This is a genomic window from Haloarchaeobius marinus (assembly GCF_051207415.1).
GTDB lineage: Archaea > Halobacteriota > Halobacteria > Halobacteriales > Natrialbaceae > Haloarchaeobius.
This window is the reverse complement of record NZ_JBPKGD010000001.1, coordinates 271,653-327,233: the sequence shown is the minus strand read 5'-3', so window position 1 is coordinate 327,233 and position 55,581 is coordinate 271,653. Positions and strand designations below refer to the sequence as shown.

Here is a 55,581-nt window from a genome sequence, read left to right as displayed (position 1 = left end):
GTCACTCGACAGGCTCACGAGTCAGCGATCAGCCGCCTCATCCACATGGTCGAACGCGCCCAGAGCGAGAAGGCCCCGACACAGCGGCTCATCGACCGTCTCGAACAACCGTACGTCCTCGGCGTGTTCGCACTCACGATTGCAGCGATCGCAATTCCGGTCGCGCTCGGGAGCGAGTTCACGGGGACGTTCTACCGCGCGATGACGCTCATGGTCGCCGCCTCGCCGTGTGCGGTCATCATCTCGACGCCCGCGGCAGTCCTCTCGGCAATCGCGTCCGGGGGCAGGCAGGGCGTCCTGTTCAAGGGCGGCGAACACGTCGAGACTGCAGCACGCATCGACGCGGTCGCGTTCGACAAGACCGGCACACTCACACGGGGCGACACGCAGTTGACCGACGTATTCGCCCGTGACGGTACGGCGGACCAGACACGGTCCGAGGACGGGCTGCTCTCCATCGCGGCCGCAGTGCAGGCCCGCTCGGAACACCACCTCGCTCGTGCGACCGTGACGGCGGCAGAAGCACAGTCACTCGACGTCCCCGACGCGGAGCGGTTTCAGTCAGTCGCGGGGAAGGGAGTCAAGGCAGACGTCGAAGGCCGAACTATCCATATTGGGAATCGCAGTTACTTCGAGACCGTTCTCGGAGACGCGACGATCGATGGTCTCGAACCTGGCCTCGATCGTCTCAAGACGTTGGAGGAGGAGGGGAAAACGAGCGTCCTCGTCGCCAGCGAGAGTCACGGCGAAGTCAGCGTGTCAGGTTGGCTCGCCTTCACCGACACCGTTCGCCCTGACGCTGCCGAGATGATCGACGACCTCCGCTCGCTCGGCGTGGAGCACATCGTCATGCTGACGGGCGACAACGAGCGCGTCGCACAGCGCATCGCCGACGAGGTCGGCATCGACGAAGTCCAGGCGGAACTGCTGCCGGAGGAGAAAGTGGCGACCATCGAAGACCTGGTCGAGCGACACGAGAACGTGGCGATGGTCGGCGACGGCGTCAACGACGCGCCAGCGCTCGCCACAGCGACCCTCGGCATCGCGATGGGCGGCGCGGGGACCGACGTCGCCCTCGATACTGCCGACGTGGTGCTGATGGGCGACGACCTCAGCAAGATCCCCTACGTGCTCGGTCTCGGACGTAGAACCCGCCGGACGCTCACCATCAATCTCGCCATCGCCTTCGGCGCGATCGCACTCATGGTCGGCACGATCCTTCTCCGAGGTATCCCGCTCCCACTCGCAGTGGTCGGTCACGAGGGTTCGACGGTCCTCGTCTCGCTGAACGGCCTCCGGTTGCTCGGCTTTCGTGGGTGAGCACTTTACGGGGCGAGACGAGTATTTCGGTTCGGCCCGATCTCTGAATCGAGTCGAACGTGCCCAGTCCGTGGGGAAAGTGCTTATTACATCAGAAAATTAATACTAACCATGGAGACGAAACAACTCGGGATAACCGCGGCTCTCGTGGGACTGGTTGGACTCGCCATCCGGAACGTCGTCGCGTTCGTCCCTGCATATCTTGCGGGTCGCTTGTCGGCGGGACCTGCTCCGGGATGGGTCCCGACGCTCGGGACAGTGGGAGAGACAGTCACCATCTACAACTACGTCTCCGGGACCCTCGGTCCAGTCCTGGTACTCGGGCTTGGCCTCGCCTTTGGCTACGTCCTGGAGACCCGCCACGGCGTGTCGAGCGAGTTTCGTCACTTCGCGCGTACAGTCCTGCTGGGGAGTGCGCTCGGTGTCGTCCTCGCGTTGGCTGTCCTTGGCTCCGCCGGGGCACTCGTCTCGTCCTCGCCCATCGACGCCGGGAGCTTCCTCTTCTACCTCCTCGTTCTCTCTCAGTCCGTCGCCGAGGTTGCTCTCCCGCTGACTATCGCTACGCTGGCCGGCGCGACCCTCGCTCACGTCGGTGCAGACGATGACAGACCACCCCGGCCGACCGACGCCGACAGTCCGCCACCCACGTCGGCAAACAGCGAGTCCCGAGCAGACGAGCCGGAGCGCCACACGCACGCTACCCGGTAGCAAGCCGACCACGACACCTGCTCTATTCGTCGGTGACCATCCAGGAAACCGACACTACTGGTCGTTCGTTACGGCTGTTTCAGCGATGGGCGTGTCGAACTGCCGGGATTTCGACAGCGCCCCTAACAGCCCAGTTCCGTCGCCAGGTCCGCGAGCGTCTCGACCGTCAGGTGCGGGTCGCCGTCGAACGGCTCCCACGGCAGCCCCTTCCGGTCGACCCAGACTGCCTGCATCCCGGCGTGGCGCGCCCCGACGACGTCGAACCATCCGGCCGTCGCGTGGGCGATCTCGTCGATAGGCGTCCCGGTCCGCGCCGCCGCGTGCCGGTAGAGTTCGGCGTCCGGCTTGAACGTCCGCACCTCGTCCGCGCTGACGGTGTCCTCGACGAGGTCACCGATGTTCGCGTGCTCGACCATCGAGGCGAGCATCTCCGGGTTCCCGTTCGAGACGACATAACAGTCGTACCCACCACCCCGGAGTCGCTCGATACTCTCGCGGACGTCGTCGAACACGTCGAGTTCGTGGTACACGGCCAGTATCTCGTCGCGTTCCCCGGCCGACAGGTCCACGTCGTTCGCCGCCAGCGCGTACGCAAGTGCGTCCCGGTTCATCTCGTAGAACGGCTGGTACGCGTCGATCTGGTTCGCGACGAACGTGTACTCGAGCGACCGGGCACGCCAGAGGTCGCGCACCGGCTCCGGGTCCGGGACGCGGTCGGCGAGCGCCTTCTCGGCCGCGTCGACGTCCACGAGCGTGCTGTACGAGTCGAAGGTGACCGTCGTGACGCGTTCGGGGTCGAACGACATTGGCGAAGACGATGGTGCGTGGCGTGATAACAGTCAGCTTTCGTGGGCGCCGCTTCCGGGGACAACAACCCACCAACACTACCAACATCCTCATCAATCCGTTTCTTAATTGTTCGTTTCAAATAATCTAGAAGATTGGGGTCATCCACCTCTCCGCGCTTGCTAGATACAGGGTAGGTACTGTCGTTCATACACGACCGGTACAACGCCGTCACCTCCTGCATTCCGATATCTCTCGCCTCAATCAGTGCTACCGCCACATCCTGTACGATTCTGTCGGTCTTCGCAACCGGCGTCCGGCGCTCATCCCACTCACGGTCCGTAAAGTTCGCTGCCGCAATTCCTCGCCAGAATTATCAACAATTTTCTTGCTACACACCCCCTAAGGGCACTGATATAAAACTACACCTCCCACAGTCCACAGGTGGCCAACTGTTAGTCGATGTATTCGGTGATGATATGGTAGTGACCCTCCGAACGAATCATCTCAAGCAGCCCCTGGCCATCTTTCAATATGAAATTATTCCGCTTCGCCTCCCGCCAAGCTGGCGATGTGAATGAGCCGGTGGTCACCACCATCGCCTTGTCTGTATCTTTCCTGCTGGCCATCGAAGCGTACCGTTGGACCTCTCCTAGATGGAGCCTGTTCCCAGGGCTCCGTTGCTTCGCTTCGATATCGACCCGAAGATTCAAATCTGGCTTCCTGGCGATGACATCGCCACCCCCGGCGTCGTCTTCGTTTAGCTGGACCGTCCATCCCCGTTCAGCCCAAAGGTCTGCGAGGAAACATTCGAACTCATCCCACTCAAGACGTTGTAACTTTTTGAGCAGAAACTCGTCATCAACTGCAGCAAACTCCTCCCCCTGATTCAACGCCTGAACGAACCCATCGAATCTGTTTGCGATATCTGACTGTTTCAGAAGGTCAATTCGGTCTTGAATAGCTTCGTCATCATCGCTTTCCGCTGCAGTTCGTAGCCCACTCAGTGTTTGCTGGCCATGTCTCAGCGTCCCGGAAGTCGGCTTGTCAAGAAGAGCGAATACCGTATACCAATCCCATCGGTCTTTCTTGATACACCTCGTCAACAGCCCTTTTGAGTGGGATACCTGATCGAGGTCGACATCTCTTGCAGTTGGTGAGTCCAAGGTAGCCAGTTCCACGATGTGACTCGCTGCTTCCCGATGTTCCTCCCGCAGGTTGTGAAGGTCGGCTCTCCCCCGTTCGTGGGTTGTTACGGTAAGAGTACGCCGCTCCTCATCGATATCGAAAATCCAGCCAGTAATCTGATCACCACGGCTCAGGACCTGATCTTCGGGTGTCGTGAGATATACGCTCCATCCACCGAATGGTGCATCTAACTGCTGGCACCTGTACTTTACTAGGTTATGGAACTCGTCCACCCGTTCATCCACGGTAATGCTCTGTTCTTGGCCAACCAATGACGGACTGATTTCAACCATAAAAGATGGTGTCAATACATTTTCTTAATTCTTGTTCTAAGAGTTGCTAATTCGGCTCCTCTTAACAATTCGTTCTCTGCTGGAGAATGTCCATGACTCTGGATACCGACACAGATGCGGCCCTCGGTTCAACTGGTAGTTGCTAAATGTAGAATGGGATTCCGGACAGAGTCCCTCTAGAGAGGTCGAGCCACGAAACCCGAGAGCGATAGTGGTTTACCGCCGGCCACTGGCACCAGTGTGGAGTATCGTGGACTCACTCTGGAGTAACTTCGAAGCAGACCACGAGTTGCTCGTTGCTGAGTAGTCACTCTACCGCTGGTATCTCTCGACTGCAGTCTGGGCAGGCCCGTCCACCCGGCGACAGAGTTCCTCGATCACGGTCGGTTCCAGAACGTCGACGTCATCGATGCGCCTGGCGAAGTTCTTCATGTAGAGGCCCTTCAGCCCGACGACGATCGTACCGTGATTTTTCGCATCGTCCGTCCGCGCAGCGACCGACACGACGTTGTCGAATTGCTCGTCGACGAGTTCCCGGTTGAACACCACGCCGATGCGGTCTGCACGTACCTCCTGTACCATCTCGTCGATGTCGATGCTCGTGTAGTAGTCCGACCCGAGCGTGAAGAAGACGACGTCGTAGTCCGCTTCCGCCAGGACTCGCTCTACGTCCTCCTGGATGTGTAACGCTCGGGACCGCTCGCGTATCTCGCCCACGTTCATCGAACTGAACGTCACCTCGTACGGTGGCAGCAGGTCGTCCGCCGAGACGAGTCCGAATCCAGCGCTCACGAAGTACCGCTGGACGTCGTGTCCCTGCTCCTCCAGTCGGCGAACGGCCTCCTTGACGAACCCCTGCTGACGCCCCGTATACAGGTCCTTGGCAGCGACCCCGTGAACGTTAGCGCGAGCGAGCAACTCGTCCCTCGAGAACTGGAGCGTCTCGTCCGCGTCGAAGACGTACGCATCACCGGGCACGTCCTTCGACCCCGAACACTGGTCGATGACCAGCACGTCCAGTCCTCCGTGCGTGTCGATCTGGGGAGCATGGGGCACGAAGTCTGTCCCAGCGACGTAGTTCCGCCCGCACGCTTCGAGCACGCCGTCCCGCAGTTCGTCGGGTCGCTCGAACGACTGTAGTTCGCAGTCGCTCTGCGTCACAGCCTCGGCGATGTGGTCGTCGACGTCTCCGTCTGGCGTGAGGAGGAACAGGTTCTGGTATCGACCCGTCTGCTCGCCCAGACTCTCGGCCGTACGTTCCGGCGAGAACGAAACGACCGACGGTGTCTCGCTCCACCACTCCCGCACGCCATCGGCGTCGAGTACCCCGACCTCGGCGACAGGAAGGTCGTGGACACGTCGCCAGAACTCTGGCTGTTCCTCCCTGAGATACGCTTCGACCGTCTCGTACCCACTCAGCCCCGCAGTACCTTTCGTCGCGACGAGAAGCTTCGGAATCTCGTCGGCGAACTCGTCGTAGAACCGTCGCGTGTTGTGGAATCCACGCCGCCGGTTCCGGTCGTTCCCGCGGAAGATGCAGACCTCCACACCGTTCTCGATACAGATCGGGCACTCACACTGCTCCCACGGTCGGTTCTGGAGCGTCTGCTGGTACGCCTCCAGGAGGTCGTCGTCACCGATCCACGTCGCATAGTCCCGGACGACGGCCCAGACCTGGTCGTAGGCGGTTCCAGTCTCTTCGCCCTCGAGGACCGAATCCGTCCGGGGGAACGCTTCGAACGCCCGTTCTGCCACGTCGAGCAGGTCCTCGTACTCGTCGAACGGCACCGGGTCGTCCGGGTCGTCCTTTCGGAGCAGTTTGACGAGTCTGCCCCGGAGTTTGTCGCTGAAACTCGCCTGCAGTTCCCGCGCGTGTTCGAAATCATCACGGAGGGTCGCCTCGACGTCCTGCAGCAGGGACACGTCGTACCGGGCGTCGTGGCGATGGTCCCGGAGATAGGCTCGAGTTGCAGGAAGAACGACCGATGCAGTCTCGTGCCACTCGTGGACCGAATCGGGAATCGGTTCTCCCGCAGCGTAGGCCCGGAGCGCGACGAGGGTCTCTCTCCCACGAAGCGATTTCTCCACCGCCTCGTCGAGGGAATCGCGGTTGGATGGATAGCGAACCCGGATGGCGTCGTATCGCTCGTCGTGGTCCAGTCGGTAGTTCTCCCCCCCGGTCCAAGCCGAGCGTAGCATGCTCGCACTGTCGAAACTGGTCATCCCCGACCGCCCGACGGTTTCGAATCCCTCCGTCTTGGCGAAGCCGAAGACGTGCGAGTCGATTCGGGTGTCGTGCTCCCGTTCGAACGCTTTGACGGTCTTCCCGACGCCCTTGACTATCTTCCTGACCTCGTGGATGGGACTCCCTGCGACGCCGCCGATGCCGAGGTAGTTGTACCCGATGTCGAGCACTTCGTCGGCCGCGTCGGCGTACGACTCGGGGTCCCAGCCCTGGATGGCGACCATCAACCGGAACGGGTAGTCGCCGTCCTGGTACAGGTCGAACATCTCCTTGGCGTTCCGGAGCGTGAGTTCGTACCTGAACTCAGCGTCGCTCTCACGGTAGACCGCACGTGGGTCGCGTTCCAGTTCGGCGAGGACTGCGTCGACGTCGTCCTGGAACTCGTCAGGTCCGAATGGCTCGACCGAAGCGGCAGCGTCGGTCCGTATCGACGGTTCGTATTCGTCGACGTACGCGGGCCACTCGTCGGGCCACTCGTCGACCATGACGTCGACGACGTCGGTGAGTGCGTCCGGGAGGTCGCGCTTCCCGAAGTCGCCGTCGAACGCACGTTCGTCGAGGTACAGCCGCCCCTTGTCCTTGCCCGACCCGAGGACGAGATGGTCGATAGTGACGCCTACGGAGACCTCCAGCGTTTCGTAGAACTCCAGCATCCCCTCGTTGCCGTAGGGAGGGAACGGGAGCGATTTGTACCCCCAGGCACCGCAGTCGCTGATCGTCGGCAACCAGTCGGGCACCGAGCAGCCCGGTTCAACGTGTCGGCGAGTTCGACAGTTCTTCCACAATCGGCGTAGTGCCCTGAAACTCGCTGACCACCCCCGATAGCCTCGCTCGCTCGGTCTGCGTCGGTCCACAATCGGCCTCAGCCCCCGCAAGAGGAACGCTACCGCTGTGATGGAGGTGATTGTGGAACGAGATCGGCGCCGAACGGACGGCCTGTTCTGGAAAACCCGATGTCGGTATAGGACCCCTGATAAGCCCGGATTCGACCGAAACGCGAGGGTTGCTATCTCGCAGGAAGCCTGCAGTCCCGTCCAACGAACCCCCTCACAGACAAAATCGCACGACTGCAACCGATTGTGGAAACTCAGGCCTCCCCGTGAGACCTCTCGACACCAAAATTGGCGCACGTCGAACGACGCACGAACGCCCCCATTGCGAGCCATACCTTCTGATTTCGACGACATTGGATATTTCCTCACTCATCGACCCCGTGCTGGAACCCCCCTCCACAATCAGTTCACAAACCGGAGTACAGCCCTACTTGCGGGGGTTGAGGCCGATTGTGGAACAACCACTAGTAGCGTAGCGAGTCTTTAGAGCACTCTGCGGAACGGAAATCGCTTCGAACCGATTGTGGAACCTGGACCAGAGAAAATCGTTGTGAACGGGCTGCGCGATGGACGAATCTCAGTGTGGAAGTTCATAAGTGAATACGAACCAGCCCCCGTGTGAGACGACTAAACGACACCCCAGAACAGGTGGTCGACCGATGACCAAATCGTGCGACCCGGCGGACCGGGTTGGTATCTACAAGCGACTCGAAGACGTCCCAGTTCACCGGCAGTTGAGCCAGTACGAATCGGAGTACGAGAATCGAGACATGTGGGCCGAGTTCATGGATGACGTTCTGCTCGAACGCTACAAGACGGACCGCTCGGTACAGGAGGCAGAACGGGCGGGGCGTCGGTGGGCGAACCACGTGGAATCCCGTGGACGACACCACGCACTCGCAACGCCTGATGACGTCGAAGCGTGGTGTCAACACCTCGTGGACACGCTCACGCTCAAGACCGCGTACAACACCTACTGGACTCGACTCGAACGCTTCTACACGTGGTTGCAGTGGAACCGAAGCCACCCGCACACCTACAACCCAGTTTTGATGGCCGCCATCGAGGGCGACGCAGCAGAGAGGATCTGGGACGAGAAAATCCGGCGCGGGCACGGAGAGGGGAGATGACGGACGACGTTCGAGAAACGCTCGCCACGGCGTTCGACTCCGAAACCGACCCACTGGAACAGTACTCGTCCACCTTCGAAGAGGTGGCCGTCGACTCATTCGAGCCGTTTCGGACCGGCGTGCTGGAGTCCCGTGACATCACCCCGAGAACGATCAGGCTCTACGAGACCCTCTGGAGACAGTGGTGCGAACATATGGACCGAGTCGGTCGGCATCCCGCCTGCCCGAGCACCGCACACGTGAAATCGTTCGCGCAGTACGAACTCGACGAGTCGGACAACAGCCCCCGGACTGTCGCAGAGAAACTCAGGAAGCTGAACGACCTCTATCGGTACTGGCAGAACGACCCCGTATTCCCCCACCCAACGAATTTCAACCCGGTCAGCCTGGCACGGTCGACCACCGACCTCTCGTACCCTGAACAGAAGGAGCCTCCGCGACTCACTGTGGATGAACTTGCAGCGCAACTAGCGACGGTCGACCACGTCCGTGACCACGCAATCATCTTTCTGCAGTTGAAACTGGGGCTTCGAGCCACCGAACTCTGCAATCTCCGGCTGGAAGAGCTCTCGATAACGGATTCGGAGCTACATGACTACTATCCTGAATTCGGGTCACACACGTTGCTGGATGGTCGGGAGGACGCGATTCTCATCCCCCACGACCGTAGCGGGAACAAGTCGCGTCGCTCCCGCGTGCTGCCCCTGGATGCGGAGACCCAGGAGATTCTCCTGGAGTACTTGCTCATCCGCCCAGACAACGACGAGCCATGGGTATTCCTTTCGAAGAACAGCCACGAGCAACTCCAGAAACAGGACATCAACAAATTCTGGAAGCGGTATTTCCACCCGGAGTACGAGGAGACTGAACAACATCGAGCCGTGACCAGTCACTACGGTCGACACCGCTTCACGACGTACTGGCGAGTCGAACAGGACCTCAATCGTGAACTCCTGAAGTACATGCGTGGCGACACGCCTGGAGCGGCCACCATTGAGGAGATGGGTGCCATCGACGAGTACATCCACACCTACTACGAGGATATCGAGCCAATCTACCGGGAGGACATCTACGAGTTGACCGGGTGAGTCGCTTGTCGCAGTGGAAGGACTCGATTTCAGATTATGAGTTCTCGCGTGTTCTCCGATGAGTCCTCCAATCTGTGCCAACAGGCGAATCTACTGGCTCCAGACATACCTCGCGACATCGAGAACACAGATTCAGTTACGGCTTAGATTGACCATGGCGTAGTCTGCTGTTAGTTGCATTTCTCGAAGTACGTCCTCTTGGTGAGAGAGAACCGCATCGATGGTATCAATCGAAGTCGGTTCATCGCCAGATGCAAGATCCATGATATAGCCATCAAACATGAAGAGAGCTTGCTTATACTGGCGAGAGTTATTTATCCGGATAACTCACTCGAAAACTGTGACAGAAATCCCCATCTCGATCCAGGCTTTGGCTTGCAGCACTGTACAACCGTTCGTTCTCGTCTCGGAACCTCCATAAGTACACGTACGCGTTCCAAACTCTCCCATCGTAGATGGGGAATTTGGCTGAAGAACCGTGTGAACCGCTCGAAGCCAGATGTAGAAGAAACGCGGGTGTGACGAGACTCTGACCCTTGATTATACCGTTCTCACGAAGGGTAACACATAGATCTTGAGCCGCTTTTGCTGGCTTCTGCTCAAGGTAGCGTTCCATCTCGAGTCCTTCTATTATTGGAGCAATGTCCCGAAAATCGATACTGCGACTCAGGTCTTTCCATTCCTACAGACGACGCGCTCTGTCCACTAATTCTGGCTCTTCGAGAGCGTCTTCGTACTGTTCATCTTCCTCTTAGGCTCTGTTGAAGTCCTCAATGGCGGACAGCACTGGCGTGCAAGATGCAGAGGATGGATCCAATACCACACCATCACACAGTCAGTGGATGTAAATTGAATCATCCCCGAAATGAGTATGCTAGTTCCCCGTCGAGATAATTTTCATCACTGACTCGTTGGGAAACTGTCTAACTGAAATATCTCGTTCCCCGGCACGGCGATTACGCTATCCCCGATTGGAACCAGCGACATCGTCTCCCCACCGAAAGAGTACGTCGAGAACTGAACTCCGGTTTCGAAATCCACACAGTAGATTGTTCCATCGGAATCAAGGGCGACCGCGGTGCAGTCGTCAATGAGATGTGCGGAACGAAAGCGGGAGGTGGGCTGGTTGTCTCGCGGGTCAAACCGCCACGTAATACTGCCCGTGTCCAATGCGACACAGAACACCCCGTTCAACGTCGGAACGAGAAGCCGATTGGCTGCAATATCCAGAGGACCATTAATTGATGCTTTATATTGTTTTTCCGTAGTCTCACCGGTGTCGCGTCTTGGATTACGGACATCTTTTGTTACCGTGAATTCCTTACGCCACTCCGTGGACCCATCAGATAGTGAAATGGCTTCGACCCGATTGTCATTTGCTGTATATATTATCCCACTGCGTATTGGACCGAACCCAAAACTGCGGTCTAGCTTCCACCTTGGTGTCCCATCGGTTTCAACCGCGTGCACGGATGGGTTACGCGTTCCGATAAGGAGCTCGTCACCCGTGTGAGCTAATTGAACAACTCCTTCAGGGTAGCTGCAAAGAACAGTGCAAGAGCCGTCCACCTTCGAAAGAGCAAGGACATCCCCACCACGCGTCCCGACGTAGACAGATTCCGGCCCTATCTCAACTCGGGAGTCGATGAGATCCTGATCCGGATTATCACCGGTCGTGAATTCCCACAATTCCTCTCCGCCCATCGCATCGTAAGCTCGGACGGAGAAACCGCCTTTAGCCACCACCATCCCATCAGCTACTTCGGGGACACTATTGATACGCTCAAAATCCTGTTCCCATGTCAGTTCGCCGGAGTTGGCGTCCAATGAAAAGACAGAATTCGGTGTTGCATGGTAAACGTTCACCCCATCTGACCGTGGTGGAGCGTTCAGTAGGTCGAACGATTGACGCCATTGAATTCGTGGCTTAGTAATTCCGAGATTAGTTACTCGAAGGATGATGTGAGCGCTAGGGTCTTTTACTGATCGACCATATTCCATATTCAGCGGACGCTCATGTCTGAATATGTCCCCCTCGTCATACAATTGGGTGAGTTCTCTTCTCACTCGCTCAACTTGTTCAAGGTTATCTGAACGTTCCTCAAATAATGAAGTAGAGAAGCTCACGTCTGAATCGGTGAGCGGTAACTCCCCATCATCCACCACTGGAAACCCTTCAGAAGATAGAATATCCAGAATATTGTCCAGCCGGTTGTCGTCGTCTTCCGGTGCTAATACATGTAGTTGAAGCAGTCGTTCCATGTATCACTCCACACAAACTCCGCTGTTGAATCTTGTGCTGTTTAAACTTGTAGGGTAGTGCGGCATTCGCGCCCTGTATTCAGCACGGGGTCAGAAACCAATCGCTGGCTGAGGGTTTCAACAGAGCCTCTTCTTCATATACGTGATACAGAGATGCCCAATAGTCGATATTAAGCGGGGTTCCGGCATTGACCAACCCATCAGCGGTACCATAATAGAACTTTCCAACAGACTCATGCTCAACTGAAAGAGACCGTGAGAAGTCGTAGTACCTAGCCTATAATACCCTGCTCAAACTGTACAAGGCTGTTTTTGTAGAATTAGGGACGCGCCCCCATTTTAACCCACACTGACCGTACGTACGGCAGGGTCTATACGCCTCTACCAGTCAGTGCATCGTGGCCTAAGAGCACCATGCGCTTGTAGTGTTCACTGATGTCTTCTCGAATGCCTCGAACTTCGCCGACCGTTTCGGTCGACCATCGTTTCCAGACGACGTTGTACCGTTGGTTATCCTTGACTGTTAGTCCCGCCTGTTCGAACGCCTCCCGCTCAGCATTAATTTTCTCTCCGACCTCGGGAATCTCGTTCTTGTTATGGACACCGATAGTGACGCGGTCCATGTCTGGCTCGGGTGAGACGTAGTAAATAATGCCCTCCGGGTGGGCGGGGTGTCGCGACTCCAGGGCGGCTCCTCGAGTGTTGAATCCGTCGGGGAAGGCAACAGATAGCGTATCGGTGTGAACGGCCTCCCGAAGTTGTGGGAAGATGGGTTCAACGATTTCGGCAATGAGTTCGGGATACGTCGGTCTGGGCCGATTCTTCGGGCGAACACGATCGAGGTCGTAATCAACGATGGTCGATCTCGCGAAGACAGTACGGTCACCTTCGCCTGCTCGGGTGAATCGTTGGACTTCGATGCATTGGAAGTGGACTTCTTTGTCTACCAAGAACTGGGCATGTTCAGCAGTCTGCGGTGTAATCTTCTCCGCGGCCACCACGATTCGCGGGTAGGTGTTGAACTCGTGCTCTGCAAGTTCTTTTCCGAACCGAGCTTCCACGGCTGATCGAAGGGTGTCACCAGCAACGTCAGCCGAAGCTCCCTCCCATTCGCCGTTTTCCAGCCGTCTACAGTAATCTTGATAGAGTTCATCCAGGGCCGTGTAGTCGTAAGACTGCAACGAACTCGCATACATCTGCGGCTGCGAGAGAATCGTTTCCTCCGACGCGCTTCCCGTCCCAGAGCGCCCAATTTTCACCTCGACCACGACGATGTTTCCGTACTGGTCGCAAGCGATGAGGTCAGGGACGCCAGAATCCAACCGAACTTGGCGACCAATGATGAGAAGCGGTTCATCCAGAATCAGCTCAGGATTCGCGTGGAGAATCGATTCAAGAGCGGCTTCTGGCCTAATTGGGTCTTGTTGGAATCCCGTCAAACCACTCTGGCCGAGACTGTCAACACATTCATAGATTTTCATGAGGCCCCTGTCGCAGTGCTATAGGTAAAGTTTTCGTACCGGATGAACGGCCGCATCGAACGCATCCTCCCCGAGAACCTGCTCTACCGGGTCGAGACGCCGCACGGGTCCGTCGGCTACCGCGTCCCGGCCGGCGTGTCCGTCGGCGTCGCGACGGTACCGACCGGTCACGGCGACGTGACGATTCGCCTATGGTACGTATGAACGACCGGGCACAACTCGTCCTCGTCGCTGCGGGCGTCGTCGCGGTCGCACTCGTCCCTCTGACGTTCGCGTACCTCCAGCTCGGGTCCCATCCCGACGTCGACGCCAGCGAAGACCCGACGTCGCCCGTCCGGGACGGCATCGCCGTGCTGGAACGTGCCGTCTACGAGGCTGGAAGCGACGCGACGGGCGCACCGTGGAGCGAGCGCGAGGGGGTCGTCTCGTCCCTCCGGCAGTCGCTGGAACCCAGGTTCCGGTCGCTCGAGTCGTCGCGGGTCGGCGAGGGTATCGCGTACCAGGTCTCCTCGAACCGGTCGGCCGCTGCCGACTGGGCCGGGTCGAATTGCCCGTCGGGACCCAGTCGGCGGTTCGGCGCCTGCACGGCGATAGACGGCGTGGTCGTTCAGGAACGGGCCGGCGAGACGACGGTGCTGGCGGTTGCGGTCGACCTGCGAGTGACGACGAGCGAGGGGGAATCCGCAGTCACGGTGGTCGTACAGGTGGTCGGATGACGAGTCGCGTTCTTACCACATTCATCGCAGTTGAATGGTCGATTGGTCGGTTCTATAGAATACTGCCCCGAACAGACAGCTACGATGAACGAGAATCCCGATGACGAGGTCGTTCGTCGCCAGCTGGAGCAGGACGGCGAGAGTCCGTCCGACCAGATCGCGACGATCGTCGCCGAGCTCGAGGCGAAAGAGACCACCCAGTTGCGGACGATGTACGACACGCTCGACGGGGTCATCGACAACATCTTCGCCGACCCGCCGTCCCCGGACGCGCAACTGCGCATCGAGTTCACCTACGAGGGATACCGCATCACGGTCGAGCAGAGCGGCGCCGCGACGTTCGAGAAGACGGCGTGAGGTGAGTCCGGACCGGTAGCCAGCGGAGGACCCTGGGTGGCTATCGAATCCCGAATCTGGGTCGACAGTGAGTCCCGTCGAGGAGTCCATTCGGGCAGTACGCTCGGCGTCCGGTCGAGTCCGTCGCCACGCACCGTCGCCGTCGGAGCCACAGACGTGCGCGTGCTCCTGTGCCGTCCGGAGCGTTTAGGTGTCGAGCGAACGAACGGTTCGTCGTCGGAACCAGGAGTATCCGCATCCACCATGTCGGAACAACTCGGGCTTCGAGAGGTCGTCGCCATGGGAGTCGGGGGGCTCATCGGGGGTGGAATCTTCGCGGTTCTGGGCGTCGCCGCCGACATCGCCGGTACGGCAGCCTTCCTCGCCTACCTGATCGCCGGGGTCGTCGCGATGGCCTCGGGTTACTCGTACGCGAGGCTCACCGCCCACCTCGAGGAAGAGGGTGGCTCGTTCACCTTCGTCGAACACTACACCGGGAACGAGAACGTCGCGGGACTGGTGGGGTGGACCCTGATCGTGGGGTACGTCGGGACCATGGCGATGTACGCCTTCGCGTTCGGGTCGTTCGCGGCGGAACTCCTCGCAGGCGCGACCGGCACGTGGCTTCGAATAGCGCTCTCGATCGGCGTCGTCGTCGTCTTCACGGGAGTCAATCTCATGGGTGTGCGCGAGAGCGGCGAGTCCCAGGACGTCCTCGTGTACGTCAAGGTGGTCATCCTCGTCGCGTTCGGGCTCGTCGGCCTCTGGGCCATCTTCCTCGGCCCCGGTCCCCGGCCATTCGCCGGTGGCGTCTTCTCGAAGGGGTTGCTCGCACCGATCGTGAGTATCGGCGCCATCTTCGTCTCCTTCGAGGGGTTCCAGCTACTCGCCTACGAGTACACGGACATCGAGGGGCGTATCGACACCATGGAGACGGGCATCTACCTCTCGATCGCCATCTCGACCGTGATCTACGTCCTCGTCGCGTTCGTGACGACGGTCGTATTGACCCCGGAACAGATCCTCCAGTCGAAGGAGACCGTCCTCGCCGTCGCGGCGAGTATGCTCTTCACCGACCCGCTGATACAGCGGGCAGCGTTCGTTCTCGTCTCCATCGCCGCGCTGTTCTCGACCACGTCGGCCATCAACGCGACGCTGTTCGGCACGGCTCGGCTCGCGCACAAGATAGCGAGCGAGGGCGCGCTGCCGAAGCTGTTCTCGTTCCGGAACCAGGAGGGGGTGCCAGTGTGGAGTCTGGTTGTCATCGGCGGTCTCACGGCCGTCTTCACCTCGCTGGGAACGCTCGAAGAGATCACGTCGTTCGCGTCCATCGCGTTCGCGCTCGTCTTCGGGACGGTGAACTACATCTGCCTCCGTGACCCCGGCACAGAACGCTCGCCGTGGATTCCCGGGCTCGGGCTCGTCGGCACCGCCTCGTTCGTCCTGCTCATCCTCTGGTACTACCTTCGAACGCAGCCGGCGATGCTCTCCTACGTCGGGGGCATCTTCCTCGCACTGGTCGTTCTGGAGGTGGGCTACTCCGAGCGGCGGCGGATCGAACTCCCGCTCCGGATACGAAGCCGGTGACCAGGTCCGAAACGAGTTCTGCTGAACCGGCCACGTTCTCCAGAGGTCGGTAGGGACATCCAGCATGGTTCGGTGGCTGACGGGAGAACGCAGGCGAAGTCGGTCCGAATCGCGGTGGTCCGTCGACACGGGTGCCACCACCGGGGCAGATCGGACAGCACGGTTCTGTGCCACGCCGCCCAAGACGGTCGTCGATAACCTCCGGACCTCGCGGGACGGCCGCACCGAGACCGAAGCGGCCGCCCGACTGGAAGAGCACGGCTACAACCGCTTCCGGGACCGCCAGCGGACCGGGCGTCTCTAGCTACTCGTGGCCCGGTGCGAGAGCCCCATCATCCTCCTACTGGTCGTCGCCGCCGCGTTCACGTCCGAAGTCGATTGTAGAGCGACGAGAAGGCGTACCCTCCGGACAGTCCGTCGACGAAGGCCCACACGGCGCCAACGACCAGTCCCGACGCGCTTTCGTCGTAGCCCCGATAGACGTCGGCGAGGAGCCGTTGCCAGCGTTTCCCCCAGCCGAACCGGGCGGTGATTCCGAGCACCACGACGGCCCCCGACCAGAGGAGGCCGCACGCCAGTCCGAACGCGCTGGTGTCGAGTTTCGACGTCTCGGTCGCCACCTGTTGGGAGTCGAGTTTCGACGTCTCGGTCGCCATACGTTCACGTACGTCCGCGCGGCGTATAGTTCTCCGGTCGGTCCCGCCCGGACGGAGTCGGTGTCCCTGTCGACGATGCTCACGAGCAGAGCATACGGGACTGGCGTGCTGTACAGAGCGCGCGAGTTCAGTGGAGGGAGGACGGTCGATTCGGGGTTCCGCAACCGACACCGACGACGGAGACGCCTGCAGAGCGAACTCAGGGGCCCGGTTTCGCGACCCGCCACACGATGCCGGGACGGAACAGCGACGCCGGTCGGTTCTCCATGGTGACGACGCGGACGAACGCCTCGGTCAGCGTCCCGTCGGTATGGGCCTTGCGGAGCAACCGGGAGACGTAGCCGTTCACGAGGGTCGTTCCGAACGGTTTCGGGCCGGTCGTCTGTGGAAACTCGAAGTCGGAGCCCACGGCGAGGTTCCACGCATCGTCGACGACTCGTGCGGCCCGTTCGAAGAACCGGGGTGGGAGTTCGTCACGGGTGGACTCGGCCAGCGTATGGTGTAACTGTACGGCCTCGAGTGCGGCCACGGACATCCCCTGGCCGTAGATGGGGTTGAGGCTGGCGATCGCGTCGCCGACGACGACGAGGCCGTCGGGGAACCGGTCGAGGTCCTCGTAGCGACGCCTGACAGAAGACGGGAACGGATAGCGGGCGATGTCCTCGGAGCACAGCGCGTGTTCGTCGAGGAGGCGACGGATGCCGGCGACCGGAAGGCTGGCGGCGTAGTCGGCGAATCTCTCGGGTTCGGTCGGGGGGTGGTCCCCGTGCATGCCGACCAACGTCAGCAGCCAGCGCCCGTTCTCGACCGGGAACACGGCCGCACCGCGTGTCCGAGGAGGGTCGGGAAGAACGAGGAACGCCTGGCGAGTCTCGGTGGGGCGTTCGAGGAGGGCGGTGCTGTACGTCAGGTCTATCGACACCTCGTCGCGTGGCGGGGCCGAATAGCCGTTGTTCTCCAGCCAGACCGGCGTTCGAGACGTTCGCCCGGTGGCATCGACCACCAGGTCCGCGCCGAGTTCACGCTCACCGTCGACGGTTCGCACGGTCACGCCCTCGACGGTCGACGCCCCGTCGTCGACGAGGAAGTCCCTGACGTGACACCCGTCCAGGATGGTCACGCCGTCGAGCGCCGCGACGCGTCGCCGGGTAACGTGCTCGAATACCGGCCGACTCGCGTTGTACTGGGGGATGCGGGTGGGTCCGTTCGCGAGCACGCCCCCCGCCTGGTATATCTCGAAGTCGCTCGCGAAGTCGAGCACCAGTCCGCCAGCGTCGGTCACGTCGTCGCCGAAGCCGGGGAAGAGCGCCTCCAGCGTGGCCTGTCCGGCTGTCTGCATCGCGTGGATGTGGTGGCCCTGCGGGACGCTCGGACGAGGTGTCGCCTCGTCGGGGAGCGGGTCCTTCTCGACGAGCGTGACCGTCTCGAATCCGTCACTCAGGATCCGGGTCGCCAGGAGTCCCGCCATGCTCGCCCCGACGACCACGGCGTTGCCCCGCCTCTCGGTGACCCCGTCGGGGTCGTACGGCGGAACGGTCGCCAGGGTCATCCGTCGACCCCCGCTCCTGCGCCCGTGGTTCTGGAGTGCATCGCACCGGCAGGCCGCGCGGCTGCGCCGAGTACCGGGGCGGCCAGCAGCACACCCGGTACGAACCGGACCGCCGACGACCGTGTCGTGACCGTCGTCGACGCGTCGCCCGACTCACTCATGACTCGCTCCGCGGTCGGCCAGAGCGGACGGCGTGATGGTCTGGTTCATCCGGAAGCGGTTGTCGGGGTCGTACGCGTCCTTGAGTTCGACCAGGCGGTCGTGATTGTCGCCGTAGGCAGCCCTGACCCGTTCGTCCCCCTCCTGGCCGAGGAAGTTCACGGCCACGCCGTCGGCCGCGAACGGTCCGAGCGCGTCGTGGACCTCCCGGGCCCACGAGACGTGGGCCTCGTCCGCGGCGGGGTCCTCCCACCGGGCGAAGACGTTGAACGAGAACGCGGCGTTCCGGTTCCAGTACGCGGTGGCGTCCGGTTCGACGCGGGAGATGGCGCCGCCCAGGTGCTCGAGGACTATCTGGGTCGTCGGTGACGGGAGCGTGCGCGCACGTTCGACCACCACGTCGATGGCGTCGTCGGGGAGGGGGTCGACCATCCGGCTCTTCCAGTAGTTCCGGTACCCCGGCGCCTGTGGCTCGTCGAGCATCTGCTGTACGGCCGTGAACGGCGTGGGCTGGACCAGGTCGACGAGCGGTTCGCCGAAGTCCCGGAGGGGCTGGACGACCGCCTCGCCCGCCTCGATGGACCCCGAGTAGCACGGCGCGAGCGCGACCACCTTCTCGCCGTGTACCGCTTCCGGGAGGAACGGTGCCGGCGGCGCCGTCATGATGGCGGCGTAGCAGGCGAGTTCGTCCGGCGCCTCGTCCGTGAACTCGCGGTGGAACCGGAGCACGTCGACCGCGTCCTCGAAGGGGTGGAGGACCATCCCTGCCAGGACCTCCGGGCCGACCGGGTGGCAGTCGAACTCGAACGAGGTGACGATGCCGAAGTTGCCGCCGCCGCCGCGGACCCCCCAGAACAGGTCCTCGTTCTCGGTGTCGCTCGCGTGGCGCAGTTCGCCGTCGGCCGTGACCACGTCGACCGAGCGCAGGTTGTCGGCGGCGAGCCCGTGTTTCCGTGAGAGCCAGCCCCAGCCACCGCCGAGCGTGAGTCCCGCGACGCCGGTCGTCGATACCGTGCCGCCCGGCGTGGCCAGCCCGAACGCCTGCGTCTCCCGGTCGAGGTCACCCATGGTGACGCCGGGTTCGACGCGGACCGTCCGCTCGTCGGGGTGGACCCTGACCGACGTCATGGGGGACAGGTCGACCACGAGTCCGTCGTCGCAGACGGCGTTGCCCGCGACGTTGTGCCCACCGGCCCTCACGGCGAGGAGCAGGTCGTGCTCGCTGGCGAAGTTCACGGACGCGATGACGTCCGCGACCCCGGCACACCTGACTATCATCGCCGGATATCGGTCTATCATGCTGTTCCAGACCCGACGGCAGTCGTCGTAGTCCTCGTCGTCCGGGAGGATGACCCGGCCGCGGAGTGAGTCGTCGAACGCGGTCACCTCGTCCCCATCTATCGCCTCGCTCTCGGGTATCATGGCTACGTATCCATCGAGCGACTTCGGGTGCGACCCCGGTATAGGCACCTGCTGGAACCGTTTCACACCGTGCAACGCGTGCACCACACTGTCTGCCCTCGGCCTCGGAACGCCGGCCCGGACGCCGTCACGTCTCGGTCTGGGCGGATTCCGTTCGCTCCGTCAGCTCCGACGCGGTGAGTCGGGTCGACGCGTCCCGGTACGACTCGAACCGGTCCGTGAGTCGGTCGACGAGGGCCGGGTCGTCGGACTCGACGACGCCGACGTTGACGTCCCGGTCGTCGGCGACGATGAGGTAGGCCGTCCCGTCGTGGATGCCCCCTGGCGGGAAGGCTCCGTCGTGGACGTACACCGTAGAGTGGTCGGCGCCGACGACGTCCTCGAACCTGTCGGCGTACGGGGACTCCATCACCGACTCGACCACGGACGGGGTGGTCACCAGTTCTGACGTCTGCGCGTCGCCGACGACTGCCTCGTGCCTCGCCTTGATGCACGACTCGGGGAGCCTGTCGGCCAGCGTCTTCGTCCAGGTCGACTCGCGTTCGATGTCGAGCACGCGGGCCACCGGTGCCATCGGGTTGTCGGGGGTCGCGGCGGTGACCCTGGCCTCGGTCAGGACCGCCAGGTCGAACTCGACGTCCAGTTCCCCCAGCGGGAACCACGGCAGCAGTTCACGCAGATGTCTGGCGGTCTCCATCCGGTCGTAGAGGTCGACGAACGTGCTCGCGACGTACTCTCCGAGCGGCGTCAACGCGTATCGGGGCCCCTCTCTCGCGACCCAGCCGCGGTCCTCGAAATCACCGAGGAGGCGGCTGATGGTGGCTTTCGAGGCGTCGGTCTCGCTCCGCAGTTCCGACCTCGTTCGGGGGCCCGCCGCGAGGGCTTCGAGCGCGGTGAACCGGTTCTCCGAGTCCGCCAGGAAGCGGATGTCTTCGAGCGGACTGAACATGGATGCTCCAACGGTCGATGCTGGCATAACTGTACTGTCACGGTGTAGCACGCCGTTCACCGGGCAGCACGGCGCGGCCGGGTTCGAAGTCCAGCGTCGCCGGTCGTGCCGACGGGGAGGACGGCACGTCGACTGTAGACCGTTCGAAATCCGTCAGACGCCGTCCTCGACCTCCTCGGCGGTGGCCGAGGCGCTGTTGCCGGCGGCGTCGTAGACGACGACCTCGAACTCGTAGGTGTGTCCGGAGTTCTCCTCCTTTCTCGCCTCCATGTTCTCGGTGCCCGACTCGGACGAGCCGGCGATGCTCACGGTGTCGGTGTACTCGGTCTCGCCGTCGTCGAGGTCCGTCAGCGTCGCCTCGATGCGGTCGAGGTCGCCGTCCGGGTCGCTGACCGACCAGTCGCCGTCGAACTCGGCGTGGGGGTCGCCCCCGCCGTTCTGCTCGGTGAGGCTGATGCTGTCGACCGTCGGCCCGTCGCTCGTCGGCTCGCCCTCGGTCACCGTCGTCGAGTCGCTCCCCGTGCTCCCGCCGGAGTCGGAGACCGTGCAGTCGACGGTGTAGCTGTTGCCCGAGCCGTCGTCGTCGGGGGCGACCAGCCGGGTGGTGCCACTGGCGTCCGAACCGCTGACGGAGACGGTCGCCGTGTCGTCGGTGGCGCCCGCGGTGTCGTCGGTCAGGGTGAGGTCGACCGAGGAGAGGTCGCCGTCTGAGTCGCCGACGTCCCAGGAGACGTCGAACTCGGCGTCGGCGTCGCTCGTCTCGACCTCGCCGACGGAGAGGCTGTCGACCGTCGGCGCGCTGGCGACGTTGTCCACCGTGACGGTGACCTGGCTCGCGTTCGTCGTCGCGCCCGCGCTGTCGGTGGCGCGGGCGTCTATCGTGTGGTCGCCGTCCGAGACGCCGGTCGTGTCCCAGTCGTACTCGTAGTAACCAGAGGTGGAGTCGTACGTCGCGGGCTGCCAGGTGCCGCCGTCGATGGCCACCTCGACGGTGAGACTGTCGACGGCGTCCTCGCTGTCGGCGGCGCTGACCTGTACCGTGGTCGTCCCCGAGACGGTCGCGCCGTCGCTGGGGCTCGCGATAGAGCAGGACGGCGAGGCGTTCGAGGAGCCGCTGTCGGGCGTGTAGGCGTCGAACAGCGGGAAGGTCGTGTCGAAGACGCCCGTCGTGACGAACGCCGAGTCGCCGGTGTTGTTGTCGTCGTCGAACACCTGGTCGGCGTTCAGGCGCAGGTCCGACCCGAGGTCGGCCGCCAGCGCGTCGAGGTTCGAGCGCGCCGTCGCGGAGGCGAGCGCCGACCCCAGCAGGACGACGCTGCCCCCGTTCGAGATGAACGTCGAGAGTGCGTCGACCTCGCCGGTCGTGAACGCCTGGGGCGGGTTCGTGACGATGATGCTGCGGGCGGTCGAGAGCGCGTTGTCGCCCGACCCGTCGAAGGAGTTGATACCCTCGAAGGGCAGGCCGACGCCCTCCAGGAACCGCTGGTAGACGACGGCGTCCTCGCACGACAGCGCGTGGGTGGCGTTGAACTGGCGGTGGCTCCCCTCGACGAGCACCTGGCCCGTCTTCGAGGAGAGGTAGTCGGCGAGGTTCGAGAGGAACACCTGGTGTTCGCCGACGGCGTCGCCCTCGTGCTCCTCGTTGATGAACAGTCCGCCGACCAGCGCCAGGTTGTTGGCCTCGTCGACGCCGACCATCGGGACGTCGGTGTAGTCGACGGCCCCGGAGTCGAGGCTCTGGTACGCGGTCGACTCGGCGAAGACGGGGACCCGCGAGGGGTCGATGGCGCCAGAGTCGGTGCGGACGCTGGAGGCGTTCGGGAAGAACACCGTCGAGACGGGGTCGTTGTCCACCTCGGTGGTGTTCTCCGGGTCGTGCTGGGACCAGACGCCGACGCCGTCGGCCTGGGCCTCGTGTTCGGCCTGCCAGATCTGGTCGTGCTTCGTGAGCGACGAGGAGTACACCCGGGCGTACCCCTGCCGGACGAGGTCCTCGTTGTAGAGCGTGTCCATCGACCCGTCGCCGCTCTTGTCGTAGCGGATGTACGCCAGCAGTCGGCCGAACGGGTCCAGTTCGTCCTCGTTCTCGTCGACGGCTATCTGGACGGACGTGCCGTCGGGGAACTCGGTCTGCGCGTAGTCCTTGGCGTTCTCGCCCCAGGTCGAGAGGTGCTTGTCGTCCTCGATGCCCTCCCACTCGCGGACCTCCTCGTACTGTCCGTTGCGCCTCGTCTCGGGCGAGTCGTGCCCCAGGGTCCTTATCTCGTACTCCGTGCCGTCGCTGTCCAGCGTGACGTCGATCGTGTCACCGTCCGTGACGTCCGTGACGGTGGCGTCGTACCAGGTCCCCGGTTCCAGTTGCGTGTCCGCCGCTGTGGCCGCGTTGCTCCCGAGTGCGATACCTCCGACCGCCGTGACAACGGTTGTCAAAAAATCCCGTCGGCGCATCGTCCTTCTTGACTACACACAGTAAAATAAATGTTCCCAGGAGATAAAATGTGAATAGATATCCGGGGTCATTCCTTCGAGGTTCAGGCTCGCACACGGACGAAAGACCGGGTGCATCCGGTCGAGGCCGTGACTCCAAACCTGGCTACCCTCGATTCGAATCGAACCAGCACCTTCGGCGGTGAACTCGTCGGCGCCGGTGAGACTCCCCCGCGAACCCACCGGCGCACCGACCGCCGATACCACCGCGGTCTCGGTCGCTGCGCCGTTCGAACGCGTCGGTCAGGGGCTCTCCGTTCTCGGACGAACGTCACGATGCCAGTTCCTCGTCGGCTGCACGACCCTCGAGGACATCGTACAGCGCTTCGAGGAACGCTTCCGGCCGTTCGAGTTTGGGGTCGTCACCGGCGTCGTCGACGACGTGCAGTGGCCAGCCGTAGCGGGAGTTCGCCCGCTCGGCGATTCCGAGCCGTACGGCGCGGTCGTCCCGCCCCCAGATCAGGAACGTCGGCACCGGTATCTGCTCCAGGTTCGCTTCCGGAATCCTCGGTACGCCGACCTCCCTCATGAGGGTCCGCATGGCCGCCTTCACGCTCGGCGTGCGTGCTCGTTCGAGGTTGTACTCCAGGAAGGGCTCCCAGTCGTCGCCCATCTGCTGTATCAACCCGTCGCGGTCGATCATGCACTGGTCGAGGAACCTGTGGTACGCTCGGTCCGTCGGTCGCACGAGGAAGCGCACCAGACCGAACGCGAATCTCGGGGACGGCAAGAAGCGACCGAGCCCGAGCGAGTCCACGAGTACCAGTCGTCGGAGTCGAGCGTCGCGCTCGCTCGCGAAGCGGGCTGCGATGGCGCCGCCGAGCAGATGCCCGACCAGCGTCGGTGGCGTCGAGCAGGTCTCGTCGACGAGTTCGCCGAGCCACGTGTTCACGGAGTCCGCATCCAGCGCGTTGTCGACGACCTCGGAGGCACCGTGGCCGGGGAGGTCGGGAACGACTACGCGATGGGTCGTTACCAGGTCAGGGATGACCCGCATCCACCAGAACGAGGATTCACCGGGGCCGTGCAACAGCACGACCGGCGGGCCATCACCGCCCTCCAGAACCGTGGTCGTCACACCGGCCAGCTCCAGCGTTCGCTCTGCGACGGGAAGGTCGGTCAGCAACTGTTCCCGGAGGTCGTTCGGTCGTGGGTCCTGTTTCGCCTGTCGTTCTGCCATGAGACCACCGTTTGCAGTTCGCTCGCCGACGAGATGTAATTTCCCTATGAAATATTTCGTCCCGTGAAGAACGCGTCGGACGGTCTTCAGCATTTTTCGAGGTGGAGCCTCCGACCTCAAGAAGCGACCGAAGCGTAGTGAAGGGAGCGAGTAGGCCGGAGAGGAAACCGACATGGGACGACACAACCGGCACACTGCGACGGCCCGACTCCCGAATGTTTAAGAATCATCAAGAACACATATGAAAATATGGAGGTCCGGCGTACCGCCCCCGTCAAACTCGTCGTTCCCGACGAGCGCCGCGACGACCTCCACGAATCTGCCCGGCAGTTCCTTCACTGCGCCAACCGTGCCGCAGAGTTCTGTTGGTCCGACGACTCGTACACCGAGTGCGTCACATCCAACACGACCGCACGGGACGCACTGTACGACGACCTCCGCGAGGAAACCAACCTCACCGCGAACCTCGTCCAGGAAGCCATCCGACGCGCTGTGCACGCAACCAAAGGATGCGTCGAACGGTGGAAGAACGGCAAGCGCGTGAGTCAACCGGAGTTCACGTCCTGGAGCATGGTCTACGACAAACGGAGTGCCACGTTCTATCGGAACGAAGTCTCGCTCTCGACTGTCAACGGTCGCGTCGAGTGTGACTTCGAACTCCCATCGGACAGCCCGACGCCCTACGAACGGTACGTGCTATCCGAGGAGTTCGAGTTCCGGGCGAGTACGCTCCAGTACGACGCAGTGGACGACGAGTTCTACTTCCACATCACCACACGGAAGGACGACTCCGAAGGAGACGGCGGTGACGACGCAGAGGGTTCGGCAGATACCGGGCACCAAACAGTCCTCGGTATCGACCTCGGCGTCAACAGTCTCGCCGTCTCCTCCACCGGACGCTTCTGGCAGGGGGACGACTACGACCACTGGTGTCGTGAGTTCGAGAAGCGACGTGGCGAGATGCAACAGCTCGGCACCCAGGCCGCCCACAACGCCCTGCTTCGGCTCGGCAAGCGCGAAGATGCGTGGCGGAAACAGTACATCCACACCGTCGCCAACGAACTCGTTTCGGAAGCCGTCGAGCACGACTGCGACGGTATCGTGTTCGAGGACTTGACCGACATTCGAGAGCGGCTCCCGAACGCGACGTGGCATCACGTCTGGGCGTTCCGTCGCCTCTACGAGTACGTCTCGTACAAAGGCCCCGAACGAGGTGTCTCCGTGGAGCAAGTCGAGCCGAACTACACGTCCCAGCGCTGTTCTCGGACGGACTGTGGGTTCACGCACGAGGACAACCGCCACGGGGAACAGTTCTGTTGCCAGAAGTGCGGCTACGAGGTGAACGCAGACTACAACGGCGCAAAGAACATCGGGCTCCGGTACGCCCAGAAGCGCGGACACAGACTCCGTTCCTCGCCCACGTCGGGGGGCGGAGACGCACCAGTAGACGTGCGTATGAATGGTGGGACGGTGAACGGCGAGAGTCACCGGCCGATTGCTGGCGACTGATCGCCGGGAGTCCACACCAAAGCCACCGAAAGGCGAAGCCTTTCGAGGCCTCGATAGAGCAGCGCTCTATCGGCGGCCCCACCCTCAAGGACCGAAGCGCGTCGCGCCGAGGGAGTAGGGTGGGGTAGTTTACAAGGGCATCGCTGTTTTGCGGGGTGGACAACCACTGGGGTCCGGCCCCACGGACGCCTACGAGTGCAGGTCCGACGGGACGAGCTTCTCCAGCGCCCGTGGCTCGACCGGTCTCGCCTCGTCGCGGACACGCTCGAAGGTGGAGATGGCCCACTCGCGGGCGGCCGGTGCGTCGGTATCGATGACGGCCGTCAGGGCCCCGGTCTCCACGTCGTGGCAGCAGATACCGGCGCGGTCGTCGACGATACCGAGTCCGCATCTGGACCGGTCGGGGAGGTCGTCGTGGACGTAGACAGTGCAGTGTTCGCGTGAGGCGGCCTCCACGACACGCTCCGGGTTCCACGCGAGAGTCTGCTCGAGGGCCGTCGGTGAGTACACGTACTCGAGTTCCATCCCGTCGACGACGGCCTGACAGACCGTCTCGTTGTTGAGCGACTTGAACACGATGCTGTCGAACCCGCGCAGTCGAGTGGTCCCCCGTATGAGGTGGGTCAGTCTCTCTATCGGTTCGTACGGGTACCCGGGTCCGGGATACGAGACCACGGCGTCGGTGAAGAGGTCGACGGAGAACCCCTCCATCTCCCGGGGGAGCCACTGCCAGACGTCGCGTAACTTGCGTTCGATGTCCATCGCGTCGCGGAGTTCGAGGAACCGCTCTGTCACGAACTCGCCGAGCGGGGTCAGGGCGTAGACCGGCCCGTCCCGGGCGACCCACCGGCGGTCTTCCAGGTCGGAGAGGACCCGACTCATGGTCGGTGTCGAGGCACCCGTCGCAGCGAGAAGCGCACGTCGTTCACGGGCGCCATCGACCAGTTCCTCCATCACGCCGACCCGGTGGTTCGATCTGGCGAGGAAGTCTATCTCTTCCAGGGCGACACCCATGGTACGAGTAGGCATAGCACAGTATAAGCCGTATCGGTGCGCGTGACCCGTCGACGGGCGATACGCGCGCTCTCCGGCACGTCGGACCCGTTCCGTCCGCCGGATTTCGACGCAACTGGTGTCAGCGGTCGACGATTACCGTTCCGAAAAAACCATTGGAGATGACCATGATGGGCTGGTTATGGGCCGATTAAACGAGGATGTCGTACTGGAATTCGTCATGATTCTGAGCAGCGTCGGTGTGGTGTACTACGGCGTGAAGCGAAGCGACTTCTTGCTCGCATCCACCGGCATCGGCTTGATCGGGCTATCCATGGACCGGCGCCGGCTCCGCCGGACCGTCCACAAATCACAGGCACACAATCCGACCACCGACGAGCGGTGAGGGTCCGTTCCAGCCACCGCACGCGAGTCGCTGGCTCACGAGGAGTCCACGGAACGCTCGACCGCTGCCCTCACCCCCTCGGCGTCGTCGACCGGGCAGCGTCGAACCGAAACGACGAAAGCAGACGAGTCTGATACAGCGGGTATGGACTCGTTCGAAACAGCGTACAGGGCGTTACTGGTGCTCTTTTTCGTCTCCCTCGTGGCGGTACTCGTCTACTCGATCACCTACTCGAACGTGGTGGCTACCGTTCTCACGGTCGCGCTTCTCTTCGTCCTCGTCGACCACCACAGGCTCCGACGCGAACTCGGCGACCGGCAAGCCGAGGCACGTGGGGAGCCAACCGAGGAGACGTGAGCTTCCGGTCCATCCGGTTCTTCGCCCCCGATGGTCTGTACTCGGGCGATGCTCCCGAATCGGACCAGGACGGGCGTCGGCCTCCGAGCGCAGGCGGTACCGTCAACCTTTTGGAGCGAGTATCTCGATTCTGGAGCGTGTATCGAACGAGCCTCGCCCCAAACATGGAACGGAATCACCCACGGTCGTCACCGACGACGGGCACGTACCGATGCTAGACCCACGCCTGTTCACGGCCCTCCAGTTCGGAGCCGAGATCCGTGAGGCGGTACCGGCGTGGCTGGTGCCGCTGTTCGTCTTCATCACGCGCCTCGGGAGCGTCGCGTTCTTCCTGGTCGTGTTCGTGCTGGACTACTGGTACCGGAACCACAGGCGCGGGGCTCACGCCATCAGCCTGGCGCTCGGTGGGATGGCCCTCATCGTGGCGCTCAAGGCGCTGTTCGCGGTTCCCCGTCCACCCGACTCGGTCAACCTGATCCCGGCGGACGGCTACAGTTTCCCGAGTGGCCACGCCACCGGGTCGACCATCGCCTACGGACTCCTCGCGTACGACCTGGACGTCGGGTCGCGTCGCGCCCGGTACGCCGGTGCGTCCGTCCTGATCGTCCTCATCTCGCTCTCCCGCGTCGTCCTCGGCGTCCACTTCGTCCAGGACGTGGTGGCCGGGATGATAATCGGCGTGACCTTCCTCGCGGTGGCCATCTCCCTCACGGGGCACGACCCGCGGCCGGGCTTCTGGCTCTCGCTCGGCATCGGCGTCGTCGCCGCCGTCGTCAGCGGCGCGAGTCACGACGGCGTCGCCGTCCTCGGTGCGACCCTCGGTGCGGTGGCCGCCTGGGAGGTGCTCGATTCGGTGCCGTCGGTCGAGACACGTCACCGCAAGACCCTGCTCGCCGGCGGCCTGCCACTGCTCGCCGGCCTCGGCTACGTCTCGACGCGACCGGGACTCGAACTCCCGCTCGTCTTCGTCCTCAACGTGGCGTTGACCGCGGGCATCCTGCTCGCACCCGCCCTCGTCGAACGGGTCGACGGCCTGCGCCCGTCCGGGCGCGTGCGCTCCGACTCGGGTGCGAAGTAGACCGGGGACCGTCCCTTTTCTGCGTGGACGACGAATTACCGGCCATGAGCGACATCCGCTGGATACAGCTGTCCGAGGACGAACGGAACGCGTTCCTCGAGAACGGCGGGACGGGCGTCGTCTCCTTCTCGACGGACAGCGACGACCCCCCGTACTCGTTGCCGGTGTCCTACGGCTACTTCGCCGACAGGAACCACTTCCACTTCCGGTTCGCGCTCCCGCCGGACAGCACGAAGGACCACCTCCTCGACCGACCGGTCTCGTTCGTCGTCCACGGCGAGACCGACGAGGGATGGCGGAGCGTCGTCGCGACCGGCACGCTGGAGGAACTGTCCGACCTGCCGTACGAATCGAGCGCCCTCCAGGAGCGGTGGGCCGTCGACATCCCGGTGGTCGACATCTTCGAGGAACCCCCGGACGAGGTGACGTGGCGCGAGTTCCGTCTGGTCCCGGACTCGGTGTCCGGCAGGAAGGCAGTCGGGCAGTGACCGGTCGGTCCGGGTCGTCCGTTCGCACGACGGGCGCTGCCGTCAGTCGAACGCCGACCGCACGCGCTTGCGCCAGTCGGTGTTCTCCTCGACGGCGTCCTCCAGTCGCTCGATGCGGTCCACGAGGGCAGCGTGGTCCTCCTCGCGGAACTCGGCGATGGCCGACTCGGTGGCCTCGATTGCTGCCTCGTGACGCTCGATGGCGTCCCCGTGCTCCTCGGTGGTGGCCGTCGTCTCCCGGAGTTCGGTCGTCGTGTCGTCGAGCGTCGCGCGGACCTCCTGGAGTTCGTCGTCGTGGTCCGTCACCGTCGCCTCGAGCTGTGCGACGTCCGCCTCCACGCCCCCGACCGCCTCTGCGAGGTCGTCGACCGCGTCCCGCACGTCCGACAGTTCCGTCGCCTGTTCGTCGAGGCCGTCGGCCAGGTCCGAGTGCTCGCGTTCGAGCGATCCGAGCCGGTCCTGCACGTCGGTGAGGAGGCCGTGGGCCGTACCCTCCTCGTCGATGAACGCCTCGATGGCGTCCGTGTACGCCGCCAGGTCGTCGACCCGGCCGCCGAGATACCGGAGGCGGACGTCGACGCTCGGCTTCGGGCCGAGGCCGAGGGCGCGCTTGAGGGCGGTCCGCTGCCGTTCCGAGACGCCGCCCGAGCGAACCTCCTCGACCAGTGCGTCGAGCAGCCCCGTCTCGGCCGGGTACTGGTCGTCGACGTCGCCCTGTCGCGCCGAGGCAGCCTCCGCCGACCGGTCCGGTTCGGGCAGGTCGGGGTCGAGCGAGAACTCGCCCCACGTCAACCCGACCGGGTCCGCGTCGCCCACCGCGGCGAGTTGCTCCGACGCGAACCCCCCACCGAACCCGGGGTCGGTCCCGGCGGCGACCGACGCGAACCGCTCGCCCGCGTCGTCGGCACCACAGCCGGCGTCGCCGGCCGCCATCACGAGTGCGGTCGGGTCGACCTCGCGGACGACGTCGTCGTCGACCTGCGTCAGCGCGACGTCGGCGACCGGGTCGAGCGACTCGACGGCTCGCCGGACGGTCTCGGCCTCGAGTCGCGCGCCGACGACGAGGTCGACGCTTCCGTCGAACGACCCGTCCCGGACCCCCGCCGGCGACGGGTCGCTCCCGAGGAGGTAGAACGCGTTCTCCAGCGAGTCGAGGACCATCTCGACGTCCCCGGCGGTCGCGCCGGGCGCCATCTCGACGCCGAGGTGGTAGAGCGACGGCGCGTCTGAGTCGTCCAGTCCGGCCGAGAGGGCGCGACGGACCGCCTCGGCCCGGTCTCCGTCGTCGACGGTCCCGGTCTCCTCCCCGTCCGGCGGCGAGTCGACCGGTTCCGGGTCGGCCGTCCCCTCGCCTGCGTCTCCGCCCGTGGTCGCGTCCCCGTCCGGGTCCGTCCGTTCTACGACGACCTCGCTGCCGTCGTCGCCCGCGTGGACCACCCTGCGGGCCGCCTCGACCGACTCGATGGTCGGCGGCGACTCCAGGTCCACGTCGGGGAGGGCGTCCGGGTGGACGTCGTAGCCCGTGATGACCTGGCTGTCGGGCGCCACGCGGCGCGTCCAGACGAGTCGGTCCCCCTCGACCGACCAGTTCTCCGGGTCGTGTTCCTCCCGGAACGTCACGGCGTGTTCGTACGCCTCGTCCTCGAAGCAGTCGTCCTCGAGTCGAACGGTCGCGTGGTCGTCCCGGTCGGACTCGACGCGGAACGTGACCACGATACCGTCGTCCGGTTCGTTCGTCGCACTGTTCACGAACTTCGTGATCGTTATTCCCCCATGGTTCGCGTTCATGTGCCCCACCCCGAGGGGCCGGTACTACTTGGATATCTAACTATTTCAAGATACTGCCCGATTCGGGGGCAGTCAGCCCGGAACGGCCATCTCGGGCCAGTTCCGGTCGGTCGGAGTCGTCCCCCGACGACGTCGCCGGGCTACGGCCGGGCCTCCAGCACCACGTGTTCCGCCCCGACCCGGACCTGCTCGACCGTCTCGAATCGGTCGAGGTACGGCCCGAGGTCCAGGTCGCGGTGGTGGACGAGGGTCGCCCGACCGCCGGGTGCGAGCACGCGCTCCATCCCGGCGAACAGGTCCGAGAGGACGCCTGCACCGGCGTGCGTCGGCGGGTTCGAGAGGATACGGTCGAAGCGCCGGTCGGCGACGCCGTCGACGCAGTCGGCGGTGACGACGGTCCCCTCGACGCCCGAGGCGGCGAGACTGCACTCGGCGCAGGCCGTCGCCACGGCGTCGTCGTCGCTCAGCCAGAGGTCGCAGTCGGCGACGCGGCCGGCGTACGCGCCGACGGCTCCGTAGCCACAGCACAGGTCGAGGACGCGCTCGCCGTCGTCGACCGTCGCGGCCTCCAGCAGGAGTCGGGTCCCGTCGTCCAGCGACCCGGCCGAGAAGGTCCCCGGAACGGAGACGAGTTCGAGGTCGACGCCGTCGACGGTCGGCGCGAGCGTCCGTGGCGTGACGAACGCCGGTCGGTCGAGTTCGTCGGGGCGAGTGGCCGCCAGGACGCGGCACCCGGCGTGGTCGCCGACCGTCTCGACCGAGGCGGCGACGTCGGTCAGGCAGTCCTCGTACCGCGACAGACCGGTCCGGTCGGTACCGGCCACGTAGAGCGACCCGCCGGGGCGAAGCGACGCCAGCGCGTCGACGAGGCGGCGCTTGCCCACCGGGACGGGGGTGTACGACTTCGGGGCGTAGGCGGCGGTGTCGAACGTCCGGTCGAGGTCGGTGCAGTCCGCGAGCAGCGAGACAGTGGCGTCGACGCCGTTCGCGGCGACGTTCCGCTCGCAGCACCGGGCGGCGCGGGCGCTCGACTCGGTCAGGTGGGTCGACCCGGCGACCGCGGAGAGGACGCACCCGACGACGCCGTAGTTCGCCTCGGGAACGCACAGGTCGCCGAGGGGGTCGTCCCAGAGCGCCTCCAGCAGCGCGAGGTCGGCGTCGCGAAAGGCGTCGGGCGAGGTGACGCCGTCGACGGTGTGGAACTCGTAGCGCGACGGCCCGTCCTCGACCCGGGCGTCGAGGGTCAGGTCGGGAGCGTGCCTGCCTACGGGCATCCCACCACCTCCGGTTCGGGTCGGTCCGGGTCCGGTCCGGGGGAACGGCCGACGACGGGGACGGGCGGTTCGGCGTCGTGCGGGCGATGCGACTGGCGGTACGTCGGTCGATTCGGCGGTGTGTCTGACATCGACTGTGGGTCGGCGGCTCGTGGCGGTCGGGAACGGGACGAGCGCGCTCCGCTGGTGGTGTGAGAGACCGGAGAACGGTCCACGCACCGCTATCGCGGAGCGCGAACCAGGTACCGGTCAGCGTGACCGCCCGACGAGGTCCGACCCCGGTTCGGTCGGGTCGTCGAGGGGCCCACAGCCGGCGAGCCGGCCGACCCCCGCATCGCGCCTACGCGACGCGAGTCGTGGTCGACCGAGAGGCGACGTTCAACGTGAGAACCGGTTCAGGACCCGGCACCGAAAATCTTGCGTCCCGGGACGGTCGCCCGTGCGGCTACGTGCGGTCGACGTCGACGCGATAGGCCTGGCCGTCGAGTCCGAACGTCAGTCGGTCGCTGTCGTAGCCGACGACCTGGTCTCCGACGCCCTCGTCCGTCCGGAGCACTACCGCCTCGACGTCGTCGTCGAGGAACGGCAGCGTGTTGCGCAGGCCGCGGAAGCGCCGACGCATGACCTGCTCGCGGACCAGCGTCCGCTCCGGGTCGGCGTCGGTCCGGGTCAGCGTCAGCGTGGCCGACGGCGGGCGCTCGCCGTCCTCGTAACGCGGCGACGTCACCGTGACCGTCGTGCCGGAACGGGAACTCGTCACGCCTTCCGTCGGCACGAGTTCGACGGCGTCGCCGGTCAACTCGACCAGTGCTGCGCTCCGGACGGAGTCGTGTCCGTACCCGGCGACGGCGGCGTAGCGACCGCCACCGAGGTAGCCGACGTCGTACGCACCCCCGGACGTCGGGAGCGCCTCGCCAGGGTACGCGTTGAGCGTCCACGTGACCGCCTCGCCGGGCACCGCGATCCGGCAGTCGGTGGTGTGGGTGAACGGGCCGACGTGGTACCACGAGTCGTCGACGAGTTTGTAGAGGTTCCAGTGGCCACACCGGGTCGCCTCGCGGGACTTGTTGACGAAGGTGAACCGGACCTGCTCGGGCAGGGTCCCCCGCTCCGTGCTGGGGCGGACGTACGCCCGGGTCGACTCGTCGGCGTCGTGGTACCACGTGGTGTAGACCCGGTCGCCCTCGCGAGGCTGGCCGAATTCCGGGACGTCGGTCCCGGCGAACCGTGACGTCGTCCCTGGACCGGGAGCGTCGGTGTCCCAGACCGCGAGCCGGAGCCCCACGTCGTCTCGGCTCCGGAACTGGTAGACGCCGGGTGGTCGTCCCCGACCGGCACCGTCTGGGTGGCCGACCAGGACGTACTCACCGTGGAGGGTCTCGTCGGGGGCGAGTCGATGCGTCTCCGGAGCCCAGTCGTCGAGCGACGGCTCCCCGGACGCCAGACGCCAGAGTCCGTCGTCGGTGCGTTCGACCGGCGGCGCGTCGTCCACGAGGTCGTGGTTCTCCGTCGGCACGAACAGCAGGCCGACGCGGTAGGTCAGGTCGCTGTGGTGATAGCGCCGGCCGAACCGGTGCGGGATGCGACTGGCGTAGCGGCCGAACGGTGGCAGCCACGAGAGGTCGAACGTGTTCTCGAACGGGTTCGCGTTCGTGAGCGTCGCCTCGACCGTCGCGGGGTGGTCGGCGGTCGCGGTCGAGGTGAACTGGACGGTCACGGACGCGTCGTCGGGCGAACGGTAGTGGGTCGGCGTGAGCGCGTAGGTCCGGTTCGTCGTGTCGAGGTCGACGAGACTGGTGCGGGACTGGACACGGTCGCGGCCATCGTCCTCCGGGTCGGATTCAGTGGCCGTCGGCGTCGTGGTCGCGTCGGTCCTGGAGTCGGTCCTGCCCGTCCCGGGGTCCGAATCGAGCGTCGTACACCCGGAGACGGTGAGGACCCCCGCGCCGAGACTCGCGAGGAGGGAGCGGCGTCGCATGTCAGGACCCAGTCACGCGAGCGATATATCCTTTCGGTGACGACGGGCACGGGAGCTACGGGCGGCGAGTTCTGGGCCGAACCCGGTCTCGTCGACCTGTCACTCGCCGGTGAGCTGGTTCGCACGCACGACGACGTAGATGAGGACGAGGGCGGTCCCGACCGCGAGGACGAACTGCGTCACGAGCGTCAACACGAACCCGAATACGGAGACTGCCCCCAGGAGTTCGACCAGCAGCAGTTGCAGGACGACCGGGACGAGGGCGACCAGGACGACGGCCCCGATGAGCCTCGCGAGGAAGCGCACCTCGTTCAGGATCTGACCCCTGTCGAGTTCTCCCGAGGGAGACGTGAAGAACGGTCTGGAAGACGACATCGGCTCGATATGTCCGTCCCCTCGCAATGAATCTTGCGTGTACCCGGTCCCTCGAACCGGCGCGACGCCTCACCGGCGGCGGTCGACCAGGTAGGACTCGACCCGGTCGGCCATCGCGCTCCGGACCACGCTCTCGTCGGTGTCGACCGACCCGTCGCGGAACGCCCGCGCCCGCTCGCGGGCCAGCGCCTCGACGGCACGCTCGAACAGCGCGTCGAACCCGAGCGCGTCGTCGTCGACCCCCAGGTGGGAGACGAGGCCATCGAGCCACCGGTCGGTGACGTGGTCGTCGACGAGTTCGGCGGCGGTCGCCCCGTCGAGCGCCGAGTCCCCGAGTGCCGGAACCGCGGGGTTCGTGACGACCGCCCGGTCGCCCGTCTTGTCCCGGAGCACGACGCCGGCGGCCGGGCCGTCGGCCCAGGTCGAGTCCGGGATCGCGTAGTCGTCCGGGTCGAAGTCGACGGCCCGGACCTCCTTCTCGAACGCCACCACCGGGTCGAGTCCGAGTCCCGCGTAGACCTGCTCGGCGGCGTCCAGGGGGAGGAACCGGCCGCGTTCGCCGTGGTACACGTCGGTCCCGAGGAACGACGGCGTCCGGCGCCAGTCGTAGTCGACGGCGCGCTGGTCGACGGCGACGCCGAGGAAGGTGACCGACTCGACGGCGTCGACCGACGCCCGGAGTTCGGCGCGGTCGAAGCGCGTGCGGACGTGCCGGACGGCGTGCTGGTACCGCAACGGCACCTCGGCGGGGTCGTACACCGCGTCGGCGTCGCCGAAGTGGAGCACGCCCGAGGGCCGGAGCTGGAACCGGAACGGCGTGCCCGAGACCAGTTCCCGTATCCAGAGGTGACCGCCGTCGAGGAGTGCGTCCGGTGCGTCTGCGAGCGTCGGCGTCGGTGGGAAGTCCTGCATACGTAGCGATGCGTCGCTCGCGAGTTCGTGCCCGGACCCGATAAAAACAGCGTGTGGTCGGTCTACTGCTGTGGGCTGACTTCCTCGTACGGCTGGACGATGACGAACCCGCCCGGCTGCGAGAAGTCGAGCTGGTAGGTCTCGCCCGAGGACCGGCCGATGAGCGACTTCAGGTTGTGGTCGGTGTGGGTGCTCGGCGAGACGTTGCCGCTCCACGCCACGGTCGCCTGCGGGTCGGTGCGGACCGGCGTCTCCATCACGAGCGGGTCGCCGTGGGTCGTGATGGCGATGTAGCCGGGGCCCTCGAGGAAGACGTTGAACAGGCCGCCCGCGGACGCGCCACTGATGCTGCCGATGGTCTTGATGTCCCAGCCGATCTTGTCCTCGAAGGCGAGGACGTCGTTCCCGTTGACGCTGAGTTCCTCTCCCGGGTCGAGTTCGAGGATCTGGACGTTCTTGCCCTGGTCCGCGAGGTAGAGTTGCCCGTTCCCGGTCGCCTTCATCATCGTCGACCCCTCACCGGTCGCCTTCTTCTTGATCATCCCTTTCAGCCCACCGCTCGATTTCCGTTCGAAGGAGACCTCGCCCTGGTAACCGATCATCGAGCCAGCCTTGGCCATGATCGGGTCGTTCACGTCGACGTCGAGCAGTTTCGAGTTCTCGAGTTGAAAGACGTCTCCCCCCTCTCTCGGTGCATTCTGAGTCTTGAATTCGTCTAGATCCATCGTTGTTCCCAAGACGCGTCCGCTGCGTCTCGGATGGAGATACGTCGCTCACGTAATAAGTATCTCGTGTTGTACGGGTGGTCGTCACGAACGTACCTGTTCCGGCCCCGAGACCGGCAGGCTCGGCGGGAGAGCGCCTTCGAGCGACCTGTACCCGCCTCTAGACGTCGCGTCGACCGTCGCTCACTCGTAGGTGAGCGTCATCCCGCCGTCGAAGAGCAGGTCGCCGCCGTTGAGGTGTTTCGCGTGCTTCGAGAAGCCGAAGGCGAACAGGTTGCCGACGTCGACCGGTCGCATCATCTCCTTCGTGCGCGCCTGCCCGAGCATCACGTCCTCGACGACCTCCTGGACCGAGATGCCGCGCTGGTCTGCCGTGTCGGGTATCTGGTCGGTGACCAGTGGCGTCTTCACGTAGCCGGTGCTGACCGAGAACGACCGGATGGACCCGTCGCCCTCGGCGGCGATGGACTGCGTCAGACCGCGAAGCCCGAACTTGGAGACGTTGTAGGCCACCTTGTCGGCGGTGACGTAGTGGCCGTGGACCGACGCCATGTTGCCGACGCATCCGCCGCCGTGCTCGCGCATGTGCGGGAGACACCGCTTCGAGAGGTAGACGGGGGCGCGGAGCATCACGTCCTGCATCGTGTCGTAGACCTCCATCGGGAACTCGTCGATCGGGTCGATGTGTTGCATCCCGGCGACGTTCGCGAGGTAGGCCAGGTCCCCGCGGTCGGCGGCGGCCTCGACGACGGCGTCCATCTCGTCGTCGCTCGTGAGGTCTGCGACCTCGCCGTGGAACTCGCCGGACACGCCGAGGTCTGTCGCCTTGTCGCGCGTGTCTGCGAGACCCTCCTCGTCGACGTCCGTGCCGACCACGGTCAGGCCGTTGGCCGCGAGGACGACCGCCGTCGCGCGACCGATGCCCGAGGCGGCACCGGTCACGACGGCGACGCGTTCGTCCGTGAAGTCGTCGTCGTCGATTCGGAGCACGTCCTCGCCGGTGAGTTCGGGGGGTTCGACCGCATCGTCAGTCGTTGCCATGCGTACGTTTCAATCGACGGCCGAGACCGGTATAGACGGGGGTTGATATGCGAATGCCAGTCACGGCCCCGGCGACACTAGCGGCGAGAAGGGGCGACGGGAGTGGCGACGACGGGCCCCGGTTGCCAGCGCGACGGGGTCACGCCAGCGACTCGACCACGGTGTCGACGACCCGCGGTTCCCGCGACCAGACCCCGAAGTACTCGCCCGGTTCGTACTCCTCCGCGACCAGCGCGAACGCCCGGTCGGGGTCGCCGCCCCCGTCGAAGGCGAGGAACCAGTACCGACCGATCTCCTCGGCCGGTTCCGTGTGGAGCGTCAGCGGCCAGTCCGAGACGTCGACGGTCGTGGCCCCCCGACGGAAGTAGACGTGGACGTCGAGGTCGGTCTCCTCGGCCAGTCGCCGGTACGCCGGCAACTGGTCGTGGAACGCCGTCGCGGACTGGAACCCCACGCGGAGCGTCCCCGCCCCGGCCTGCCACGCGCGGTTCTCGAGTTCCCGGGTCACCGCGATGAGCAGTCGCCGGTCGAGCGAGGCGAAGACGGTGTCGTCGAACAACTGGACCACCTCGCGGTACCGCTCCGGAACCGCGTCGACGTTCGGGTACAGCCTGACCGGCGGGGAGAAGAACTTCTCGAGCGTCGTGCGGGAGACGGCCCCCCGGAAGCCGTCGACGCCGCGGACGACGACGAACTCGTCCGGCGTACCCGGTGGCAGGTCGCGGTACTCGACGGCGACGTTCCGCCCCACGAACAGGTCGTCGAGGTCCGTGCCGTCACGGCCGTAGACGACCACGGTCTGTTGCCGTCGCGTCGCCTCCTCGATGACGTCCCCGAGGCTCATCGGACGGTCTCACCTCGCGTGCCGGCGACAGTGGGCGGGGAGCGAGAGCGACGCATCGCGTCGGTCAGACCTGTGACGTCGCCTGGTCGTAGTCTATCGCCGTGTATATCACCTCGACCACGGCATCTGCCAGCGCCGCCCGTCGAATCTCCTCGGCGTCGTGGTCGTAGGTGAGCAGTCCTGCCTCGTCCAGCATCGGCAGGTGGACGTGGTGTAACTCCGTCTCGATGCGTTCTCGGTCGGACGGGGTGACGACGTCACCCTCCGACGCCGCCGACCAGCCGGCGAGGACGTCGGCCGCCTCGTCGAAGGACAGTTCGGGGTTCTCGAGGAGGTGTGCGAGGAGTCGGCGTCGTAACGTGCCGGCCAGCACGTGGTAGAGGTCGTCGGGCGGTGGCGTGACGACTACTTCCGACTTCGATTCGGACTCGTCCGTCGTGGAGTATCGATGGTGATTGTCCCGGGGCATCTCTGTAGTCACCACTGTTCCACTGTTAACGTATAACGCGGCGCGTAGTTACTCTATCCTATATTTCGACGGCGAATCGGCGGGCAACGAAGAATAGACAACAAGTTGTCTCGTCTCGGACGCCCCGTACCGACGACAGGAGGAGCGCTGGCCGGACGCCCCGCCGGCCGCGCTGGTGGCGCGAAATGTCGCAGCGCGTGTCCGGGGTGCGAGGGGCAGGCGGCGGGGAAACCTATTTCATCGTCGCACCGCATTTCCGAACGAACGTCCATGGAGAACATCCGTGTCGACATGCGGCAGTACGACTGTCCGTTCATCGATACGACGGACGACCACGACGTGTCCTTCTTCACGCACCAGTGGGACTTCGACGCCGCTAGCCGACAACTTGAGACGCGAATCATGGCCGACGGGGCCGACCGTGGCGCCCTCACGAACGGACTGGACGCGCTCCGCGAGCACCCGAACATGCACGAGTACACGCTCCTGTCCCGCCAGGACGACCGAGCGATGCTCCGGACGAACATCGCCGAGACCAACGCGATGCACGTCGTCCGCCAGAACGAGGGGTTCATCACCGGGCCGTTCCGCATCCGCGACGGGAGCGAGTACTGGCACCTCGGCTTCGACCGCGAGGGGAGGGCCAACGCCGCCCTCTCGGAACTCGAACGCGAGAACGACTTCTCCCTCGAGTCGCGGGACTCCATCGGCCTCGACGACTACCACGACGTGATGCAGAACCTGGACGTCGCCGCGAACTTCCTCGACACCTGCCATGGACTCTCGACCGTCGAGCGCCGCACGCTCCAGCGGGCCGTCGAGAACGACTACTTCGAGAACCCGCGGCAGGCCACGTTGCAGGACCTCGCGACGTCGTTCGAGATATCAGACACGGCCGTCTCGAAGAACCTGCGACGGGCCGAGCGGAAGGTCTTCAGCAGCGTCGTCGGGGCGCTGAACGACGTCGATACCGACGGGCCGGTCTGACACCGAGGACTCTGCCGGAGAGACTCACTCTCGCTCCGTCCCGCTTCCCTGCATAAGCTTCTGTATCTCCTCGTCGGCCACCAGCCGGTCCGGGTCGCCGGAGTCGACCACCGCACCACGCTCGAGGACGTACATGCGGTCCACGACCTCGGGGACGTGCGTGACGTTCGACTCCGCGACGAGGACCGCGATGCCGCGGTCGTTGATGTCGCTGATGTAGCCCTTCAGCTTCTGGACGACGATGGGCGCGAGGCCCTCCAGCGGTTCGTCGAGGATGAGCAGGTCCGGCTGGAGCGCGAGCGCCCGTCCGATGGCGGCCATCTTGGCCTGCCCACCGGAGAGGTTCTCGACCTTGGCGTCGCGCCGGTCCTCCAGTTCGTCGAACAGGTCGAAGACGGACTCGACGACTGCGTCCTCGTCGTCGATGCCGCGGTCCTCGCCGGCCGTCCAGATCGGCATCCGGACGTTCTCCTCGACGGTCATGCCGGTGAACAGCTTCCGGTCCTCGGGCTGGTAACCGATGCCCCGCCGCGGGACGAGTTCGGGGCGGATAGCGGTCAGTTCCTCGCTGCGGAACCGCACCGACCCGGACAGCACCTCGGTCAGACCCATGATGCCCCGGAACGTCGTCGTCTTGCCCGCACCGTTGCGGCCGACGAGACCGACCGCCTCGCCGGCCTCGACGGACAGCGAGACGCCCTCGGTCGCCTGGAACCCCTCGACTGCGGCGTCGAGGTCGGTGACCTCGAGGAGCGGGTCCTCGGGTTCGGAGGTGCTCACGTGTCCACCCCCAGCAGGAGGCTCCGGAGTTCGTCGTCCGTCTCCAGCATCTCCGGCGGGCCCTCGCCGTGGACCCTGCCCTGGTGCAGTGCGACGATTCGGTCGGCGTGTGAGCTGACGATGTCCATGTCGTGTTCGACGGTGACGGTCGTCACCGACTCCTCGCGGCTGACCTCGAGGATGGTCTCGATGACGTACTCGGTCTCCTGTGCAGACACCCCCGAGGTCGGTTCGTCGAGCAGGAGGTACTTCGGGTCGAGGGCGAACGACATCGCCACGTCGAGCAGTTTCCGGTCGCCGTGGGGGAGTTCCTCGGCGACGGCGTCCTCGACGTCGTCGAGCCTGAACTTCGCCAGCAGGTCGTCGACGTCCCGTTCGACGTCCTCGTGCTCGTCCGCCAGCGAGAAGAGACTCCGGGTGAGCCCCTCCCGCGAGAGGACCGCGGTCCGGACGTTCTCGCGGACGGTCATCTCCTCGAACACCTTGACGACCTGGAAACTCCGGACGAGTCCGGCGTGGACGCGCTCGTCGGGCGAGAGGTGGGTCACCGGCTCGCCGTCGAGGACGACCTCGCCCTCGTCGGGGTCGAGGAGGCCGGTGAGCAGGTTGACGAGCGTCGTCTTCCCGGCCCCGTTCGGGCCGACGATGAAGACGAGTTCTCCCTCCTCGCGCCCGAACTCCAGCGAGACGTCGTCGGTCGCGACCAGCGAGCCGAACTCCTTGTGGAGGTCCCGTGCTTCGAGCATCTCAGCTCACCCCGAAGACGAGTATCCGCAGTGCGGTTCCGGCCCTTCGAATCGCGTCCGAGAGCGTGCTCCGGGACTCGCCGGCCCAGTTCCCGACGACGCCGGGGTCTCGCCGGAGCGCGTCTATCGCCTCGCGGACCCTGCCGCCGCGCCGGAGCGACCCGACGATGCCCTCGGGGAAGCCGAAGACGAGGACGAGCAACACGACGCCCGTCAGCGCCTCGTAGTACGTCGTGAAGTCCTGCCCGACGTCCTGGACGAAGACGAGTGCGATGCCACCGACGAGCGGGCCGACGAGCGTGCGGAACCCGCCGAGGATGGCCATGAACAGGATGTCCCCCGAGGTGAGGAAGTACAGCGTCCCCTCCGGCGAGACGTACTGCCTGATGACCGCGAACAGCGCACCCGCGATGCCGCCGTACACGCCGGAGATGACGAACGCCACCCAGATGTACCGCTGGACGGGCAGGCCGATGAACTCGGCCCGGGTTCGTTGCTGGCCGACCGCGTCCAGCGCGTATCGGAACGGCGACTGGACGATTCGGTACATCAAGGCCAGCGCGAGCAACAGCAGGACGACCGAGAGGTAGTACATCAGGATGGAGTACACCTCCGGTTCGAACGCCACGCCGCCGAGCAACGGCACGCCAGACTCGCCCGGCCGCACCGACAGGCCGTCGGTCCCGCCGAGCAACTCGTTCTGCTTGACGACGATGGCGTACAGCAGTTGGCCGAACGCCAGCGTCAGCAACGAGAAGTACAGTCCGGTGTGCCGGAGCGAGAGCGCGCCGAGGACCGCCGCCATCAGCGTCGCGCCGAGGACGCCCGCGACGAGGAGCAACACGACGCTCGACACGTCGTACCGGGTCGCGAGGAACGCGGCGGTGTACGCGCCCGTCCCGAAGAAGGCGGCGTGGCCGAACGAGGCCAGTCGGGTGTGCCTGAGCAGCAGGTTCAGCCCCACTGCGGCGAAGCCAAAGAGCAGGCCACGCTGGATGACGCCGAGTTGCACCTGGTCGGAGAAGCGCGCGACGTCCGGCACCGCCAGCAGCAGGGCGATGCCGACGACGAGCGCGGCCGTCCGACCCTTCGACAGCACCAGCCCCTTCATGATGCGGACGTGGGTCTCCCCGTCCCGTTCGACGAGTCCGGGGGTCATTCGACCTCACCCCAGCTCCCGAAGAGGCCCTCCGGTTTCACGAGCAGTATCAGCGCCATGATGGCGAACGGCGCGGCGATCTCGGCGGCCGGGTACTGCCAGGTCATCCACGTCCGGATGACGCCGACGAGTATCGCGCCGACGAACGCGCCCTTGAGGCTCCCGAGGCCGCCGATGACGATGACGACGAACGAGAGCACCAGCGGCGTCGTCCCCATGTCGAGGGTCGCCGCCGTCGAGGGGACGTGCATCGCGCCGGCGAACCCGGCGAGGAACGCCCCGAGGGTGAACACCAGCGTGAACGTCCGGTCCGTACTCACGCCGATGGCGGTCGCCATCTCGCGGTCGATGGCGGTCGCACGGATGACCCGGCCACTCTTCGAGCGCTCGAAGAACCAGAACAGCAGCGCGACCATCACGATGCCGACCGCGATGAGCAACAGGTTGTACGTCGGGAAGTTCAGTCCGACGATGGACGCGACGGCGATCTCGTTGACGCCGGTGTAGACGCCGTCGGTCCGGATGTTGGTCTCGCCCCAGATGAACGCCTTCAGGTCCAGGAGGACCAGCAACAGCGCGAACGTCAGCACGAGCTGGTACACCTGGTCGCGGTCGTAGATGGGTCTGAGGAACACCATCTCGAAGATGACGCCGACCGGGACGAGGGTGAGCGCCGCCACCAGCGCGGCGGCGACGATGCCGACGGCGAATATCGCGCCGGTGACCGGGTCCGACGGCACCGGCAACAGCCCGACCGCGTAGCCGAAGACGCCGACAGAGGCGTACGCGCCGAAGGCGTACAGTTCGCCGTGGGCGAGGTTCAGCACGTCGAGGATGCCCAGGATGACGGTCAGCCCGGACGCGATGAGGAACAGCACGAAGCCGTACTGGAGGCCGTTGAGTGTCTGGACGACGAACGCACCGGGGTCTACCATCGCGTGCGTTCACCCCGCGTGACAGACCGCGACCCGGTCGTCGTCTCGAAGCGTCCCCTCACGCTCGGTCACCCCCAGCCACTGATCCAGTCGGCCGAGGTCATCCCCGGCGGCGGCGCCGTCTCCGTGGCACTGTAGACGTTCACGTCCTCGAGCACCGCAGCACCGAGGTCGTCGTCGTACACCATCTCGCCGGCGAACGAGTTCGACTTGCCCTGGTGGCCCTGGGACATGTTGTGGTAGCCGGCGGGCGTGAAGAAGCCGTGGCCCTCCAGCATCTGTGCGATCTGGAGCTGGCTCGGGTACTCGCCGAGCAGGGTGATGGCCTTCTCGACGGCCGTCGCCCAGGCGGTCACCGCGCCGTACCCGCTCATGTAGTGTGCGGTCGGCACCGTGACGCCGTCCTGCTGGCTCGCCGCGTCGAACAGGGCCTGTCCCGGCGGCCAGTTGGCCGTCGAGGGCTCGTTCCAGTAGAAGTTCCGCGACCCCGAGTACACGTCGGCGTTGCGCAACGGTTCCGCGGGGACGTCCCCGGCAGCGCTGTAGAGGGTGGTCCCGACGACCGTCGTGTTCTCGAACATGTTGTTCGCGTTGGCCTGGCGCATGAACGTCGTCACGTCGCCGCCCCAGAGGCTGGAGAACGTCACGTCCGGTTGCTCGCTGTTGATGGCCGAGATGTGCGTCGACATGTCGCTCGCCCCGAGGTCCGGGAAGCCCTCGTAGACGACCTCCGCGCCGGTGAGCTTCTGGATGGCCGACGTGAACACCGCCATCTCGTCCTCGCCGAAGGAGTAGCCGGGGTTGATGCCAGCCACCGTGTTGATGTTGTCGGCGCCGATGCGCTCTACGGCCTCGCGGGCCATCGTCACGCACTCCATCACGTCGTAGTTCTGGAAGCGGAAGGAGTACGTCGGGTCCGTCACCGTCTCCTCGTACAGCGTCGTCACGGTACCGTCCGTGGAGACGTTGACGACCTCCGCCTGTTCGATCTCCGGCGCGATGGACTCGTGGGTCCCGCTGGAGATGGGCCCGAACGTCACGTCCTTGCCCTCCTCGATGAACTGGTTGTAGCTGTCGAGCGGTTCCGACCCCTCGTCCACCACGTCGAGCTGGACCTCGCGCTGGCCGGCGATGCCGCCGTTCTCGTTGATGCGCTGGACGGCGAGTTCAGCCCCGCGCTGGGCCTGGATGCCGAGGACGCCCGCCGCGCCCTTGGTGAAGGTCAACAGCCCGGCCGAGAGTGGTTCGGTGCCGACGTCGCCGCCACCGTCCTGTCCACCGTCGTCGCCGTCGTCGCCGCCGAGCAGCGCGCTACAGCCGGCGAGCGCCGCTGCCGCCGCGGTGCCACAGGCAGCCTGCAGCATCGTTCGTCGGTCGATACCGTCGTGGGAGTGTACGTCGTCAGTCATGCGTTTTCCCGTGCCCCGCCCATCCGTACCGCGTGGACGATTGTCACACCTTAGCTTACGCGGTTCCGGCGGTGTAGTAACCGAGGTTGATATCCGAACCTCCCCATCGACCGCCCGGGGTCTCGACCCGGGCGGGGCCGTCCCGTTACTCCTCCTCGGGGTCGACGAGCGCGTCCGACAGCCCCCAGGCGTCGGCCTTGCGCTCTGCCTCCGCACGGGCCTGCTCCCGGATGGCGTCGAGTCGGTCCTCGTCGGCCAGGAAGGCTTCGACCGGGTCGAGGGTGCCGTCGGCGTCGTCGCCGGTCAGTCGGTCCTCGGGGGCGACGTCGCGCGTCCGTGCGGCGAGGTCCGGGTCGTCGGCGAGTTGTTCGGCGGGGGACGCCGGCGGAATCGTCATCTCGTCGAGGGCGTGGACCGGGTCGAGCGCGCCGGCGGCGACGGCGTAGGTGTCCACGCTGACCGGCCCGGGCGTGACGAGGTCGGCCAGCGCGGACGGACCGCCACGGTCGGTGCCGGTGTGATACGCGAGGACCGGGACGCCGTCGTCGAGCGTGAGGACGCCCGCACCGTCGGTGCCGCCGAGTACGGTGTCGGCGGGTTCGAGGACGAGGTAGCCGGTGCGACGGTTCGCCAGTGCGTCGGCGAGTGCGCCCGCAGGCGTGTCCGCGGTCCGCGAGCGGACGAGGTCGCCGCGGGGGAGCATCATGGCTGGTCGGGGACGACGGCGCTCCGGAACCGGTCCGCCACGTCGCCCGGGTCCTCGTGGCGCACGTCGATGCCGGCGGCGGCCTCCCGGAAGGCACTGGCGGCCGGCGAGTCCGGGGCGTGTGCGAGCAGTGGTTCGCCGGCGCTGCGTGCCGACCGGGCCGCGTCGGAGTCCGGCACGCTCGCGAGTACCGGGCCGTCGAAGTAGCGGTCGGTCCGGTCGGCGATGCGTTCGACCGGGTCGCCGTCGTGGACCTTGTTGAACACGACGCCCGCGCCGTCGGTGCCGTAGGCCCGGGCGTACTCCTGGACCTTCAGTCCGTCCGAGAGCGCGGGAATCGTCGGCTGGAGGACGACGACCAGTCGGTCGGCGAGCACGATGGGGAGGACGGCGCTCACGCTTCCCAGGGCCGCGGGCGAGTCGAGCAACAGGACGTCGGCGTCGGCCGCGAGGTCGGCCACCACGTCGCGCAGTCGTCTCGGGTCGGCATCGCGGAAGTCTGCCAGCGACGTCCCACAGGGAACCACGTCCATGCCGAAGCGGTGGTACACCGCGTCGTCGACCGTCACGTCGGCCTCGCCCAGCAACAGGTCGTGGAGCGTGACCGGCGCGTCGGCCAGGCCGGCGTGAAAGAGCAGGTTCGCCATCCCGGTGTCCGCGTCGACGACGGTCACGTCGTAGCGCTCGGCCAGCGCCATCCCGAGCGCCAGCGTCGCCGTCGTCTTGCCAGTCCCGCCTTTCCCGCTCGCGACGGCGACTGCTTCGACCATACGACGGCCTGCCACTCGTCGATACTAAGTCTTTCCGTGCGCCATCGCCGTGTAAAAAAACGGGGTGGGTGTGCTGCCATCCAAGGTCGAGCGTGTGACTGGCTACGACTGACCAGGACACGCCCCCAACCGGTTCAGGGGAGGCGACCGGCAGTAGTAACTCTTGTGGCCGAACCGACAGGAATCGCCGGGGCTTCGGTCGAACCGAACGTCAGTCCCTGCGCGCGAACGTCAGGTAACCGGTGTGGCCGACCCCCCGGGTCGACGGCCGCGACCCCCGGTCGTCGAAGTCCATCTCGCGCTGGATGGTCTCGTAGGTCCTGACGTTCGAGAGGCCGGCCTCCCGGGCGGCGAGTGCGGCCTCGCGCGTCTGCTCGACGAACGGTGCGTAGACGGCGAGGAAGCCACCGCTGGTGAGCAGGTCCGGTGCGCGGGCCGCGACGGTGGCGGCGTCGCCGGTGTCGAGCGTGACGACGTCGAACCGCCCGAGGTCGTCGAGGTGGTTCGTCAGGTCGCCGGTGCGGACGTCGACGCGGTCGTCGAGGCCGGCGAGGCGCATGTTCTCGCGTGCGACGTCGGCGAAGTCGGGGTCGCGCTCGAACGTCGTGACGGTGGCGCCGGCGTGGGCGAGGTAGGCGGCGAGGACGCCGGTGCCGGTGCCGGCGTCGAGCACCCGGTCGCCCTCGCCGACGCCCGTCTCGCCGACGACGAGTCCGACGTCCCGCGGCATCATCGGTGCGCCGGTGCGCTCGAAGTGGTTGAAGAAGTCGGGTCCGCGGAGCGCGCGGACGTGGAACGGTTCGCCGAGATGGGTCTCCAGCGTCGTCCCCGGGGTGACGTCCTCGGGCACGTCGAGGACGCCGAGGTCCGTCTGGAGTTCGTCGCCGGGTGCGACGAGGTACTCCCTGTCCTCGTGGACGAGCAGGACGCTCACTCTAGCTGTGAGACCGCGGCGGCGAGGTCGCCGTCGTTGGCCTTCAGGGCGGCACGAGCCTCGTCCTCGCGTGCGCCGGTGCGGGCGACGACGATGTCGACGTCGTCCTGGGGTATCTCGTCGTCGTCCGCCTCGTCCTCGTCGGTGCCGGCGGGGAGTTCGCCGCGGTCGCGCTCCTCGGGTTCGCCGACTATCTGGTAGGTCTCCTGCCCGCGGGCGTCCATCTTCGTGACCTCGGCGTTCTCGAAGACGAGGTCGTGGTCCGCGGTCCGGATGACGACCTCCTCGGCATCGATCTCGGTGACGTCGATGCCCATCTGCTTCATCATCTGCTTCATCTTGCGTGGGTTCAGTCCGCCGCCTCCTCCAAACATGCCCGGAAGGTCTCGTCCTGACGGCAAAAGCATGACGAACTGCGGGCCGGCAGAGCGATGCGGCCCTCGTCAGTCGCCCGCACCGCTCCGGACGAAGACGGCCATGCCGGTGTCGAACGCCAGCATCGACTCGGCGTCGAGTTCGGCCCGCCCGACCGCGAGCAACGACCCGTCGTCGTGGACGACCGCCACCTCGTCGCCGGGACGGACCGCCGGGTCGACCGCCTGGACGAACTTCGCGAAGACGTTCTTGCCGTCGCGGACGAACGGTTCGCTCTCGTCGCCGACGACGACCCGGACGCTCGGAGCGTCGAGGGCGTCGAGCAGGCGACGACCGCCCGCGAGGCCGAGCGTGAACCGGCCGTCGACGGTGTGACTGACCAGTCGCTTCCCGTCGGCGAGCACCTGTTCCGGCCGACCGGACGTGGTCCGTCGCACCGTCAGGTCGTCCGAGGCCGGGAACAGCGCCGCGCCGGCACCCTGCCCGAACTGGTAGTCCGCGAGCGTCCGCAGGGCCGGGGTGTCCTTGCTGGCGTCGTCGGTCATGTCCGGTCGTTGCCCGGCGGCGAATAAACGCGTGTCGGACCGTACGCGCCCCCAGGGGCCGGTCCGTGGACGAGTCCGGTTCGACCCCACCCCGTCACCGTGTTGCATGGGTATCGGTAGCATTATTCTCACCCGGAACCAAGAGAAACTTATATGCACAGGCTCTCTATGTATCCATACAATGGATACTACAAAGATCACGCTCGGGGCAGCGCTCATCTTCGTGAGCTCTGCCATCCTGCTGCTGCTCGGCACAGCCGGGACCATGATCCCGATGTTCGCGGGCGGTGTGGCGTCGCTCACCATGGCTGTCGGCGCGCTGCTCGTCGGGACGTCCGAGGACGGCCGCCCAGTCTAGACGAACGCTCTCTCTCTCCGGCCGATTCTCCTACAGTAGAAACGTCTCCGGGCGTTCCGACAGGTCGATGAACCGGTCGGCCGCCTCGACGAGTTCGTCCGCGGTCGAGTTCTCGAAGCTCATCACCTCCACGCGCACGCCCTCGTGGCGCAGGTGCGAGCAGAGTCGCGAGAAGTCCCCGTCGCCGGTACAGAGTATCATCGTGTCGATGTGGTCGGCGAGCGTCACCGCGTCGAGACTCATCCCGACGTCCCAGTCGGCCTTCTGCGACCCGTCCGCGAACGTCTTGATGTCCTTTATCTTCGGCTCGAACCCGATCTCCTCCAGAGCGTCGAAGAAGCTCTCCTCGTCGGGCGAGTCTGCCCTGATGACGTAGGCGATGGCCCGCGTCAGTTCGCGACCCTGGACGCCCTTCTCGAGCAACGCCGAGTAGTCGATGTTCCGCGTGTAGATGCTCTGTGCGCTATGGTAGAGGTTCTGCGCGTCGACGAGCATGGCGACGCGCTGGCCCGGATGAATCTCGGTCATACCCGAGCATGGTACCCACTGCCTGAAAGCCCTTTACCTCCCGTCGCAGCGCGGTCCAATCGCGCCGTGAATCGAGAGACGACGGGATGAAGAGACGCACAGTCGCCCGGGCGGGCGGGAGCCGAGTCCCGCTCCGCCCGGTCGCGGCAGACGAACTACCCCTGCAGTCGCGCGATGCGCTCCTCGACGGGCGGGTGGGTCGCGAAGACCCGCCGGAGCAGGCTCTTCTCGCTGTCGAAGATGCACAGTGCGGCGGTCCCGTTGTCTATCCTGGTGTCCTCGACGCGCTCGCTGCTCGCCTGGATCTTCCGCAGGGCGCTCGCGAGGGGGTCGCCGCTCCCGACGTACCGGCGCGCGTCGGCGTCGGCGACGTACTCCCGGTAGCGCGAGATGGCGAGGACGAACACCATCACGAACAACTGGGCGAGGGTGCCGGCGACCCAGCCCAGTATCCAGTCGACGATGGCGTTGTCGCCGGCGAGGATGACGACCCACTGGACGGCGATGCCGACCATGGCGGCGATGGACTGGCCGAGCACCATCGTCACCACGTCGCGGTTCTTGATGTGCGCGAGTTCGTGTGCGATGACTGCCTCGACCTCGTCGGGGTCGAGCACCTGGAGCAGTTCGGCCGAGACGACGACGACGCCAGCACCCTTGCGCCCGGTGGCGAAGGCGTTGGGCACGCCCATCCGGGCGACCTTCAGGTCCGGTTTCTCGATGTCCATCTCCGCCGAGAGGTCCTCGACCATGCGGTGTATCTCGCGGAACTCCTCCTCGGGCATGTCCTGTGCCCCGACGCTCCTGAGCGCGCTCCACTTGCCGAGTTTGTACTGCACGCCGACGAACAGGAGCATCCCGACGGCGACGAACGGCCAGACGCCGGTGCCGAACACGCTGAGCGCGACCAGCGCGAGTGCCGAGTAGAACCCGAACAGGACGGTGCCGACGGCGACCATCCGGAGCTTGAGGCCTGTGTGTCGCATGGCGGGCAGTAACGGAGCCGGCGGTTTAAAACCATTCACGAGGTACCGAGGGTCGACGGGCGTGTCAATCACACCCGTGTGACCACCCGTGGACCGGGGCACGTTCTGCGCTCGGCGCAAGGATTATACGTTTACGGAACCGTTTCCCGTGTGATGACCGACGCCGCTCCGACCTGGGTCCGCCCCGTCGTGAGCGGCGAGTTTGGGTTTACAGGGAAAAAATTCACACGGTAAGCGCTCGGTGCGGGCGTGGCGACCCCGTTCCGGGTGCACTCGATTTCTGACCGTGTGACGACTTCCGACCGACCGAACCCAACACCCAGATGACAGACATCGACTTCAGTGGCGTCTACCCCGCCATCACGACACCGTTCCACGAGGACGGCAGCATCGACTTCGAGAACCTGCGCGAGAACGTCCACCGCCTCGAGACCGCCGGCGTCGACGGCATCGTCCCCGTCGGTTCGACCGGCGAATCGGCGACCCTCAGCCACGACGAACACATAGAGGTCGTCGAGACCGTCGTCGACGCCGTCGAGGGGGTCCCCGTCGTCGCCGGGTCGGGGAGCAACAACACCGCCGAGGCGCTCTCGCTCTCGCGGCGCTCGGTCGAGGCCGGTGCGGACGGCCTGTTACTCATCTCGCCGTACTACAACAAGCCCGAACCGGCGGGCATGCTCGACTACTTCCGGACCGTCGCCGACGAGGTGGACGTCCCACAGGTCGTCTACGACGTGCCCTCGCGCACCGGGCGGCAGGTCGAGGTGGACACCGTCGTCGAACTCGCGGCCCACGAGAACGTCGCGGCGTTCAAGGCGGCGAACGGCGACCTCGGCGCGATCAGCGAGGTCGTCGAACGGACCCGGGACGAGGACTTCGCCGTCCTCTCCGGCGACGACGGCCTGACCCTGCCGACCTGCTCCGTCGGCGGCGTCGGCACCATCTCCGTTGCGGCCAACGTCGAACCCGAACGGACCTGCGCGCTGGTCGGCGCGGCCCTGGCCGGCGACTACGAACGGGCCCGCGCGCTCCACCACGAACTCGGCCCGCTCTTTCGCGCGTTGTTCTGGGAGACCAACCCCATCCCGGTCAAGGAGGCGATGCGCATCCGTGGCTACGGCCCGGCGCACCTGCGCTCGCCGCTGTCCCGTCTCTCCGAGGAGTACGTCGAACCGCTGGCCGACGTGCTCGCCGCGCTCGAGGAGGACGCCGACTACGACGACGAACTCGCGGAGGTGAGTCGCTGATGCGACTGGCCGTCACGGGTGCGACCGGCCGGATGGGTGGCGACGTGCTCGCGGCGGCGGTCGACCGTGGTGTCGACGTGGTCGCCGCGGTCGCACGCGACCCGGACGGCCCGGTCGCCGGCCAGCAGGTCGACCCGGCCGCCGACCTGCCGACCCTGCTCGCCGAGCGCGACCCCGACGTCCTCGTCGACTTCACCGCGCCGGACGCGACGGCCGACTACGCCGCCGCCTGCGCCGAGGCCGGCGTCGCACTCGTGACGGGCACCACCGGACTCGGCGACGACCACCGGGAGGCGCTGACCGCGGCGAGTGCGTCCGTTCCGGTGCTCCACGCCGCGAACTTCTCGAAGGGCGTCGCCGTCCTGCGCCGACTCGTCGGCGAGGCCGCCGGCGCGCTCGCGGACTACGACGTCGAACTCGTCGAGGCCCACCACAGCGGCAAGACCGACGCACCCTCGGGCACCGCCCTCGACCTGCTCGACGCAGTCGACGAGGTCCGGGGGGAGTCACCCCGCGTCCACGGCCGCGTCGGCGACGCCCCGCGGACCGAGGGCGAGGTCGGCGTCCACGCCGTCCGGGCGGGCGACGTCACCGGCGTCCACGAGGTGTGGCTGGCCGGCGACCGCGAGGAACTGCGACTGACCCACCGTGCCGAATCTCGCCGGGTGTTCGCCGAGGGCGCACTCGACGCGGCGACGTGGCTGACGGGACGCGACCCGGGACGCTACGAGTTCGCCGACGTGCTGGGGGTGGTCGCGTGAGCGAGCGTCGCGAGCGAACGCGAGTACACTGGGGCGAAGCCCCAGGGGTGGTCGCGTGACCCTCGAAACCGACGTGACCGCCCTGTGGCGGCGCCACGAGGCCGGCGACCTCGACGTCGCCGACGCGGACGCCCACGGCGTCCTCGACGAACTGCTCGACGCGCTCGAATCCGGCGACGTGTGCGCTGCCGAGAAGCGCGACGGGTCCTGGGAGGCGAACGAGTGGGTCAAGCAGGGCGTCCTGCTGACGTTCGTCCTCAACGACATCTCGACGTACGACTACGGCGGCGTCACCTACAACGACGTCCTCCCGCTGCAGGACACGAGCGACTTCGGCGCGCGTGGCAGTCGGAACACGCCCGACGGCACCGTCGTCAGGCCCGGCGCACACGTCGGTTCTGACTGCATCCTGATGTCGCCCTCGTTCGTCAACATCGGCGCCCACGTCGGCGACGGCACGCTCGTCGACTCCTGTGACACCGTCGGCTCCTGCGCCCAGATAGGCGCCGACGTCAAGCTCGGCGCGAACACGCTCGTCGGCGGCGTCCTCGAACCCGTCGAGGGCGCGCCGGTCGTCGTCGAGGACGGCGTCTCCCTCGGCGCTGGCTGCCGGGTCACCTCGGGCTTCGTCGTCGGCGAGAACACGGTCGTCGGCGAGAACACCCTGCTGACCCCGCGCATCCCCGTCTACGACCTCGTCGAAGAGGAAATCCTGTACGGGGAACTGCCGCCGGAGCGCCGGGCGTTCCAGCGCTTCGTCGAGTCCTCGCTCGGCGAGCACGACCTCATCGAGGGCGGTGCGTACAAGCCCGCCGTCGTGGCGACCGGCCTCGAGGCCGAGACGCTCGAGGCGACCCAGCGCGAGGAGGTGCTGCGCGAATGAACGGCGAGGTCGCGCGGGACGTCGACAGCGCGGTGCCGTCGGCCGAGGGTCCCGCCGCCGACGGCGGCCCCGCCGTCCGACGGCTGTCCGACTGGGACGCGGACGTGCTGTGCGACCTCGTCGCCGACTTCGGCAGTCCGCTGTACGTCCTCGACCTCGACCGGGTGCGCGAGAACTACCGTCGCCTCGCGTCGGCGTTCGAGGACGCCGACGTGTACTACGCCGCGAAGGCGAACGCGCTCGGACGCGCGCTGGCTGCACTCGCCGACGAGGGTGCGGGCGTCGAGTGTGCGAGCGCGGGCGAGACCGTCCGCGCCCTCGACGCCGGCGTCCCGGCCGACCGCGTCCAGTACACCGCCGTCAACCCGCCCGCCGGCGACCTCGACACGGCCGTCCAGCTGTGGGCCGACTACCCCGACCTGACGGTCACCGCCGGCGCAGCGGACACGCTCGACCGGCTGGAGGCGCGGGGCTACGACGGACGGCTCTGCCTGCGCGTCACGCCCGGCGTCGGCGCGGGCCACCACGAGAAGGTTCGCACCGGCGGCGACGCCACGTTCGGCGTGCCCTACGACCGGGCCGTCGACGTGCTGGCCGACGCGGCCGAGCGCGGGTTCGACGTCGTCGGCGTCCACGCACACGCCGGGTCGGGCATCTCGGACGAGGACGACCTCGCGGCCCACCGCGAACTCGTCGCCCGGATGGGCGACCTCGCCCGGGACGCGCCCGTCGACCTCGAGTTCGTCGACGTCGGCGGGGGCTTCGGCGTCCCCTACCGCGAGGACGAACCGGCGCTCGACGTGGCGGCTGTCGCCGAGGCGACCGCGGACGCGGTCGGCGGCCTCGGCGGGGCGACGCTCCGGGTCGAACCCGGGCGCTACCTCGTCGCCGACGCCGGCGTCCTCCTCGCCACGGTCAACACCGTCAAGGAGACGTCGGACACGGTCGTCACCGGCGTCGACGCGGGGATGACGACGCTCGCCCGCCCCGCGATGTACGACGCCTACCACGCGATACGGAGCTGCTCCGCGTCGGACCGCGAGACGGTCCCACAGACCGTCGCCGGCCCGATATGCGAGAGTTCGGACACGTTCTGTACGGACCGCCCGCTCCCTGCCCCGGAGCGCGGCGACGTGCTCGCCGTCGGCAACGCCGGCGCGTACGGCTACGAGATGGCGAGTCACTACAACTCCCGGCCGCGACCAGCCACGGTCTCCGTCGCGGCCGGCGAAGCGAGACTCGCGCGACGGCGCGAGACCCTCGCAGACGTTACGAGACCGGAGGTACCAGAATGAGCATCTCACAACGACACGTACGATACGGCAAGTACCACGGCACTGGCAACGACTTCATCGTCGTCGACGCGGACGAGTACGTCCCGGACCGGGCGGCGTTCGCCCGCTACCACTGCGACCGAACCGACGGCATCGACAGCGACGACGGGCGCACGGGCGCCGACGGCGTGCTGTTCCTCGCCCTGGAGGAGAAGTACCACCCGCCGCGGGTGATCATGACGCTCGTCCAGCCCGACGGCTCGACCGCCGAGATGTGCGGGAACGGCGCACGCGTCGCCGCCGAGTGGGCGATGGCACGCACCGACGCGACCGAGGTCATGATAGACACGCAGGCCGGCACCCGCCACGCCTCCCGCGTCGAGGACGACGGCGACGAGCAGGTCGCCATCGAGATGGGCGAACCCTCCTTCGCACCCGAGGTCGTCCCGCTGGACCGCGACGAACCGCTCGTCGAGGGCGACCTCGGCGGCTACGCCGTCACGGGCATCAACACTGGCGTCCCCCACGCCGTCATCTTCGTCGAGGACGTCGAGGCCGTCGACATCGACGAGGACGCACCACCCATCCGGCACCACGACGTCTTTCCGGAGGGCGCGAACGTCACGTTCGCGTCACCTACCGACGACGGCTACGACCAGCGCACGTTCGAGCGCGGCGTCGAGGGCGAGACCCTCTCGTGTGGCACCGGCGCGGTCGCCATCGCGGCCGTCGCGGCCCACCTCGACCGGACCGACGACGACGTGGTCCGCGTCTCTCCGCCGGGCGGCACCCTGCGGGTCGAGGTATCCGACGACGGCCCGGCCGTCCTGCACGGGCCGGTCGCACACGAGTTCGACGGCGAGGTGCCCGTGACGCCGCCGTGGACCTCGCCGTGACCGGGTTCGACCCGGTCGACTTCCTGGACCGGGCGGTCCGGGTCGAGTCCCACGAGGACGTCTCCGAGATGCGGACGCTCCTCGTGGAGACGCTGACCGCCCACGGCGTCGACGCGACGGTCGACGACGCGGGCAACACGCTGGCGACGCGCGGGTCGGGGCACCCGCACGTCGTACTGAACACGCACATCGACACCGTCCCGCCACACGTCCCGTACGGACGCGACGACGACGCTGGCGAGGCCGGCGTCGTCCGCGGCCGTGGCTCCTGTGACGCGAAGGGGCCGCTGGCCGCCCTGCTGGCGGCGTTTCTCGCGGTCGACCCCGGCGACGGCCGGGTCACGCTCGCCGTGACGCCCGACGAGGAGACGCTCTCGACGGGCGCGTTCGCGCTCTCGCTCGACGCCGACGCCTACGTCGTCGGCGAACCGACCGACCTCGACGTCTGCACCGCCGCGAAGGGCCGGTTCGAGGGCACCGTGACGCTCACGGGTGCGAACGCACACGCCGCCGAACCGGACTCGGGCGTCAACGCGGTCCGTGCGCTCCGGGAGGTGTTCGACGCGCTCGACGACTTCGACGACCGGGCGGACGCCCCGCCGGCACACCCGCAACTCGGCGCGGCGACGCTCACCCCGACGATGGTCGAGGGTGGCACCGCCTCGAACCAGGTGCCGGCCGCGTGCCGAC

The 55,581-nt window shown here is 65.9% G+C and carries 54 protein-coding genes and 1 pseudogene (2 of these 55 running past the window's edge); 22 read left to right on the top strand and 33 right to left on the bottom strand.

Features of this window, described 5'->3' with window-relative positions:
- Window positions 1-1,320 carry the 3' portion of a heavy metal translocating P-type ATPase gene (locus tag ACSC1W_RS01745; protein WP_435344865.1) on the top strand. The gene continues 861 nt to the left of window position 1, outside the view, so 1,320 of the gene's 2,181 nt are visible here — the last part of the coding sequence; its start codon lies beyond the left edge, outside the window; it ends in the stop codon at window positions 1,318-1,320.
- 111 nt (window positions 1,321-1,431) lie between these two features.
- Complete coding sequence (locus ACSC1W_RS01740; RefSeq protein ID WP_435344863.1) at window positions 1,432-2,028, top strand: hypothetical protein; 597 nt, start codon at window positions 1,432-1,434, stop codon at window positions 2,026-2,028.
- Window positions 2,029-2,150: 122 nt separating this feature from the next.
- On the opposite strand, the gene ACSC1W_RS01735 is transcribed toward ACSC1W_RS01740, so the two are convergent.
- The 3 genes from ACSC1W_RS01735 to ACSC1W_RS01725 form a co-directional block, all read right to left on the bottom strand.
- Window positions 2,151-2,834, bottom strand: coding sequence for a haloacid dehalogenase type II (locus ACSC1W_RS01735; RefSeq protein ID WP_435344861.1), 684 nt, complete (start codon window positions 2,832-2,834; stop codon window positions 2,151-2,153).
- 435 nt (window positions 2,835-3,269) lie between these two features.
- The gene (locus ACSC1W_RS01730; protein ID WP_435344859.1) at window positions 3,270-4,295 is read right to left on the bottom strand and encodes a restriction endonuclease; all 1,026 of its coding nucleotides are present in this window, start codon (window positions 4,293-4,295) and stop codon (window positions 3,270-3,272) included.
- Window positions 4,296-4,607: 312 nt separating this feature from the next.
- A complete protein-coding gene (locus ACSC1W_RS01725) occupies window positions 4,608-7,265 on the bottom strand; it encodes a DUF6884 domain-containing protein (protein WP_435344857.1) in 2,658 nt (885 codons plus the stop codon).
- Between the two features lie 767 nt (window positions 7,266-8,032).
- On the opposite strand from ACSC1W_RS01725, the gene ACSC1W_RS01720 reads away from it, so the two are divergent.
- Both ACSC1W_RS01720 and ACSC1W_RS01715 read left to right on the top strand, forming a co-directional pair.
- On the top strand, window positions 8,033-8,503 hold the full coding sequence (locus ACSC1W_RS01720; protein WP_435344855.1) for a site-specific integrase: 471 nt from the start codon (window positions 8,033-8,035) through the stop codon (window positions 8,501-8,503).
- Window positions 8,500-9,591: a tyrosine-type recombinase/integrase gene (locus tag ACSC1W_RS01715; protein ID WP_435344853.1), complete on the top strand. Its 1,092-nt coding sequence runs from the start codon at window positions 8,500-8,502 to the stop codon at window positions 9,589-9,591. Before ACSC1W_RS01720 ends, ACSC1W_RS01715 begins: the two co-directional genes overlap by 4 nt.
- Before the next feature lie 900 nt (window positions 9,592-10,491).
- Here the strand turns inward: ACSC1W_RS01715 and ACSC1W_RS01710 are convergent.
- Both ACSC1W_RS01710 and ACSC1W_RS01705 read right to left on the bottom strand, forming a co-directional pair.
- Window positions 10,492-11,853 carry a PQQ-like beta-propeller repeat protein gene (locus ACSC1W_RS01710; protein WP_435344851.1) on the bottom strand — a complete coding sequence of 454 codons (1,362 nt, stop codon included), beginning with the start codon at window positions 11,851-11,853 and terminating at the stop codon, window positions 10,492-10,494.
- Window positions 11,854-12,224: 371 nt separating this feature from the next.
- Entirely contained in the window at window positions 12,225-13,334 is a 1,110-nt protein-coding gene (locus ACSC1W_RS01705) for a PDDEXK family nuclease (protein WP_435344849.1), read from the bottom strand.
- A gap of 51 nt (window positions 13,335-13,385) precedes the next feature.
- Between ACSC1W_RS01705 and ACSC1W_RS01700 the strand changes: the two are divergent.
- The 5 genes and pseudogenes from ACSC1W_RS01700 to ACSC1W_RS01680 all read left to right on the top strand — a co-directional run.
- Window positions 13,386-13,538: pseudogene (locus ACSC1W_RS01700) on the top strand (DUF7262 family protein); the annotation flags it as partial.
- Window positions 13,535-14,050 (top strand): DUF7261 family protein, encoded by a 516-nt coding sequence (locus ACSC1W_RS01695; protein ID WP_435344848.1) that lies wholly within the window; start codon window positions 13,535-13,537, stop codon window positions 14,048-14,050. The pseudogene ACSC1W_RS01700 and the gene ACSC1W_RS01695, both read left to right, overlap by 4 nt.
- Before the next feature lie 84 nt (window positions 14,051-14,134).
- Complete coding sequence (locus tag ACSC1W_RS01690; RefSeq protein WP_435344846.1) at window positions 14,135-14,407, top strand: HalOD1 output domain-containing protein; 273 nt, start codon at window positions 14,135-14,137, stop codon at window positions 14,405-14,407.
- A 243-nt stretch (window positions 14,408-14,650) separates the two neighbouring features.
- Window positions 14,651-15,973: an APC family permease gene (locus ACSC1W_RS01685; RefSeq protein ID WP_435344845.1), complete on the top strand. Its 1,323-nt coding sequence runs from the start codon at window positions 14,651-14,653 to the stop codon at window positions 15,971-15,973.
- Window positions 15,974-16,037: 64 nt separating this feature from the next.
- The gene (locus ACSC1W_RS01680; protein ID WP_435344843.1) at window positions 16,038-16,277 is read left to right on the top strand and encodes a cation-transporting P-type ATPase; all 240 of its coding nucleotides are present in this window, start codon (window positions 16,038-16,040) and stop codon (window positions 16,275-16,277) included.
- Between the two features lie 58 nt (window positions 16,278-16,335).
- On the opposite strand, the gene ACSC1W_RS01675 is transcribed toward ACSC1W_RS01680, so the two are convergent.
- The 6 genes from ACSC1W_RS01675 to ACSC1W_RS01650 all read right to left on the bottom strand — a co-directional run bounded on the left by ACSC1W_RS01675 (window position 16,336) and on the right by ACSC1W_RS01650 (window position 24,375).
- On the bottom strand, window positions 16,336-16,629 hold the full coding sequence (locus ACSC1W_RS01675; RefSeq protein ID WP_435344842.1) for a bacteriophage holin: 294 nt from the start codon (window positions 16,627-16,629) through the stop codon (window positions 16,336-16,338).
- A 199-nt stretch (window positions 16,630-16,828) separates the two neighbouring features.
- Window positions 16,829-18,178, bottom strand: a complete 1,350-nt coding sequence (locus ACSC1W_RS01670) for an FAD-dependent oxidoreductase (protein WP_435344840.1) — start codon at window positions 18,176-18,178, stop codon at window positions 16,829-16,831.
- Between the two features lie 153 nt (window positions 18,179-18,331).
- Window positions 18,332-19,759, bottom strand: coding sequence for an FAD-binding oxidoreductase (locus ACSC1W_RS01665; RefSeq protein ID WP_435344838.1), 1,428 nt, complete (start codon window positions 19,757-19,759; stop codon window positions 18,332-18,334).
- Window positions 19,760-19,886: 127 nt separating this feature from the next.
- A complete protein-coding gene (locus ACSC1W_RS01660) occupies window positions 19,887-20,708 on the bottom strand; it encodes a helix-turn-helix transcriptional regulator (protein WP_435344836.1) in 822 nt (273 codons plus the stop codon).
- A 153-nt stretch (window positions 20,709-20,861) separates the two neighbouring features.
- Window positions 20,862-23,156 (bottom strand): thermonuclease family protein, encoded by a 2,295-nt coding sequence (locus tag ACSC1W_RS01655; RefSeq protein ID WP_435344835.1) that lies wholly within the window; start codon window positions 23,154-23,156, stop codon window positions 20,862-20,864.
- Window positions 23,157-23,466: 310 nt separating this feature from the next.
- Entirely contained in the window at window positions 23,467-24,375 is a 909-nt protein-coding gene (locus ACSC1W_RS01650; RefSeq protein ID WP_435344833.1) for an alpha/beta fold hydrolase, read from the bottom strand.
- A 249-nt stretch (window positions 24,376-24,624) separates the two neighbouring features.
- On the opposite strand from ACSC1W_RS01650, the gene ACSC1W_RS01645 reads away from it, so the two are divergent.
- On the top strand, window positions 24,625-25,884 hold the full coding sequence (locus tag ACSC1W_RS01645) for an RNA-guided endonuclease InsQ/TnpB family protein (protein WP_435344831.1): 1,260 nt from the start codon (window positions 24,625-24,627) through the stop codon (window positions 25,882-25,884).
- 189 nt (window positions 25,885-26,073) lie between these two features.
- On the opposite strand, the gene ACSC1W_RS01640 is transcribed toward ACSC1W_RS01645, so the two are convergent.
- On the bottom strand, window positions 26,074-26,898 hold the full coding sequence (locus ACSC1W_RS01640; RefSeq protein WP_435344830.1) for a helix-turn-helix transcriptional regulator: 825 nt from the start codon (window positions 26,896-26,898) through the stop codon (window positions 26,074-26,076).
- A 118-nt stretch (window positions 26,899-27,016) separates the two neighbouring features.
- Between ACSC1W_RS01640 and ACSC1W_RS01635 the strand changes: the two genes are divergently transcribed.
- From ACSC1W_RS01635 to ACSC1W_RS01620, 4 genes are all read left to right on the top strand, one after another.
- A complete protein-coding gene (locus ACSC1W_RS01635; RefSeq protein ID WP_435344828.1) occupies window positions 27,017-27,283 on the top strand; it encodes a hypothetical protein in 267 nt (88 codons plus the stop codon).
- A 144-nt stretch (window positions 27,284-27,427) separates the two neighbouring features.
- A complete protein-coding gene (locus tag ACSC1W_RS01630) occupies window positions 27,428-27,640 on the top strand; it encodes a hypothetical protein (protein WP_435344826.1) in 213 nt (70 codons plus the stop codon).
- 211 nt (window positions 27,641-27,851) lie between these two features.
- Complete coding sequence (locus ACSC1W_RS01625) at window positions 27,852-28,718, top strand: phosphatase PAP2 family protein (protein WP_435344824.1); 867 nt, start codon at window positions 27,852-27,854, stop codon at window positions 28,716-28,718.
- Between the two features lie 44 nt (window positions 28,719-28,762).
- Entirely contained in the window at window positions 28,763-29,206 is a 444-nt protein-coding gene (locus ACSC1W_RS01620; RefSeq protein ID WP_435344822.1) for a pyridoxamine 5'-phosphate oxidase family protein, read from the top strand.
- A gap of 42 nt (window positions 29,207-29,248) precedes the next feature.
- Here ACSC1W_RS01620 and ACSC1W_RS01615 read toward each other — a convergent pair whose 3' ends face one another.
- From ACSC1W_RS01615 to ACSC1W_RS01575, 9 genes are all read right to left on the bottom strand, one after another.
- Complete coding sequence (locus ACSC1W_RS01615) at window positions 29,249-30,994, bottom strand: hypothetical protein (protein WP_435344820.1); 1,746 nt, start codon at window positions 30,992-30,994, stop codon at window positions 29,249-29,251.
- Window positions 30,995-31,134: 140 nt separating this feature from the next.
- Window positions 31,135-32,268 carry a methyltransferase gene (locus tag ACSC1W_RS01610; RefSeq protein WP_435344818.1) on the bottom strand — a complete coding sequence of 378 codons (1,134 nt, stop codon included), beginning with the start codon at window positions 32,266-32,268 and terminating at the stop codon, window positions 31,135-31,137.
- A gap of 445 nt (window positions 32,269-32,713) precedes the next feature.
- Window positions 32,714-34,246: a hypothetical protein gene (locus ACSC1W_RS01605; RefSeq protein WP_435344816.1), complete on the bottom strand. Its 1,533-nt coding sequence runs from the start codon at window positions 34,244-34,246 to the stop codon at window positions 32,714-32,716.
- Between the two features lie 99 nt (window positions 34,247-34,345).
- A complete protein-coding gene (locus ACSC1W_RS01600) occupies window positions 34,346-34,621 on the bottom strand; it encodes a hypothetical protein (protein WP_435344814.1) in 276 nt (91 codons plus the stop codon).
- A gap of 69 nt (window positions 34,622-34,690) precedes the next feature.
- The gene (locus ACSC1W_RS01595; protein ID WP_435344813.1) at window positions 34,691-35,533 is read right to left on the bottom strand and encodes a hypothetical protein; all 843 of its coding nucleotides are present in this window, start codon (window positions 35,531-35,533) and stop codon (window positions 34,691-34,693) included.
- Window positions 35,534-35,595: 62 nt separating this feature from the next.
- Window positions 35,596-36,258 (bottom strand): AIM24 family protein, encoded by a 663-nt coding sequence (locus ACSC1W_RS01590; RefSeq protein WP_435344811.1) that lies wholly within the window; start codon window positions 36,256-36,258, stop codon window positions 35,596-35,598.
- A gap of 183 nt (window positions 36,259-36,441) precedes the next feature.
- Entirely contained in the window at window positions 36,442-37,299 is an 858-nt protein-coding gene (locus ACSC1W_RS01585; protein ID WP_435344810.1) for an SDR family oxidoreductase, read from the bottom strand.
- Window positions 37,300-37,438: 139 nt separating this feature from the next.
- Window positions 37,439-38,143: a DICT sensory domain-containing protein gene (locus ACSC1W_RS01580; protein ID WP_435344808.1), complete on the bottom strand. Its 705-nt coding sequence runs from the start codon at window positions 38,141-38,143 to the stop codon at window positions 37,439-37,441.
- Window positions 38,144-38,207: 64 nt separating this feature from the next.
- Entirely contained in the window at window positions 38,208-38,612 is a 405-nt protein-coding gene (locus ACSC1W_RS01575) for a DUF7344 domain-containing protein (RefSeq protein ID WP_435344806.1), read from the bottom strand.
- A 270-nt stretch (window positions 38,613-38,882) separates the two neighbouring features.
- Between ACSC1W_RS01575 and ACSC1W_RS01570 the strand changes: the two genes are divergently transcribed.
- Window positions 38,883-39,599 (top strand): helix-turn-helix domain-containing protein, encoded by a 717-nt coding sequence (locus tag ACSC1W_RS01570; RefSeq protein ID WP_435344804.1) that lies wholly within the window; start codon window positions 38,883-38,885, stop codon window positions 39,597-39,599.
- Between the two features lie 24 nt (window positions 39,600-39,623).
- Here ACSC1W_RS01570 and ACSC1W_RS01565 read toward each other — a convergent pair whose 3' ends face one another.
- The 10 genes from ACSC1W_RS01565 to ACSC1W_RS01520 all read right to left on the bottom strand — a co-directional run bounded on the left by ACSC1W_RS01565 (window position 39,624) and on the right by ACSC1W_RS01520 (window position 47,958).
- Window positions 39,624-40,379 carry an ABC transporter ATP-binding protein gene (locus ACSC1W_RS01565; RefSeq protein WP_435344802.1) on the bottom strand — a complete coding sequence of 252 codons (756 nt, stop codon included), beginning with the start codon at window positions 40,377-40,379 and terminating at the stop codon, window positions 39,624-39,626.
- Window positions 40,376-41,125, bottom strand: a complete 750-nt coding sequence (locus ACSC1W_RS01560; RefSeq protein ID WP_435344800.1) for an ABC transporter ATP-binding protein — start codon at window positions 41,123-41,125, stop codon at window positions 40,376-40,378. The genes ACSC1W_RS01565 and ACSC1W_RS01560 overlap by 4 nt, the downstream gene beginning before the upstream one ends.
- A gap of 1 nt (window position 41,126) precedes the next feature.
- Window positions 41,127-42,284 (bottom strand): branched-chain amino acid ABC transporter permease, encoded by a 1,158-nt coding sequence (locus tag ACSC1W_RS01555; RefSeq protein WP_435344798.1) that lies wholly within the window; start codon window positions 42,282-42,284, stop codon window positions 41,127-41,129.
- On the bottom strand, window positions 42,281-43,219 hold the full coding sequence (locus tag ACSC1W_RS01550; RefSeq protein WP_435344797.1) for a branched-chain amino acid ABC transporter permease: 939 nt from the start codon (window positions 43,217-43,219) through the stop codon (window positions 42,281-42,283). Before ACSC1W_RS01550 ends, ACSC1W_RS01555 begins: the two co-directional genes overlap by 4 nt.
- Before the next feature lie 68 nt (window positions 43,220-43,287).
- Window positions 43,288-44,628, bottom strand: a complete 1,341-nt coding sequence (locus tag ACSC1W_RS01545) for an ABC transporter substrate-binding protein (protein ID WP_435344795.1) — start codon at window positions 44,626-44,628, stop codon at window positions 43,288-43,290.
- Window positions 44,629-44,773: 145 nt separating this feature from the next.
- Complete coding sequence (locus ACSC1W_RS01540) at window positions 44,774-45,334, bottom strand: DUF8054 family protein (RefSeq protein ID WP_435344793.1); 561 nt, start codon at window positions 45,332-45,334, stop codon at window positions 44,774-44,776.
- Entirely contained in the window at window positions 45,331-46,104 is a 774-nt protein-coding gene (locus ACSC1W_RS01535; RefSeq protein ID WP_435344791.1) for a nucleotide-binding protein, read from the bottom strand. Before ACSC1W_RS01535 ends, ACSC1W_RS01540 begins: the two co-directional genes overlap by 4 nt.
- 211 nt (window positions 46,105-46,315) lie before the next feature.
- Window positions 46,316-47,038 carry a methyltransferase domain-containing protein gene (locus tag ACSC1W_RS01530; RefSeq protein WP_435344789.1) on the bottom strand — a complete coding sequence of 241 codons (723 nt, stop codon included), beginning with the start codon at window positions 47,036-47,038 and terminating at the stop codon, window positions 46,316-46,318.
- Window positions 47,035-47,412: a nascent polypeptide-associated complex protein gene (locus ACSC1W_RS01525; RefSeq protein ID WP_435344787.1), complete on the bottom strand. Its 378-nt coding sequence runs from the start codon at window positions 47,410-47,412 to the stop codon at window positions 47,035-47,037. The genes ACSC1W_RS01530 and ACSC1W_RS01525 overlap by 4 nt, the downstream gene beginning before the upstream one ends.
- Before the next feature lie 69 nt (window positions 47,413-47,481).
- Window positions 47,482-47,958, bottom strand: a complete 477-nt coding sequence (locus ACSC1W_RS01520; RefSeq protein ID WP_435344786.1) for a PUA domain-containing protein — start codon at window positions 47,956-47,958, stop codon at window positions 47,482-47,484.
- 181 nt (window positions 47,959-48,139) lie between these two features.
- Here ACSC1W_RS01520 and ACSC1W_RS01515 point away from each other — a divergent pair, with 181 nt between their 5' ends.
- A complete protein-coding gene (locus tag ACSC1W_RS01515) occupies window positions 48,140-48,316 on the top strand; it encodes a hypothetical protein (RefSeq protein ID WP_435344784.1) in 177 nt (58 codons plus the stop codon).
- Between the two features lie 30 nt (window positions 48,317-48,346).
- On the opposite strand, the gene ACSC1W_RS01510 is transcribed toward ACSC1W_RS01515, so the two are convergent.
- Both ACSC1W_RS01510 and ACSC1W_RS01505 read right to left on the bottom strand, forming a co-directional pair.
- A complete protein-coding gene (locus ACSC1W_RS01510; RefSeq protein ID WP_435344783.1) occupies window positions 48,347-48,844 on the bottom strand; it encodes a LabA-like NYN domain-containing protein in 498 nt (165 codons plus the stop codon).
- A 155-nt stretch (window positions 48,845-48,999) separates the two neighbouring features.
- A complete protein-coding gene (locus ACSC1W_RS01505; protein WP_435344782.1) occupies window positions 49,000-49,830 on the bottom strand; it encodes a M48 family metallopeptidase in 831 nt (276 codons plus the stop codon).
- Window positions 49,831-50,153: 323 nt separating this feature from the next.
- Here ACSC1W_RS01505 and dapA point away from each other — a divergent pair, with 323 nt between their 5' ends.
- The 6 genes in view from dapA to ACSC1W_RS01475 are tightly spaced (at most 55 nt apart) and all read left to right on the top strand, a layout consistent with a single transcriptional unit that may run on beyond the window.
- Window positions 50,154-51,077, top strand: a complete 924-nt coding sequence (gene dapA, locus ACSC1W_RS01500) for a 4-hydroxy-tetrahydrodipicolinate synthase (RefSeq protein ID WP_435344780.1) — start codon at window positions 50,154-50,156, stop codon at window positions 51,075-51,077.
- Complete coding sequence (gene dapB, locus ACSC1W_RS01495) at window positions 51,077-51,838, top strand: 4-hydroxy-tetrahydrodipicolinate reductase (RefSeq protein WP_435344779.1); 762 nt, start codon at window positions 51,077-51,079, stop codon at window positions 51,836-51,838. The genes dapA and dapB overlap by 1 nt, the downstream gene beginning before the upstream one ends.
- 55 nt (window positions 51,839-51,893) lie before the next feature.
- Window positions 51,894-52,721 (top strand): 2,3,4,5-tetrahydropyridine-2,6-dicarboxylate N-succinyltransferase, encoded by an 828-nt coding sequence (locus tag ACSC1W_RS01490; protein ID WP_435344777.1) that lies wholly within the window; start codon window positions 51,894-51,896, stop codon window positions 52,719-52,721.
- Entirely contained in the window at window positions 52,718-54,016 is a 1,299-nt protein-coding gene (gene lysA, locus ACSC1W_RS01485; RefSeq protein WP_435344775.1) for a diaminopimelate decarboxylase, read from the top strand. Before ACSC1W_RS01490 ends, lysA begins: the two co-directional genes overlap by 4 nt.
- A complete protein-coding gene (gene dapF / locus ACSC1W_RS01480) occupies window positions 54,013-54,891 on the top strand; it encodes a diaminopimelate epimerase (RefSeq protein WP_435344773.1) in 879 nt (292 codons plus the stop codon). Before lysA ends, dapF begins: the two co-directional genes overlap by 4 nt.
- Window positions 54,876-55,581, top strand: the 5' portion of a protein-coding gene (locus tag ACSC1W_RS01475) for a M20 family metallopeptidase (protein ID WP_435344771.1). 395 nt of this gene lie beyond the right edge of the window; 706 of the gene's 1,101 nt are visible here — the first part of the coding sequence; its start codon is at window positions 54,876-54,878; its stop codon lies off the right edge, out of view. Before dapF ends, ACSC1W_RS01475 begins: the two co-directional genes overlap by 16 nt.

Excerpts from the sequence above, each read along its gene's own strand:
- ACSC1W_RS01600 (WP_435344814.1), bottom strand. The coding sequence starts at position 34,621 with ATGTCGTCTTCCAGACCGTTCTTCACGTCTCCCTCGGGAGAACTCGAC.
- ACSC1W_RS01730 (WP_435344859.1), bottom strand. The coding sequence starts at position 4,295 with ATGGTTGAAATCAGTCCGTCATTGGTTGGCCAAGAACAGAGCATTACC.
- ACSC1W_RS01675 (WP_435344842.1), bottom strand. The coding sequence starts at position 16,629 with ATGGCGACCGAGACGTCGAAACTCGACTCCCAACAGGTGGCGACCGAG.
- dapF (WP_435344773.1), top strand. The coding sequence starts at position 54,013 with ATGAGCATCTCACAACGACACGTACGATACGGCAAGTACCACGGCACT.
- ACSC1W_RS01740 (WP_435344863.1), top strand. The coding sequence starts at position 1,432 with ATGGAGACGAAACAACTCGGGATAACCGCGGCTCTCGTGGGACTGGTT.
- ACSC1W_RS01505 (WP_435344782.1), bottom strand. The coding sequence starts at position 49,830 with ATGCGACACACAGGCCTCAAGCTCCGGATGGTCGCCGTCGGCACCGTC.
- ACSC1W_RS01715 (WP_435344853.1), top strand. The coding sequence starts at position 8,500 with ATGACGGACGACGTTCGAGAAACGCTCGCCACGGCGTTCGACTCCGAA.
- ACSC1W_RS01570 (WP_435344804.1), top strand. The coding sequence starts at position 38,883 with ATGGAGAACATCCGTGTCGACATGCGGCAGTACGACTGTCCGTTCATC.
- ACSC1W_RS01515 (WP_435344784.1), top strand. The coding sequence starts at position 48,140 with ATGGATACTACAAAGATCACGCTCGGGGCAGCGCTCATCTTCGTGAGC.
- dapB (WP_435344779.1), top strand. The coding sequence starts at position 51,077 with ATGCGACTGGCCGTCACGGGTGCGACCGGCCGGATGGGTGGCGACGTG.
- ACSC1W_RS01660 (WP_435344836.1), bottom strand. The coding sequence starts at position 20,708 with ATGTTCAGTCCGCTCGAAGACATCCGCTTCCTGGCGGACTCGGAGAAC.
- ACSC1W_RS01525 (WP_435344787.1), bottom strand. The coding sequence starts at position 47,412 with ATGTTTGGAGGAGGCGGCGGACTGAACCCACGCAAGATGAAGCAGATG.
- ACSC1W_RS01540 (WP_435344793.1), bottom strand. The coding sequence starts at position 45,334 with ATGATGCTCCCCCGCGGCGACCTCGTCCGCTCGCGGACCGCGGACACG.
- ACSC1W_RS01655 (WP_435344835.1), bottom strand. The coding sequence starts at position 23,156 with ATGCGCCGACGGGATTTTTTGACAACCGTTGTCACGGCGGTCGGAGGT.
- ACSC1W_RS01665 (WP_435344838.1), bottom strand. The coding sequence starts at position 19,759 with ATGATACCCGAGAGCGAGGCGATAGATGGGGACGAGGTGACCGCGTTC.
- ACSC1W_RS01520 (WP_435344786.1), bottom strand. The coding sequence starts at position 47,958 with ATGACCGACGACGCCAGCAAGGACACCCCGGCCCTGCGGACGCTCGCG.
- ACSC1W_RS01575 (WP_435344806.1), bottom strand. The coding sequence starts at position 38,612 with ATGCCCCGGGACAATCACCATCGATACTCCACGACGGACGAGTCCGAA.
- ACSC1W_RS01620 (WP_435344822.1), top strand. The coding sequence starts at position 28,763 with ATGAGCGACATCCGCTGGATACAGCTGTCCGAGGACGAACGGAACGCG.
- ACSC1W_RS01605 (WP_435344816.1), bottom strand. The coding sequence starts at position 34,246 with ATGCGACGCCGCTCCCTCCTCGCGAGTCTCGGCGCGGGGGTCCTCACC.
- ACSC1W_RS01555 (WP_435344798.1), bottom strand. The coding sequence starts at position 42,284 with ATGACCCCCGGACTCGTCGAACGGGACGGGGAGACCCACGTCCGCATC.
- ACSC1W_RS01585 (WP_435344810.1), bottom strand. The coding sequence starts at position 37,299 with ATGGCAACGACTGACGATGCGGTCGAACCCCCCGAACTCACCGGCGAG.
- lysA (WP_435344775.1), top strand. The coding sequence starts at position 52,718 with ATGAACGGCGAGGTCGCGCGGGACGTCGACAGCGCGGTGCCGTCGGCC.
- ACSC1W_RS01580 (WP_435344808.1), bottom strand. The coding sequence starts at position 38,143 with ATGAGCCTCGGGGACGTCATCGAGGAGGCGACGCGACGGCAACAGACC.
- ACSC1W_RS01705 (WP_435344849.1), bottom strand. The coding sequence starts at position 13,334 with ATGAAAATCTATGAATGTGTTGACAGTCTCGGCCAGAGTGGTTTGACG.
- ACSC1W_RS01510 (WP_435344783.1), bottom strand. The coding sequence starts at position 48,844 with ATGACCGAGATTCATCCGGGCCAGCGCGTCGCCATGCTCGTCGACGCG.
- ACSC1W_RS01640 (WP_435344830.1), bottom strand. The coding sequence starts at position 26,898 with ATGGGTGTCGCCCTGGAAGAGATAGACTTCCTCGCCAGATCGAACCAC.
- ACSC1W_RS01690 (WP_435344846.1), top strand. The coding sequence starts at position 14,135 with ATGAACGAGAATCCCGATGACGAGGTCGTTCGTCGCCAGCTGGAGCAG.
- ACSC1W_RS01710 (WP_435344851.1), bottom strand. The coding sequence starts at position 11,853 with ATGGAACGACTGCTTCAACTACATGTATTAGCACCGGAAGACGACGAC.
- ACSC1W_RS01550 (WP_435344797.1), bottom strand. The coding sequence starts at position 43,219 with ATGGTAGACCCCGGTGCGTTCGTCGTCCAGACACTCAACGGCCTCCAG.
- ACSC1W_RS01720 (WP_435344855.1), top strand. The coding sequence starts at position 8,033 with ATGACCAAATCGTGCGACCCGGCGGACCGGGTTGGTATCTACAAGCGA.
- ACSC1W_RS01545 (WP_435344795.1), bottom strand. The coding sequence starts at position 44,628 with ATGACTGACGACGTACACTCCCACGACGGTATCGACCGACGAACGATG.
- ACSC1W_RS01625 (WP_435344824.1), top strand. The coding sequence starts at position 27,852 with ATGCTAGACCCACGCCTGTTCACGGCCCTCCAGTTCGGAGCCGAGATC.
- ACSC1W_RS01560 (WP_435344800.1), bottom strand. The coding sequence starts at position 41,125 with ATGCTCGAAGCACGGGACCTCCACAAGGAGTTCGGCTCGCTGGTCGCG.
- ACSC1W_RS01670 (WP_435344840.1), bottom strand. The coding sequence starts at position 18,178 with ATGACCCTGGCGACCGTTCCGCCGTACGACCCCGACGGGGTCACCGAG.
- ACSC1W_RS01685 (WP_435344845.1), top strand. The coding sequence starts at position 14,651 with ATGTCGGAACAACTCGGGCTTCGAGAGGTCGTCGCCATGGGAGTCGGG.
- ACSC1W_RS01680 (WP_435344843.1), top strand. The coding sequence starts at position 16,038 with ATGGTTCGGTGGCTGACGGGAGAACGCAGGCGAAGTCGGTCCGAATCG.
- ACSC1W_RS01535 (WP_435344791.1), bottom strand. The coding sequence starts at position 46,104 with ATGGTCGAAGCAGTCGCCGTCGCGAGCGGGAAAGGCGGGACTGGCAAG.
- ACSC1W_RS01610 (WP_435344818.1), bottom strand. The coding sequence starts at position 32,268 with ATGCCCGTAGGCAGGCACGCTCCCGACCTGACCCTCGACGCCCGGGTC.
- ACSC1W_RS01645 (WP_435344831.1), top strand. The coding sequence starts at position 24,625 with ATGGAGGTCCGGCGTACCGCCCCCGTCAAACTCGTCGTTCCCGACGAG.
- ACSC1W_RS01695 (WP_435344848.1), top strand. The coding sequence starts at position 13,535 with ATGAACGACCGGGCACAACTCGTCCTCGTCGCTGCGGGCGTCGTCGCG.
- ACSC1W_RS01630 (WP_435344826.1), top strand. The coding sequence starts at position 27,428 with ATGGACTCGTTCGAAACAGCGTACAGGGCGTTACTGGTGCTCTTTTTC.
- ACSC1W_RS01590 (WP_435344811.1), bottom strand. The coding sequence starts at position 36,258 with ATGGATCTAGACGAATTCAAGACTCAGAATGCACCGAGAGAGGGGGGA.
- dapA (WP_435344780.1), top strand. The coding sequence starts at position 50,154 with ATGACAGACATCGACTTCAGTGGCGTCTACCCCGCCATCACGACACCG.
- ACSC1W_RS01595 (WP_435344813.1), bottom strand. The coding sequence starts at position 35,533 with ATGCAGGACTTCCCACCGACGCCGACGCTCGCAGACGCACCGGACGCA.
- ACSC1W_RS01615 (WP_435344820.1), bottom strand. The coding sequence starts at position 30,994 with ATGAACGCGAACCATGGGGGAATAACGATCACGAAGTTCGTGAACAGT.
- ACSC1W_RS01735 (WP_435344861.1), bottom strand. The coding sequence starts at position 2,834 with ATGTCGTTCGACCCCGAACGCGTCACGACGGTCACCTTCGACTCGTAC.
- ACSC1W_RS01650 (WP_435344833.1), bottom strand. The coding sequence starts at position 24,375 with ATGGCAGAACGACAGGCGAAACAGGACCCACGACCGAACGACCTCCGG.